Genomic DNA, 57,069 nt, shown 5'->3' on the forward strand with positions numbered 1-57,069 from the left:
GGCCGGAACCTGGGCATGGTCACCAAGTCCAACCTGATCCTGGGCATGGGCGAAACCCGCGAAGAGATCTCCGAGGCGCTCCGCGACCTGCACCAGGCGGGCTGCGACCTGATCACCATCACCCAGTACCTGCGCCCCTCCGAACGGCACCTCCCGGTGGACCGCTGGGTCAAGCCGCAGGAATTCGTGGACCTCCAGCACGAAGCCGAGGAGATCGGCTTCCTTGGCGTCATGTCCGGGCCCCTGGTCCGCTCCTCCTACCGTGCCGGCCGGCTCTGGGCCACCGCCATGCGCAAAAAGGGCCGGGACATCCCCGCCGAACTGGCCCACATCGCCGACGGCATCCAGGACTCCGGAACCACCCGCCAGGAAGCCAGCTCCCTGCTCGCGGCACACCAGTAGCAGCAGGCAAATCCCACGGTCAGGGGCCGGACGCCGGAACTTTTCGGCGTCCGGCCCTTTGTCGTGGATCACGTAGAATTAAGACACTATGGCGAAATCCCCTGACTCCAGCAACAACACTCCTGCGGCCGCTGATGGCTCCAAGCGCGGACTCTTTGGGCGCAAGCCCAAGGCCGTGAAGGAAAAGAAGCCCAGCCGGCTCAAGCAAATCCGCGAGGTCTTCAACATGACCCGCCGCCACGACCCCATGGTTCCGTGGCTCATGCTGCTGGCGTTCCTGGGCGTCGTGGCCGTCAGCCTCGTTGTTGGCCTGTTGCTGAATAACTGGATTACCGGCCTGATCATCGGCATCCCGTTGGGTTTCCTCGCGGCTACGTTCATTCTTTCCCGCCGCGCCGAGGGGGCTGCCTTCGCCCAGATCGAAAACCAGCCGGGAGCATCCGGCGCTGCCCTCAGCACGCTGAAGCGCGGCTGGATCACCGAGGAGCAGCCCGTGGCTGTGAACCCGCGGACCCAGGACGCCGTTTTCCGCGCCGTTGGGCGTCCCGGCGTCGTCCTCGTCGCCGAAGGGCCCACGCACCGCGTGCGCCCGCTGATCGAAGGCGAGCGGAAGAAGCTGGCCCGCATCCTTCCCAACGTCACTATCCACGTCATCGAAACCGGGCGCGGCGAGGGACAGGTCCCCATCAGCCAGGTGGCGAAAAAGATGAACAAGCTCAACAACGAGCTCACCAAGACCGAGGTCAGCGCCGTGTCCAAGCGCATCTCATCGCTGGGCGGCCGCCTTCCGATCCCCAAGGGTGTGGACCCCTACAAGGCCCGCCCCCAGCGCGGACGCTGATCCGCCTGAACGCCCCGGTGGCCGCCGCATCTGCGCCGGCCCCGGGGCGTTTTTCGTTTGAACGGGCCTGTCCCGGTTGAACCGCACACCAAAGTGAACCGCACACCAAAGTGAACCGCACATCAAAGCCAGCCAGACCCCAGCACCTACAGAAGCCGGAGCCTCCTGTGAAATTCCCGTCCGCGTCCGCCGTCATCCGCGCCTTCCGCCTGCTGGCGGTGGCCGAAGCCTTTAGCTGGGCTGCGCTCCTTGCCGGCATGTACTTCAAATGGATCGCCGGGACCACCGAACTCGGAGTCGAGATCGCCGGTCCAGTGCACGGCGCGTTATTCATCGCGTACGGTTTGGCGGCCCTCGTCCTGTGGCGCCTGCAGCGCTGGCCCTTCCGGGTGGCGCTGCTGGCAGGCCTCTCGGCGGTGTTCCCCTTCGCCACGGTCCTGTTTGAGCGGTGGGCGCTCCGCCAGGGATATCTCTCGGCCGGGCGGCTACCTGCGCGGCTACCTGCGGACGAGGACGGTGTTCAGGGCCTTGTCATGGAGTCCGCGCTGGTCGGGATCGGAGATGACCGCCGGGATCACCAGGCAGAGCAGGACGGTGCGGACCAGCGCGGCCAGCGGGCCGGCCGCTGAGCCGTCCGGCTTCACCACGTGGATGCCCATCGCCCGGTGCCCGATGCTGTAGCCCAGGGTCCCGATCAGCAGGATCTGCTCGGCCGCAAAAACGGCAAGCGTGGCCATGGAATTGCCGGCGAGGAACACGTTGCTGATCAGCAGCGCGATGGTCCAGTCGATGGTGATCGCCAGGATGCGCCTGCCGGCGCGGGCCATGGATCCGGGGCCCGTCTCGGGGAAGCCCAGGCGTTCTCCCGGGTACTTGGAAATGCCGGAGGTGTCCGGCCCGCTGAGCCACGAACCGATGTCTTTGCGATCTACCACCGTCCAAGTTTACCGAGCCGCGGGCAGCCCCTCGGACGTTCACACTCTGGATAGGCGTGGACCACAGTGTGGACACGGTATAGCGTTTACATATCAGCAGGTTCTGTAACCTGCCGGAAACAAAGCGGACACGGACGGGAAATCCCGAATCCCTAGGGTGGTACCAGTTGCTAGCGAACCTGGAGCGGGGCACTTTTGTGTTTCCGCCCATTGGATTGCGCTGGACCACTTGGCTTTATAGCCAGTTATTACATATGCGTAAGGAGCATAGATGTTCAAGACTGCGGACGAAGTCCTCAAGTTCATCAAAGATGAAGACATTCGGTTTATCGATATCCGCTTCACCGACCTCCCGGGCGTTCAGCAGCACTTCAACGTGCCCGCCAAGAGCGTGGACGCCGACTTCTTCGTCAACGGCCAGCTCTTCGATGGTTCCTCCATCCGCGGCTTCCAGGGCATCGCCGAGTCGGACATGCAGCTCATTCCGGACGTCACCACCGCGTTCCTGGACACGTTCCGCATGGAGAAGACCCTTGCGCTGAACTTCTCCATCGTGAACCCCCGCACGGGCGACCCCTACCACCGCGACCCGCGCGGTGTGGCAGAGAAGGCTGAAGCCTACCTCGCCTCCACCGGCATCGCCGACACCGCGTTCTTCGCTCCCGAAGCCGAGTTCTTTGTGTTCGACAACGTCCAGTACCAGTCCTCCCCCGAGGGCAGCTTCTACAAGATCGACTCCGAGGAAGCTCACTGGAACACCGGCCGCGAGGAAGAAGGCGGCAACCTGGGCTACAAGACCCCCATCAAGGGCGGTTACTTCCCGGTTTCCCCGACCGACAAGCAGGCCGACCTGCGCGACGCCATGTGTGTTGCACTGGACGAAGCCGGCCTCGAGGTCGAGCGCAGCCACCACGAAGTTGGCTCCGCCGGCCAGGCCGAGATCAACTACAAGTTCACCACGCTGACCCACGCGGCTGATGATCTGCAGAAGTTCAAGTACGTCATCAAGAACACCGCCGACGCCTGGGGCAAGTCCGTCACCTTCATGCCGAAGCCGGTCTTCGGTGACAACGGCTCGGGCATGCACTGCCACCAGTCGCTGTGGAGCAATGGCGATCCCCTGTTCTACGACGAGAAGGGCTACGCCGGCCTGTCCGACACCGCACGCTGGTACATCGGCGGCCTGCTGAAGCACGCCGACGCCGTCCTCGCGTTCACCAACCCGACGGTCAACTCCTACCGCCGCCTGGTCAAGGGCTTCGAAGCCCCGGTCAACATGGTCTACTCGCAGGGCAACCGCTCCGCCGGTATCCGTATCCCGATCACGGGCTCCAACCCGAAGGCCAAGCGCATCGAGTTCCGCGCCCCGGACCCCTCCTCCAACCCGTACCTGGCCTTCGCTGCCCAGCTGATGGCCGGCATCGACGGCATCCGCAACCGCATCGAGCCCCCGGCTCCGATCGACAAGGACCTCTACGAGCTCCCCGCCGAGGAAGCCAAGGACATCCCCAAGGCTCCGGGCACCCTGGAGGAAGCTCTGCAGGCACTGGCCGAGGACAACGAGTTCCTGCAGGCCGGCGGTGTGTTCACCCAGGACCTGATCGACACCTGGATCGAGTACAAGTACGAGAACGAGATCCGCCCGCTGTCCCTGCGCCCGAACCCCTACGAGTTCGAGCTCTACTACGGCGTCTAGTCTGACTAGTTTGACCCCAGGGCGACACCCCTGACACCGCCAAGGGCGGCCACCGGTTACTGACCGGTGGCCGCCCTTGGCCGTTTCCGGCCACGTACCCGTTTCCGGTCACGTACCCGCGCAGGGTTCCTCCGCGTACCGTCCCCACAACGAGTCTGCACCCGTGCCCCCGAAGGCTTCCCGGTCATCCCGCAGCGCGCGGCACAGAACGAGGGAGTCCGCGAAGCTCCGCCGGATGTACGCTTCCCAGTCCGCCCGTTCGGAGGTGAAGGCCTGCGTTCCCATCTGGTACTTCAGGTGGGCGAAGTGGTCCAGGATCCGGTGGGCCGTCGCTTCGGCCCGGCCCGCCAGCTGCTGTGCCGCCCGCTTCGCCGCGGGATCCGCGACCGCCGAGGCGTCCGGCAGTTCCTGACGGCGCCAGAAATACGGCTGCAGGTCCACGTTGTCCACGAAGATCCTGTCGATCTCCTGCTGCTGGGCATAGAGGGAGGACGCCGTGCTGCTTTCCAAAGTGCTCCTGATCCCGGCATACTGGTACGCCGCCGCAATGAGCGTCGCGGCCACCCCCGCCCCGATGAGCAGCAGCTCGGCCCTCCTGAGCCTCCTGGCACGGCCGCCCTTCGCTCGCGCCCGGGCATGGTCCGCGTCCTGCCGTGCCGGATCCTGCCGTGCCAAATCCTGCCACTTCCGGGGCGCCGGAAGCTGGCCCCCGACGTGCTGAGACCGGGAGCCAGCCTGTTCCGGCGAGTGCCTCCGAGACGAAGACCCTTTCAAGCCTTCCCCCCAACAAGGATTGAAGTGCACTGCCAAGACACAGCGTAGGCACGCACCCGTGCCGGCGCAACGGTCCGGCGGTATTTCGGTGCGGGACCAGCGCTCAGAAGGCTGCGTACATGGTCCGCTGCGGGGCGGCCTCGCGGCCCAGGTAGACGCCTTTGTCCGAAAAACCCGCCTTCAGGTAAGCTCCCTGCCCGGCTGGGTTGTGTTCGTTGACTGAAAGCACGACGCCGGCCTGGCCGCCTCCCAGCCTGGCCGTAAGTTTGGCGGCGGTCGCCACAGCCGCTGCGGCTGCCGCCTGGCCCAGGCCCTGGCCCTGCCGCCGCCTGTCGATCAGGAACCCTCGAAGCAGCCAGGCGGAGTCGTCGTCGGGCCAGCCCGCCAGCCCGGCCGCCCCCGACTGCAGCGTCAGCACCCCGGCAGCCCGGCCGCCAGCTTCGATGACATAGGGCCTGCGGGACCGGTCCTCGAGCCCGGCCAACATCATGCGCAGGGGGTCGCCCACAAACTCCTGCTGGCCCGGGGCGAGTTCCAGTTCCGCAACCGCACCCAGTTGGATGGCCCGGGCATCGGCATCCAGATCCCGCAACGGAATGAGCCATACGTCCGGCCTCATGGTCCGTCAGGAAGCAGGTGCCGCCCCGTCGGCGGGCGGACCCGCCGGATCCATCCAGATGACCTCCCACAGGTGCCCGTCCGGATCCTGGAAGCTGTGACTGTACATGAAGCCGTAATCCTGCACCGGCTGGGACTCGGATCCGCCGGCGGCCAGGGCCTTGCCCACCATCTGGTCCACTTCTTCCCGGCTATCCACCGAGAAGGCCATGATGGCCTCGGTGGCCGAGGTTGCGTCCACGATCTCTTTGGCAGTGAACGTCTTGAAGAACTTCTCCACGAGGAGCATGACGAAGGCGTCGTCGTTGATCACCATGCAGGTGGCGTTCTCATCCGTGTAGTCCTGGTTGAACTTGAAACCCAGCGCAGTGAAGAACTGCACGGACCGCTCGAGGTCCCGGACAGGCAGGTTCATGAAGATTTGGGTAGCCATGCGCCCAAACCTAGCACCGGTTCAGTGGCCGTAGAAGACTTTCTCAAACACCGCACGGGCCCGTCTGCTCACCCGCAGGTAGTCCTCCTCGAACGCTGTGGCCATCCCTTCCTCGTAGCCGCACCATCTGGCCACGGCCTCCAGGTCGCGCCGGGAGGAGGGCAGCAGATCCGACGCGCGGCCCGTCCAGATCACGTTCGCGGAACGGATCCGGCTGGCGAGCTGCCAGGCGTCGGCCAGCAGGCCTGCGTCTTCCTTTTCCAGCAGCCCCAGTGAGGCCGCCGCCTGCAGAGCCTTCAGGGTGGACGTGGTGCGCAGTTCGGGGTGGCTTCCGGCGTGCCGGAGCTGCAGCAGCTGCACAAGCCATTCCACGTCGCTCAGCCCGCCGCGTCCCAGCTTGAGGTGCCTGGCAGGGTCAGCGCCGCGGGGCAACCGTTCGGATTCCACCCGCGCTTTGATGCGGCGTATCTCCCGGACGTCCGCGTCGGAGACCGCGGCCGGGTAGCGGAGGGGATCAATCAGCTTCACGAAGTCCGCCGCGAGCCCGTCGTCACCGGCGATCGGCCGGGCACGGAGCAGTGCCTGCGCCTCCCAGATGAGCGACCAGCGGCGGTAGTACTCGCCGTAGGACTCCAGGGACCGCACCATGGCCCCGTTCTTGCCCTCGGGACGAAGATCGGCGTCGACGGCGAGGACCCGCTCGGCCATGATCGCCGGTTTGAGCGGCTGCGTCAGAAGGCTGGAAAGATGGCCCACGATCTTCGCGGCCTGCTGCTGTGCTTCATCGTCCGAGGCTCCGGGCAGCGCCCGGTGGACGTACAGGACGTCGGCGTCGGACCCGTAGCCGATTTCCAGCCCGCCCTGCCGGCCCATGGCCACCACCAGCACAGCTGTCTTCAGCGGACCAGTGGCGGAGACAATGTTTTCCGCGACCCGCAGGGCACCGAGGATGGCGGCCCGGTCCGTCTCTGCCAGCGCCTCCCCCACCTGGTCCTGGCCGAGCAGGCCGGCGCTGTCCGCGATGGCGATCCGCAGGATTTCACGCCGGCGGATGAGCCGGATGAGGCGCATGGCGCTTTCCGGGTCCGAGTGCCGGGACATTTTGGAGGTGATTTCCTGCCACTGCGCCTCAAAGCTGAGTGGCGCCAGTTCCTTGTCCGTCCCCAGCCAGGACACCGATTCCGGCGACACTTCCAGGAGGTCGGCGATGAGGCGGGAGTTGGACAGCATGTGGCACAGCCGCTCGGCCGCCGCGGCAGAATCGCGGAGCATACCGAGGTACCAGTGCGTGGTGCCGAGCGACTCGCTGATCCTGCGGAAGGCAAGCAGCCCGGCGTCAGGGTCCACGCCTTCTGCCAGCCAGCCCAGGAGGATGGGCAGCAGCTGCCGCTGCAGGGCCGCGCGCCGGCTGACCCCGGCCGTCAGTGCCTCAATGTGGCGGAGTGCGCCCTGGGGGTCCCGGTAACCGAGCGCCGCGAGCCTGCCCTGTGCCGCCTCCGGCGTCAGGCGCGCTTCCTCGCTGCTCAGCTTGGCAGCCGTGTTCAGGAGCGGACGGTAGAAGATCCGGTCGTGGAGTTCCCGGACCGAGCGTTTTGTCCGTTGCCACGCTGCCAGCAGGGCGTCAGGGTGCGGCCGGTCCGTGGAGAAGGGCCCGAGCACCGCCTTGGCCAGCGTGCGGAGGGGCTCCTCCTTGACCGGCATGAGGTGCGTGCGGCGCAGCTGGAACAGCTGGATGCGGTGTTCGAGCAGGCGCAGGTACCGGTAGGCGTGGTCGAAGGCTGCTGCGTCCGCCCGGCCGATGTAGCCCCCGGTCGACAATGCGGCGATGGCAGACGTCGTGTCGCGGCGCCGGAGGGACTCATCCGACTTGCCGTGGACGAGCTGGAGGAGCTGGACGGTGAATTCGACGTCGCGCAGCCCGCCGCGGCCCAGCTTGATCTGCCGCTGTTCCTCGGCTGGCGGGATGTGTTCGGTGACCCGGCGGCGCATGGCCTGCACGGATTCAACGAATCCGTCGCGGTTCGCCGAGGTCCACACGAGCGGCGATACGGCCTCCTCGTAGCGGGCGCCGAGCTCGGCGTCGCCAGCGATGGTCCGCGCCTTCAGGAGCGCCTGGAATTCCCAGCTCTCCGCCCAGCGGGCGTAGTAGCTCTGGTGCGAAGCCAGTGTCCGGACCAGCGGCCCGGACTTTCCTTCCGGGCGGAGGTTGGCGTCAACTTCCCACAGCCCGGGTTCGCGGGCCGGGGAGGATATGGCACGCGAGATGCCGGACGCCAGCGCCGTGCCGATGGTGCTGGCCCGGGCGTCGTCCAGCCCGCCAGACTCCACCACGTAGATGACATCGACGTCGGAGATGTAGTTCAGTTCTCGGGCTCCGCACTTGCCCATCCCGATTACTGACAGCGCGACGTCGGAGACCTCCCCGGCGTCGAACTTTCCCGCTGCTTCGGCGCGGGAGACCGCAAGGGCGGCCTCGATGGCCGCTCCTGCCAGATCCGCGAGTTCGGCTCCGACGGCGGGCATGAAGTCCAGCGGGTCTGCGGCGCACAGGTCCTTGACGGCGAGGTCCACCACGCCCCTGCGGTAGGCGGTGCGCAGTGCCTCGTAAGCCTCCGGGCCCGAGATGCCCGCCACCGGCCGGGCCGCGGTGGGGTCGGCGCGTACCGACCTGAGCAGCTGGGCACGCAGCTCCGCCGGATCGGCCTGGAGCGGTTCCGGGCTTGCGGTCACGCTGAACGCATCGAGGTGCTCCGGGTGCCGGATAAGAAATTCGCCAAGCGCCTCGCTGGCGCCCAGGACCCGGTAGAGCGGTTCGCTCACCTCCGTGTCCGCCGCTGCCAGCTTCCGCAGGTCCGGGTGCTTCTCGATCAGCCGGACCAGGGACTGCAGCGCGGCGTCCGGGTTCGCCGCCAGCTGCAGGCCGGCAAACAGGATGTCCTGGTCAATGCCCTCCAGCTCGGGGGCGGCAAGGAACCGTTCGCCCTTCTCGAGGTCGCTGAAGCCGGCGGTAATGAGCCGGCGGGCCAAGCTCATCGCAGCCGCCTAGAGGATGGCGAGGTTGCGCTGCAGCTCATAGGGGGTCACCTGCAGGCGGTAGTCCTGCCACTCCGCCCGCTTGTTGCGCAGGAAGTGCTCGAAGACCTGCTCGCCCAGGATCTGCGGCATCAGTTCCGAGTCCTCCATGGCACGGATGGCGTCATGCAGGCTGGCGGGAAGGGGGTCGTGGCCCATCGCCCGGCGCTCGGCGGAGCTCAGCGACCAGATGTCGTCCTCGGCCGCGGCGGGCAGTTCGTAGCCTCCCTCGATGCCCTTCAGCCCCGCGCCCAGGAGCACGGCGTAGGCAAGGTAGGGGTTGGCGGCCGAGTCGATGCCGCGGTATTCGATCCGCGCTGACTGTCCCTTGCCCGGCTTGTACAACGGGACGCGGACCAGGGCGGAGCGGTTGTTGTGCCCCCAGCTCAGGTAGCTGGGCGCCTCTCCCCCGCCCCAGAGGCGCTTGTAGGAATTCACGAACTGGTTGGTGACCGCGGTGAGTTCGGGGGCGTGCTTGAGGATGCCGGCAATGAACTGGCGCGCCGTCTTGGAGAGCTGGAACTCCGCACCTGCCTCGAAGAAGGCGTTGGTGTCACCCTCGAAGAGCGAGAAGTGCGTGTGCATGCCAGAACCCGGGTGGGCCGTGAAGGGCTTGGGCATGAAGGTGGCGTAGGTGCCCTGCTGCAGCGCGACCTCTTTGATGACGGTCCGGAAGGTCATGATGTTGTCCGCCGTCTGCAGGGCGTCGGCGTAGCGCAGGTCGATTTCGTTCTGGCCCGGGCCGGCCTCGTGGTGGCTGAACTCCACGGAGATGCCCACAGATTCCAGCATGGTCACGGCGGTGCGGCGGAAGTCCTGGGCCACGCCGCCGGGGACGTGGTCAAAGTAGCCGCCCTCGTCCACCGGAATGGGTGAACCGTCGGGCCCCGGTTCCTGCGACTTGAGCAGGTAGAACTCGATCTCGGGGTGCGTGTAGCACGTGAACCCCATGTCGGCTGCCTTGGCCAGGGTGCGCTTGAGGACGTTGCGCGGATCAGCTGCCGAGGGCTCGCCGTCGGGAGTAAGGATGTCGCAGAACATGCGGGACGTCTGCTCGGTCTCACCGCGCCACGGAAGGATCTGGAAGGTGGACGGGTCCGGCTGGGCCAGCATGTCCGATTCGAAGACGCGCGCGAGGCCCTCGATGGCCGAGCCGTCGAAGCCCAGGCCCTCGTCGAACGCGCCTTCGACCTCGGCAGGAGCCAGGGCCACCGACTTGAGGGAGCCCACGACGTCGGTGAACCACAGGCGCACGAAGCGTACGTCGCGCTCTTCGATCGTGCGCAGGACAAACTCTTGCTGGCGGTCCATGAAGGCCTCTTCTCCGGTCTACGTTCATGCCCCGGTCCGTCCACGACGGAGCAGCGGCAGCTCACGAATCACTTTACTAAGCATTTAGGCGTGATGCTGGCGGGGCTGAAGCGCGTAACACAGCGTTAACACTCAACCGGAGACCGGGCAGCACCGCGCGGTCAACCCGTTATGACGCGAATCACCGGTGGTCCGCTGCCCGCCGGTGGCTAGCACGGCGGGTCCCGGACTACGCTCTAGCCATGGCCTCAAGCAGCAGTCCCGATCCAAGCATGTCCGCCGAAGTACCTGCGCCTTACGGGAGCGGCCCCGCGGCAGCCGCAGCGCCGCCGTCGGAATCCGCACGGAAGCCGGTCTCCCGGATCCGCACGCACCACCTGCAGCAGGCCAAGACCAGCGGGGAACACTTCGCCATGCTCACGGCGTATGACCAGTACACGGCTGAGATCTTCGACCAGGCCGGCATTGAGGTCCTGCTGGTGGGCGACTCCGCGTCCAACAATGTCTTCGGCAACGAAACCAGCCTTCCCGTCACCGTCGATCAGCTGCTGCCGCTGTGCCGCGCAGTCGCGCGCTCAGCCAAGCGCGCCCTGGTGGTGGCGGATCTCCCCTTTGGCAGCTACGAGGTTTCGCCGCAGCAGGCAGTGGCCACGGGTGTGCGCTTCCTTAAGGAGGGCCTGGCGCACGCAGTGAAGATCGAGGGCGGCAAGTTCTACGCCGAAACCGTCAAAGCTATGGTCCAGGCCGGCATTCCCGTCATGGCCCACATTGGCTTCACGCCCCAGAGTGAGCACTCCCTGGGCGGCTACCGCGTGCAGGGCCGGGGCGATGACGCCGCGCGGTTGGTTGAGGACGCTGCGGCGCTGACCGATGCCGGTGCTTTCAGCGTGCTCATGGAAATGGTTCCCGCGGAGACGGCAAAGGCCGTGGACGCCGCCATTCCAGTGCCCACCATCGGGATCGGCGCAGGCAATGCCACCACCGGGCAGGTTCTGGTCTGGCAGGACATGGCCGGGCTCCGCGGCGGCAGGATGGCCAAATTCGTCAAGCAGTACGCGGACCTCCGGACCGTCTTGGGCGAGGCGGCCAAGGCCTACGGCGAGGATGTCCGGTCGGGACAGTTCCCCGGACCGGAACACTCGTTTTAGGGGGCTTGGGCCGTTCCAGGGTGCTCGGGCGCCGGCGAAATCAGTCGTCGTCGCCCTTTTCCCAGGTTTCGTTGCGCGCCTTGACCTTCTCGAGGGCGTGCTCCGCCTCTTCCCGGGTCTTGTAGGGACCGATCAGCTGGGTCCAGTCCGACATCGCGTCTTCCTCCACCATGTGGGTCTTGACGTTGTACCAGTACTCGGGCATCGGTGTTCCTCGCTTTCCGGGTTGGCAGCACACTGCCGCCGTGATCCACGTAACGTAACCCGCAACGGAAGCCGCCGGGCGCATTAATTTACATGGCGTTCTGTGCTGCCTTATATGATCAATCTATGCCTTCCTTAGCCTCGACCGCACCCACCGGCACGCTTACCCCGGGAACCGTCAGCCCGCAGCGGGCCGTTCCCGCGTCGATCGCCAGGCCCGAGTATGTCGGCAAGCCAGGTCCGGCCAAATTCACGGGGTCAGAGGTCAAGTCACCGGAAACCATCGAGAAGATCCGGGTGGCCAGCAGGATCGCCGCCCAGGCCATCGTGGAGGTGGGCAAGCACATCCGGCCGGGCATCACCACCGACGAGCTGGACCGCATCGGCCACGAGTTCCTGCTGGCGCACAACGCCTACCCGTCCACACTGGGGTACCGCGGTTTCCCCAAGTCGCTGTGCTCGTCGCTCAATGAGGTCATTTGCCACGGCATCCCGGACAGCACGGTGGTACAGGACGGCGACATCATCAACATCGACATCACCGCCTTCATCGGCGGGGTCCACGGCGACACCAACCACACGTTCCTCGTGGGAGAGGTGGACGAGGAGTCGCGGCTGCTGGTTGAGCGCACGAAGGAGTCCCTCAACCGGGCCATTAAGGCAGTTGCCCCGGGACGCGAGATCAACGTGATTGGCCGGGCCATCGAGTCCTACGCAAGGCGCTTCGGCTATGGCGTGGTCCGCGACTTCACCGGACACGGCGTGGGCGAAGCCTTCCACACCGGGCTGATCATCCCGCACTACGACGCCGCACCGGCCTACAACACCGTGATCGAGCCCGGCATGGTGTTCACCATCGAGCCCATGCTCACCCTCGGAACCGTCGAGTGGGACATGTGGGCCGACGACTGGACCGTGGTCACCAAGGACCACAAGCGCACCGCGCAGTTCGAACACACACTCCTCGTCACCGAATCCGGTGCCGAAATCCTCACCCTTCCCTGACGCCAGGCAACCGCGCGTCATTCCGGCAAGTCACCCTTGCCCAGCCCGAGCCCCTACCCTGCCACGAACGGAATCCCATTGGCCAAGAAGGACGAAAAGACCCGCAAGAACGCCCCGCTGATCGGCATTGACATCGGCGGAACCGGAATCAAGGGCGGCATCGTCGACCTGAAGAAGGGCAAACTGATCGGCGACCGCTTCCGCCTGGCGACGCCGCAGCCGGCCACACCGGAAGCGGTGGTGGAGGTGGTGGCCAAGGTTGTCGAGGAACTCTCGGCACGCCCCGATGCGCCCGAGGCCGACAGCCCCGTCGGCGTGACCTTCCCCGGCATCATCCAGCACGGCGTGGTCCACTCTGCGGCCAACGTGGACAAGAGCTGGCTCAACACGGACATTGACGCGCTGCTCACGGCCCGCCTCGGCCGCCCCGTGGAGGTCATCAACGACGCCGACGCGGCCGGCCTGGCGGAAGCCCGGTACGGTGCAGGCGCCGGAATCGGCGGCACCGTCCTGGTCATCACGCTCGGCACCGGCATCGGGTCCGCGTTCATCTTCAACGGCCACCTGGTGCCGAACGCCGAACTCGGCCACCTGGAGATCGACGGCTTCGACGCCGAAAGCAAGGCGTCCGCGGTGGCCCGCGAACGGGACGGCCTCAGCTGGGAGGAGTACAGCGTGCTGCTGCAGCGCTACTTCTCCCACGTCGAGTTCCTGTTCTCCCCCGAGCTCTTCATCGTCGGCGGCGGCATCTCCAAGCGCGCAGACGAATACCTGCCGCGCATGAAACTGCGCACTCCGATCGTTCCCGCTGAGCTGAAGAACGAGGCCGGCATCGTGGGCGCTGCCTTGGAGATCGCCGTCAAGCACGACCTGGCGAAGTAGACCCGGGCGGGCAGCGGTAAGCGCGGCCCGCAGAAGCGCGTTGCCTGTATCAACACCGAAGGCGGCAGACCCTGTGTCTGCCGCCTTCGGTGTTCTACATAAAGCTGATGTTTTCACTGGAGCCGGTGGCGGCTGCGGCTTCCCCTCCGCTGCCGCCACCGGAGACTTTAGAGCGTGCTCTTCGCGGTGTTCTTGGCCTCGGTGTTCTTAGCCTCGGCGTTCTTGACCTCGGGACTCTTGCCTTCGGGAATCTTGCCTTCGGAGCCCGCGCCCTCCGCGTTGCCTGTTGCTGCCTTGGCCTCGGCGTCCGACTCGTGCCGGAGCAGCGCAATGGCGGATTCGAAATCCTCAAGTGATTCAAAGGCCTGATAAACACTGGCGAAACGGAGGTAGGCCACCTTGTCCAGCTTCTGCAGCGGCCCGAGGATGATCAGCCCAACCTCGTGGGCGTCGATTTCGGCCGCCCCGGAGGCCCGGATGTTCTCCTCGACTTCCTGCGCCAGCATCGCGAGGTCGTCTTCGCTGACTGGCCGGCCCTGGCAGGCCTTGCGGACACCGTTGATGACCTTGCTGCGGCTGAAGGGCTCGCCCACGCCAGAGCGTTTGATCACGGACAGGCTGGTGGTTTCCACGGTGGTGAAGCGGCGGCCGCATTCGGGGCACTGCCGGCGGCGGCGGATGGCTGAACCGTCGTCGGCCATCCGGCTGTCCACCACGCGTGAGTCAGGGTTGCGGCAAAACGGACAATACACGTTTTCCTCCCCTTCCTCCCCTTCACGGGGAAGCCCTTATCAGCCCATTACCGAAGCTTCTTCCGGCAACCAGTCTATGGCCATATATAGCCGAATAACAAGCCTGTAATTACTACATGTAGTGGGCTGTCCCTACATGTAGTGGTCAGCTCACCGCTTGAAACCGGACCGTGACCGCGTCGCCGTGAGCGGGGAGGTCCTCAGCGCCGGACAGGCTGACAATGTGACCACTGACCTGCCCCAGCGCAGCCTCCGAGTAGTTGATCACCTGAATGGCGCGCAGGAACGTGGTCACGTTCAGCCCGGACGAAAACGCCGCGGTACCGCTCGTGGGTAGCACGTGGTTGGAGCCGGCGCAGTAGTCGCCAAGGCTGACCGGGCTGTAGTCGCCGACGAAAATGGCGCCCGCATTCCGGATCCGCGCCGCCACGGCAGGGGCGTCCACGGTCATGATCTCCAGGTGCTCGGCCGCGTAGGCGTCGCACGCGGCGATCCCCTGGTCGAGGCCGTCAACAAGCACGACGCCGGACTGCGGGCCTGAAAGTGCCTCGCGGACACGCTGACTGTGCTTGGTGGATGCTGCCTGCCGCTCCAGCTCCTCACGGACTTGCGCGGCCAGTTCGACAGAATCCGTAATCAGGACGGAGGCGGCCTTCGGGTCGTGCTCGGCCTGGCTGATCAGGTCGGCAGCGACGAAGGCCGGGCGGGCCGAAGAGTCCGCGAGGATGGCAATTTCCGTGGTGCCCGCCTCGGAATCGATCCCCACCACGCCCTTGACGAGTCGCTTGGCCGTGGCCACGAAGATGTTCCCGGGCCCGGTCACGACGTCGACGGGTTCGAGTGCGGGAGTCCCTAATGCGCCGGGCACGCCGTAGGCGAAGGCGGCGATCGCCTGGGCACCGCCGATCGCATAGACCTCGTCAATCCCGAGCAGCGCCGCAGCGGCCAGGATGGTGGGGTGCGGAAGGCCGCCAAAGTCCTTCTGCGGCGGCGAGGCGAGTGCGATCGATTCCACGCCGGCAGCCAGCGCCGGAACCACATTCATGATCACCGACGACGGGTAGACCGCCAGGCCGCCCGGAACGTAGAGGCCGACGCGTGCCACGGGCACCCACTTCTGGCTCACCACTGCGCCGTCGCCCAGGGAGATATCGACGTCGGCCGGGCGCTGGCCGTCCGCAAACCGGCGCGCCCGGCTGATCGACTCCTCAAGCGCCGAACGCACGGCAGGGTCCAGGCTGTCCAGCGCTGACTGCAGCGCCTCGCCCGGAACCCGCGGATGCGTCTGCTCGACGCCGTCGAACGTCCGGGCGAAGTCAGCAAGGGCGGCAAAGCCGCGCTGGCGGACGTCCGTGATGATGTCGGTGACCTTCTGCTCGGCGTCTGCGACTGTCTGCTGCCGTGCCCGCGGCACCGCCTCGCGGAGTTCGGCCAGGCTGAGACTGCGGCCGCGCAGGTCAACGGTGCGGAAATCGACGACGGGGGCATTCGGGCGTGCCTGGCTGTTTACGTTCGTGGAGCTGTCCGGAGAAGTGGTCACCCGTTCATTTTACGCGCCGCGGCCCCGCGCCCCGACGAGTGTTACTGCCACGTTCGGCCGTCGGCGGTGTCGCCGTCGGGGTCCTGGTCCACGGAGGCGCGGAGGAGGCTGATGATGCGCAGGACGAAGAAGCCGGCGGCGACGGCCGCGGGCCAGAGGACAAGGACAGTCAGGGACCGGAGTGAGAAGGCCACACTGGCGTTGGCCGATGTGTCCTGCGGGCTTCCCAGCCAGAGGCCCGCCAGCACGCCGGTCTGCCATGCCAGGACGGCTGCCGCTGCGCTTGCCGCAACCGAAAGCAGAAGGAACCGCCGCGTCCCGCCGTCGCGGCGGCCGGACAACAGCACAGCCACCAGGCAGCCCGCGAACACAAACAGTCCTGCCAGGACCAGGTCCCGGGGCAGCCAGCCCTGGCTGTTGGTTCCGGACGACAGCGCGGAGTTTCCCGAGATGAGGTTTTGCCCGCCCGGGGCCAGGAGCCACCAGAGGAGCCCGGCGGGGATGCCGGCACCGACGATTCCGGCCGCCCACGCGTAGCCCCTGCCGGGCCGCCGTCGGGCGCCGTGGGCCTCGTGGGAGGAGCGGACCGGAGGGACGGGTGCAGGGTGGGTCATGAAGAAACGCTAACAAATGTTATTTGGCAAATGTTGGCCGGCATTCCGCGCCGCGTGTCTGCCCGTCAAGGGAATCTCCCATCCGCCCGGAAGCCCCATAGTCTTGTACTAGAGACTCAATCGGCACGGATGCAGTAGGGAGATCGATTCCAGTGACCTCAGATGATGTCGCCTTCGAGGGCACGTTCAAGGAGATGTTCCGCCGGCACGCTGCGGGCGTGGCCATCATCACCGTGAACTACGACGGCGTCCCCTACGGATTCACGGCAACCTCCGTTGCCTCGCTTTCAGCCAAACCGCCGCGCTTCACCTTCAACATGGCGCGCAGTTCCAGCTCGTGGCCGGCCGTGGCCAACACCACGTACATCGGCGTCCACATGCTCGGGCTGGAGAACCAGGAACTGGCCGACCGGTTCGCGCGCACCAAGGAACGCTTCGCCGGGGACCACTGGGCCCACGGACCCCATGACGTGCCGGTGCTCAAGGACGTTGCCGGCTGGCTCATCGGCAAGATCCAGATGCGCTTGTCGTTTGAGAACAACGCCGTCGTGGTGGTCGAAGTGGTGGAGGGCCAGGTCGGCGAGGACGGCACCCCGCTGCTGTACCACTCCGGAACCTACGGGCAGCCGGTTCCGCTGGACTACGAAATCTGACCTGCACCGAAATCTGACCTGCACCGGAGTCCGGTGCAGGCAACAGCGAGGTCCGGGACAGCTACGCGTCCAGGCAGGCCGGTCCCAGCAGCACCTTCAGGTCCCCGAACAGCGACGGATTGGGGTTCACCCGCAGGTGCACGGGAAGCGCCATGACCTCGATGCGGCTGTCGCCCTGCAGGTTCACCCGCACCTCGGAGTTGCCCCGGTGGTTGCGCAGCACGTCCCCCAGTTCCGTGACCACGGCTTCGGTGGCCTTGTGCGTCTGCATGGTGATCACCAGCGGCCCGTTGGTGCCCTGGCTGAGGTCCGGCACGGAGAGCTCCATGCAGTTCAGGGTCACGGCACCGTCGTCGCGCCGCTGCAGCCGGCCCTTGACCACCACGATCAGGTCCTCGGCGAGAACCGAGGCAATCGGCCCGTAGACCTGGCCGAAGAACATGACTTCCATGGAACCGCCGAGGTCCTCGATCTCCGCCCGGGCATAGGCGTTGCCGCTGGCCTTAGCGATCCGGCGACTCAGCGACGTGATCATGCCCGCGATGGTGATGATGGCGCCGTCGTGCGGCCCGTCCTCCGCGATGATGGAGGTGATGGACTGGTCGGCGTGCTGGCTCAGGACCCCTTCCAGGCCCTGCAGCGGGTGGTCGGAGACGTACAGGCCCAGCATGTCCCGCTCGAACGCGAGCTTGTCCTTCTTCTCCCATTCCGGCAGGTCGGGAATCTCGATACTGAGCGACGCTTCGGACTCGGCCTCATCGAAACCGGCGAAAAGGTCGAACTGGCCGATCGCCTCGTTCCGCTTGAGGGTGATGACGGAGTCGATGGCTTCTTCGTGGACCATGGCCAGGGCGCGGCGGTGGTGGCCCAGCGAGTCGAAGGCTCCGGCCTTGATCAGGGATTCGATGGTGCGCTTGTTGCACACCACGGCGGGAACCTTCATGAGGTAGTCCTTGAACGAGGTGTACGCGCCCTCGCTCGCGCGGGCCGCCACCATGGCCTCGACTGCGTTGACGCCGACGTTGCGGATGGCGCCCATGCCGAAGCGGATGTCATTGCCGACCGGGGTGAAGTTCAGCGCCGACTCGTTGACGTCCGGCGGCAGTACGGTGATGCCCATGCGCCGGCATTCGTTGAGGTAGATCGCCGACTTGTCCTTGTCGTCGCCGACCGAGGTCAGGAGGGCGGCCATGTACTCCGGCGCATAGTGCGCCTTCAGGTACGCCGTCCAGTAGGAAATCACGCCGTACGCCGCAGAGTGGGCCTTGTTGAAGGCGTAGTCGGAGAAGGGCAGCAGGATGTCCCACAAGGTCTTGACGGCCTCCATGGAGTAGCCGTTGTCCTGCATGCCCTGCGAGAAGCCGGCGAACTGCTTGTCCAGCTCAGACTTCTTCTTCTTGCCCATGGCGCGGCGCAGGATGTCTGCCTGGCCCAGCGAATAGCCGGCCAGCTTCTGCGCCACGGCCATAACCTGTTCCTGGTACACGATCAGGCCGAACGTCCCGCCCAGGATCTCCTTCAGCGGTTCCTCGAGCTCCGGGTGGATCGGGATGACCTCCTGGATCTTGTTCTTGCGCAGGGCGTAGTCGGTGTGCGCGTTGGCGCCCATCGGTCCCGGCCGGTACAGCGCCAGGACGGCGGAGATGTCTTCAAAGTTGTCAGGCTTCATGAGTTTGAGCAGGGACCGCATGGGACCGCCGTCGAGCTGGAACACGCCCAGCGTGTCGCCGCGGGCCAGCAGCTCATAGGACGCCGCGTCATCCAGCTCCAGCGTTTCAAGGTCCAGGTCGACGCCGCGGTTCATCTTGATGTTTTCCAGGGCGTCCGAAATGATCGTCAGGTTTCGCAGGCCCAGGAAGTCCATCTTGATCAGGCCGAGGCCTTCGGACGTCGGATAGTCGAACTGCGTAATGACCTGGCCGTCCTGGAAACGGCGCATGATCGGAATGACGTCGATGATGGGGTCCGAGGACATGATCACGCCGGCCGCGTGCACGCCCCACTGCCGCTTTAGGCCCTCAATGCCAAGTGCGGTCTCGAAAACCTTGGCGGCCTCGGGATCCGTGCTGATCAGCTGCCGGAAGTCCCCCGCCTCGCTGTAGCGCTTGGCATCCTTGTTCTGGATGTCGGCCAGCGGGATGTCCTTCGCCATCACGGCAGGCGGCAGTGCCTTGGTCAGCTGCTCGCCCATGCTGAACGGATACCCGAGCACGCGGGAGGAGTCCTTCAGCGCCTGCTTGGTCTTGATGGTGCCGTAGGTGACGATCATGGCCACGCGCTCGTCACCGTACTTGCGCGTCACGTAGTCGATGACCTCGGAGCGTCGCCGGTCATCGAAGTCGACGTCGAAGTCAGGCATGGAAACGCGGTCCGGGTTGAGGAAGCGCTCGAAGATCAGGCCGTGGTGAAGCGGATCAAGGTCGGTGATGCGCATGGCGTAGGCCACCATGGAGCCGGCGCCCGAGCCACGTCCGGGACCGACGCGGATGCCGTTGTTCTTGGCCCAGTTGATGAAGTCGGCCACGACGAGGAAGTAGCCGGGGAAGCCCATCGAGGTGATGACTTCCAGCTCGTAGTCAGCCTGCTTGCGGACCTTGTCCGGAATGCCCTGGGGGTAGCGGTAGTGGAGTCCCTTGTCGACCTCCTTGACGAGCCAGGAGGTTTCGTCCTCGCCCTCGGGGCAAGGGAACCGGGGCATGTAGTTGGCGCCTGTGTTGAAGGACACCTCGCACCGCTCGGCGATCAGCAGCGTGTTGTCGCACGCCTCGGGGTGGTCGCGGAACAGCTCGCGCATTTCCTGCGGCGACTTCAGGTAGTAGCCGCTTCCGGAGAACGCGAAACGGGAACCGCCGTTGTCGTAGGTGGGTTCGAGCAGCGTCGAGCCGGACTGGATCGCCAGCAGGGCCTCGTGCGCCTTGGCGTCGTGTTCATGCGTGTAGTGAAGGTCGTTGGTGGCAACGAGCGGGAGGTTCAGGTCCTTGGCCAGCCGCAGGAGATCGCCGGTGACGCGGCGTTCAATGTCCAGGCCGTGGTCCATGAGTTCGCAGAAGTAGTTCTCCGCACCAAAGATGTCACGGAATTCCGCAGCGGCTTCCAGGGCCTCGCGGTACTGGCCGAGCCGCAGCCGGGTCTGGACCTCGCCGGACGGGCAGCCGGTGGTGGCGATGAGCCCTTCGGAGTAGGTGTTCAGCAGCTCGCGGTCCAGCCGTGGCCACTTGCCGAACACCGAATCCAGGGAGGCGATCGAGGAGGCACGGAACAGGTTGCGCATGCCCACGTTGTTGTAGCTCAGCAGGGTCATGTGGGTGTACGAGCCACCACCGGAGACGTCGTCCTTGCGCTGGCTCTCGTCGCCCCAGCGGACCCGGCCCTTGTCGCCGCGCGCAGTCCCGGGAGTCACATACGCTTCGACGCCGATGATGGGTTTGATGCCCTTGTCGGTGGCCTTCCGCCAGAAGTCGAAGGCGCCGAAGAGGTAGCCGTGGTCGGTGGTCGCCAGGGCAGGCATGCCGAGCCGCTCGGTTTCCTCGAACAGCTCACCGAGCCTGGCGGCGCCGTCCAGCATCGAGTACTCGGTGTGGGTGTGGAGATGTACGAACGAGTCATTGCTGGAAGTCACCGGACCATTCTAGTGCCGACCCTCTGACAATCAGTGCCGGCGTGCCGCAGGCTCAGGCCTTGCCGGTGCCCAGGACTTCCAGGGCGTAGGCGAGGTCCTCGGGGTACTCGCTGGTCACGGTGACCCGTTCCCCGGTACGCGGGTGGTCAAAGCCCAGTTCACGGGCGTGCAGCCACTGCCGGGTGAGCCCGAGGGTAGCGGCGAGCCGCGGGTCGGCCCCGTAGGTGAGGTCACCGGCACACGGATGGCGGAGCGCGGCGAAATGGACCCTGATCTGGTGGGTCCTGCCGGTTTCCAGGTGCACCTCCACCAGGGTGGCCTTGCCGAACGCCTCGAGGACCTCGTAGTGCGTCACCGACGGCCGGCCGTCCTCGATGACGGCGAAGCGCCAGTCGTGGCCGGGATGGCGACCGATCGGGGCGTCGATGGTGCCCTGCAGGGGATCCGGCAGGCCCTGGACCACGGCGTGGTAGACCTTGTCCACGGTGCGTTCCTTGAAGGCCCGCTTGAGGGCGGTGTAGGCGGGTTCTGTCTTGGCCACCACCATGACCCCCGAGGTCCCGACGTCGAGGCGGTGGACGATGCCGGCACGCTCGGCGGAGCCCGACGTGGAAATGCGGTAGCCGGCCCCGGCCAGTCCGCCGACGACGGTCGGTCCTACCCAGCCCGGGGACGGGTGTGCCGCGACCCCTACCGGCTTGTCGACCACCACAAAGTCGTCGTCATCCAGCAGGATCTTCAGGCCTTCCACAACTTCCTCCACGACTTCAAGGGGATCCCGGCGCTCGGGGACCGTCACGTCCAGCACGGTGCCGGACGCGAGCTTGGCGGACTTCCCCACCGGTTTGCCGCCGCTGACCACGTTGCCTTCGGCTATCAGCGCCGCGGCGGACGAGCGGGACATGCCCATCAGCTTGGCCAGGCCGGCGTCCACGCGGGCCCCGTCCAGCTCCTCGGGGACCACCACGCGCTCAGACATTGTCGGTCCCGTCCCGCTTTTCGACGCTGTGGTGCGAACCGTCAAGGGCGATCCCCCGCAGGGTCAGCAGGCAGATGATGACCACCGAGGACACCACGGCCGAGTCGGCGATGTTAAAGATCGCAAAGTTGGGCAGCTGGATGAAGTCCACCACGTGCCCCATTCCGAATGACGGATCACGGAACAGCCGGTCCGTCAGGTTTCCCAGGGCGCCGCCGAACAGCAGGCCCAGCGCCAGTGCCCACCACGCGGATCCGAGCTTGCGCAGCTGGAACAGGATGGCGGCGGCGACCACCACCATGATGATCGTGAACACCCAGGTCACATTCTCGCCGATGGAGAAGGCCGCGCCGGAGTTCCGGATGTAGTACCAGTGCAGCAGCGGGGGCAGCACCGGAATGCGTTCACCCTCCACCATGGTGCTGGTCACCCACAGTTTGGTGAGCTGGTCGAAGACGTAGGCGAACACTGCCAGCCCGGCGAACAGGGACAGCAGGACGCCGCGCCGGGGCCGCGGTGATGATGAGGCTGGATGCGCTGCGTCAGCGGCAAGGTCGTCAGTCATGGTGCTTTCATTCGGGAACCGTCGTTAATGGCAAAAGCCGGTGGCCGAGGAATCCTCAGCCACCGGCCTTCAGAATACGTGCTAAACGGCGGCGCTGCTGCTTTCGCCGACCTCAGGGGCGGCAACGGAACCCCGGGCGTCCAGGTCGCGCAGCTGGCCCTCGATGTAGGCCTTCAGGCGTGAACGGTAGTCGCGTTCGAAGCCGCGGAGCTGCTCCACCTTGCGCTCGAGAACGGAACGCTGCTGTTCGAGGGCGCCAAGGATCTTGCGGGACTTCTCCTGCGCGTCGTTGACCAGGCTGCTGGCTTCGATCTGTGCTTCAGCGATGATCTTGTCGCGCTGCTGCTGGCCCTCGGACACGTGACGGTCATGCATCTGCTGCGCCATGGCCAGCAGGCCGGCAGCGGACTCGGAGACGTTGCTGCTGGTGACGGCGGGTGCCGGGGCTGCAACGGGTGCTGCCTGCTCGGCTGCCTTCTTCTTGGCAGCATCGGCGGCCTTGGCTTCAGCTTCGGCCTTTGCGCGGGCTTCGTCCTTTTCGGACTTGGACGGCGCGGGGACCTTCTCAACAACAGGGGGGACGGCGGAGGTGGCAGCCGGCGATCCGGAGCCGCCTTCGGCGAGCTTCTTGCGAAGTTCTTCGTTCTCCTGGTTCAGGCGCCGCAGTTCGACGACGATCTCGTCCAGGAAGTCGTCAACTTCGTCCTGGTCATAGCCTTCGCGGAACTTGGTCGGCTGAAAGCGCTTGTTGACAACGTCTTCTGGCGTCAAAGCCATCTGGTCACCTCGTTGGTCTAGTTCGTCAGGAGGCCTTCCGGCCGTCAAAACTACGGTACCTAAATATGGTCTGGTTCCTCTAATTCAACACCGTGGCGTCAAAGAAAAGGCTTTCTGCGCTGAAGCAGCATCCATGAGGATCGGCCCGGCGCGGCAAGCTGATATGAAGTTATGCAAATGACTTGGTGATCGCCATGGCAATGCTCAGGCCGATGAACAGCACCAGAAACCCGAGGTCCAGTGAGACGCCGCCCAGCCGTAGCGGCGGGATAAGGCGCCGAAGAACCTTCAGTGGCGGATCGGTCACCGAGTAGACCGCATGAGCCGCCACCAATGCTACCCCGCGCGGACGCCATTCCCGCGCGAACATCTGAACCCAGTCAAAGACGAGGCGGACAATCAAAGCGACGAAAATGAACAGCAGGACGATATAGACGAGCCCGAATAGTATTCCCATGAGCTAACCCATTGTCTCCATGTTCATCGCGGGCACTACGGTGCCCTGGGATACCGGCCAGGGGATTCCTGCCAGATTATGCTGATCCCCTATTTCAGCACGGATGCCAGGCAGGTGCGTCCCTGCCTGGCATCCGGAGCGCCGTTTTTAGCTTTGGTTGAAGAAGCTGGCCGTGGCCTCGCTGGCTTTCTTGTCATCTCCGATGACTTCAACGTACGACGGCGACAGCAGGAAGACCTTGTTTGTCACGCGCTCGATGCTTCCGCGCAGACCGAAGACGAGGCCGGCGGAAAAGTCGACAAGCCGCTTCGCGTCCGACTCCCCCATGTCCGTTACGTTCATGATGACGGGGATACCGTCACGGAAGCTTTCGCCGATGAGCTTGGCGTCGTTGTAAGAACGCGGATGGATCGTGGTGATCTGCCGCAGTCCGGTGGTCTCTTCACGGCTCGATGCCGCACGCTTAATGGGTGTCACGGGTGCGCGGTATTCCTCTTCGGCAGCTGGTGGCACTTCACGGGTGACCTCTCGGAGCGGCGCCGGCGCGCGGCGCTCTTCACGGTCATGCTCCATTGAGTTGTCCTCGTCCTTTTGCTGGGTGGAAAGCTCAGACTCGTAGTGTTCATCGCCGTCGGCGAGCCCAAGATAGATCATTGTCTTGCGCAGAGCGCCAGCCATGGTCGACTCCTAATCGTGTCCGGAAGCGGGCCGCCCAAAGGTCAAGACAGCATTGGAATCCCCGCCATTCAGTTCCAATACGACAGACGCTACCGCACGGCCGGGCGGGAACCGAGAATATCTGAGCCAATTCGGAGGTGTGTCGCACCGAATCGGACGGCTGCTTCCAGGTCCTGGCTCATGCCGGCGGAAATCCCCGTGGCGCCGGGGAAATCCTGCTGCAGGCCGGTTGAAATGCCCAACAGTTTTTCAAAGGCCCGCTGCGGATCCGCCCCGAGCGGCGCCACCGCCATAACACCTGCGAGGCGGAGACCGCCCGCGGCTTCGAGCTGTTCAGCCAGCTGCGGCACTTCGGCGGGGGTGGCCCCGCCGCGGTGCGCACCGGCGTCGTCGTCCAGGCCCACCTGAATGAAACAGTCCAGGTCGCCGCGTCCGGTCAGTTCCTGCTGGGCGGCCATGGCCCGCTCCAGGGCCGTCACGAGCTGGGAACGGTCCACCGAGTGCACGGCCGAGGCGTAGCGGAGCACCGTCTTGGACTTCTTGCTTTGGAGCTGGCCCACGAAGTGCCAGGTGAGGTCCAGGGCCTGGAGTTCTTCGGCTTTTGCCGACGCCTCCTGGTCCCGGTTCTCGCCGAAATCCCTGACGCCAAGCGCTACCAGCCGGCGGACGTCCTCGGCCGGGTGGAATTTGCTGATCACTATGAGGCTCGGCGGGTTGTTCCCGCGGCCTGCCGCCGCGACGGCTCGGCTGATGCGCTGCCGGACAGCGTCAAGGCGCTCCCCCAGCTGCACTGTCCGGGGATCCTGTAGTGTCCGGGCATCCTGTGTTGTCCGGGCATTCCGGGGTTCCGGGCTGTCAGTCATGGGTCCACACCAGTCCGGCGAATCTGCCGGACCGTGAGTCGCGGCGGTAGGAAAACAAGGACTCGTTTTCAAGCGTGCAGGGCCCCCGGTACTCGATGGGAACGCCGAGGGCGTCGAGCTGGCTGGCGGCGCCGCCGGGCAGGTCGAGCGCCGGCGTCCCCCAGGATGTGGTTGACCATGCGGACGGCAGGTGGGCGGCAACCTCGTCCCGGAGTTCGGCGGGCACCTCATAGCAGTTCCCGCAGACAGACGGGCCGAGCCAGGCGCGGATGTCCGTGGCCCCGGAGGCGCGCATTTGTTGCACCGCCGCCGGAATGACGCCGGAGAACAGGCCGGGCCGGCCGGCGTGAACGGCGGACAGTACAGGCCCGGAAGACCCTGCACCCACGAGGACCAGCGGAATGCAATCCGCCACCATCACCGCAAGCGGGCCGCCGAGGGACACGAGCGCGTCCGCAGTCGGTGCCGGCAGGCCAGCTTCGGCGGCTGTGCCAGCTTCACCGGCTGTTCCAGCCTCAACCGCTGCTCCAGATTCAACTACGAGGGACACTTCGTTGCCGTGGACCTGGTTCATGTACTGGAACCTGCGCGGCGAGATACCGGCGACGTCCTCCAGCCTTGCCCGGCGGCGAAGCACCGCGGCCGCGTCATCGCCCACATGCAGGGCGAGGTTGCCGGCGTTCGTGTCGGTGAACGCCACGGACACGCCAGGCTGCACTTCAGCACGCCACAAAAACAATTCGGAACTCCGGCACTCAGGGTTAGGAAGCAGGGGCAGCTGCCGGGCGGATGTCCGCCCGGCATCCTCCTACTTCAGGAAATCGGGGACGTCCAGGTCGTCAGACCGGCTGCCGGTCAGGTCAGGCTCCACCACCGACGGAAGGTCGACGTCGAAACCCGAGTCAGCAGGGACAGCGGACGGGCGCTGCTGGCCCCAGCTGCTGAGGCCTGCCGCGCCGACACCGGCGTGCACGGGCTGAACGTGGACCTGCTGACTGCCCGCGGAGGGCTGGCTCTGCGGGGCGGCCGCCGGAACGGCGGGCCGCTGCGGTGCAGCCTGCGGCTGCGACTGGTCCATGGACGGCGAGGTGGCCTTGACGTCGTCGAAGCCGGCTGCGATGACGGTGACGCGGGCTTCGTCGCCCAGGGCGTCGTCGATGACCGCACCGAAGATGATGTTGGCCTCGGGGTGGGCAACTTCCTGCACCAGGCGCGCAGCCTCGTTGATCTCGAACAGTCCGAGGTCGGAGCCGCCCTGGATCGACAGCAGGACACCGTGGGCGCCGTCGATGGACGCTTCGAGCAGCGGGGAGGCGATTGCGAGCTCTGCTGCCTTGACCGCGCGGTCCTCGCCGCGCGCGGAGCCGATACCCATCAGGGCAGACCCTGCGCCCTGCATGACGGATTTCACGTCGGCGAAGTCAAGGTTGATCAGGCCGGGCGTGGTGATGAGGTCCGTGATGCCCTGCACGCCGGACAGCAGGACCTGGTCGGCGGAGCGGAAGGCGTCCAGGACGGAGACGTTGCGGTCGCTGATGGACAGCAGGCGGTCGTTGGGGATCACGATCAGGGTGTCCACCTCGTCGCGCAGGGCGTCGATGCCCGCCTCGGCGGAGCCTGCACGGCGCCGGCCTTCGAAGGTGAACGGACGGGTGACCACACCGATGGTCAGGGCGCCAAGGGAGCGCGCAATGCGGGCAACGACCGGCGCACCGCCGGTTCCGGTGCCGCCGCCTTCACCTGCGGTCACGAAGACCATGTCGGCACCGCGGAGGACTTCCTCAATCTCGTCAGCGTGGTCCTCGGCAGCCTGCTTGCCGACCTCGGGGTTTGCCCCGGCACCCAGCCCGCGCGTCAGTTCCCGTCCGACGTCGAGCTTGACGTCGGCATCGCTCATCAGGAGGGCCTGGGCGTCGGTGTTGATTGCTATGAATTCAACGCCGCGGAGACCCACCTCGATCATGCGGTTGACTGCGTTCACGCCACCGCCGCCGATGCCGACGACCTTGATGACGGCCAAGTAATTCTGCGGAGCTGCCACGTTACGTGTCCCTTGTTAGTGTCCTATTGCGAAAACTGATGGAGTCGAGCTTGAAGCCCTGAACCTTAACCTTCCAGTTGAAGGTTATAGTTATGTCAAGTAACTCATGTCTGTGACGCTATTTCCTCTGCTGGCTACATTCAATAACCGCCACCGCGTGTCGTCCTAATCCCCGTGAAATACACGGGTGCCGTGCGTCAGGATCACGCAAGATCACCGCGTCACCGGATGCCGCGGCACGCTTACGTCATAAGTGCTGACCGGGTTGAGGGGATCTGCCGGCACTTTGAGCAGCGCCTCCAGCACCCGGGCCTTGAGTTCCTTCTCCCCCGCGTTGCCCCAGATGACGGTCTGGCCATCCAGGAGCTTCAGTTCCACTGCGTCGACGGACTTGGCGGAGGCGTTGGAGAGTTTGGCAAGCACGTTGGCCGGGAGCGCGCCGAGGACCTCGGCCGTGGCCTGGAACAGGTCCTTGCCGATGGTGCCTGCGCCGCCGTCAATCAGAGGCAGCTTCACGGAGGCGGGGTCTGCGGTGGTGCCGAGGCGCACGCCGTCGACGTCCACGAGCATGTAGTCCTTGCCGCGCTTCACGAGGGCAACGGGCACGCGTTCCTGGACCTGCACCGCCAGGACGGACGGCGGGTGGGCCTGGGTGGTGACCGACTTGATCTGGACAAGCGGCTTCAGCAGCGCGTCGACCTCGGAATCGCTGACCTGCGGCAGCGGCTTGCCCAGAATTGGCTTGAGCGCCGCCTGCACCTGGGCGGGTTTGAGGAGCTTGGTGCCGGTGATGCTCACGCTTTGGACCGCCAGCACCGGGGAATAGACGGCGGCAACGATGAGCCCCGCCACGAGGGCAGCCGTGATACACACGGCAACCAGGATGTTGCGCCTGATGCGCCGGCCCCGGGGTTCGGGAAAGGCCAGCACATTGTCCTGCCCGGCGGTGTCCGGTGCATTGGCATCCGGTCCCGGCTTGGCAGGTCCCGGGCTTTTGAGCCGCGGCCAGGGGGCCTTGGCTGGTTTGGCCTGCGTCTTGCCCTTCGGTGCAGTGTTGCCCTTCGGTGCGGTGTTGCCCTGCGGCGCGGCGGCCTGCACCTTCGACGCAGTGCTGCCCTTCGGCGCGGCGGCCTGCACCTTCTCCTGTGCCGTTCCCTCCGGGACGCCCTTGGTGGCGGTGATCACGGCCAGCGTGCCGCCGTCGGGACGAGCGGCAGCCTCCCGGCCCGCAGTCCCCCGGCCCGCGGTGTCCCCGCTGCCCGTGTCCCGGGCGGCGGGCTTGGCAGGACGGTACGTGGGACGCCTGGTGCTAGCCACCGAGGGACTCCACGATGAGTGGCCCGTAGGCGGTGACGTCCCCGGCGCCGGCGGTCAGGATGATGTCCCCTGGCCCCGCGGCGGAGGCCAGGGCGGCAACGGCCTCGTCGCCGCCCACCAGGCCGCTGCCTGCGCCGAGATGCTCGGTGATGAGCGCGCTGGTGACACCCGGGATGGGATCCTCGCGGGCCGGGTAGATGTCGAGCACCAGGGCAGTGTCGGCGGCCCTGAGTGCGTCGGCAAACTCTGCGGCAAACTCCCGGGTCCGGGAGAACAGGTGCGGCTGGAAGAGGACATGGACCTTGTGGTCGCCGGCCACGGACCTGGCCGCCGCCAGGGCTGCCCGCACCTCCGTGGGATGGTGGGCGTAGTCGTCGTAGACGCGCACGCCCCTGCCCTCCCCCTTGTATTCGAAGCGCCGCGACGCGCCGGAGAAGGCGGCCAGGGCGGAGGCAGCGGCCTGCGCGTCCACACCGAGTTCGAGGGCCACCGCCATGGCGGCAGCAGCGTTCAGCGCATTGTGCCGTCCCGGGACCTGCAGTGCCAGCGGGAACCGGCCGCCCGCCGTCGTAATCGCCACCTTGCCCGGGCCGCCGTCGTCGAGCCGGAGGTCTGCGGCCTCAGAGGTGCCGTAGAGGACAACGCGGGCCTTGCCCCGCTCGCGGGTGCGCAGCGCCAGCGCATGCGCGCCGGCGTCGTCCGCACAGGCCACCAGCACGCCGTCCGCCGGCAGCAGTGCCGTGAAGCGGTCGAAGGATTCGTACACGGCCTCGGCGGTACCGTAGTGGTCGAGGTGGTCCGGTTCCACGTTGGTGACGACGGCGATCTGCGGACGGTAGTTCAGGAACGAACCGTCGGATTCGTCCGCCTCAGCAACGAAAACCTGGGAGCTGCCGTTCGCCGCGTTGACGCCGAGCGCCGGAACATTGGCGCCGATCGCGAACGACGGGTCAAGGCCTGCGCCCTGCAGCAGCACGGTGATCATGGACGTTGTGGTGGACTTCCCGTGGGTTCCGGCCACGGTCACCACGAGGTCATCTCCCATGGTGGCGGCCAGGGCTTCGGAGCGGTGCAGCACCGGCAGGCCGGCGGCCCGGGCGGCCTCCAGTTCGGGGTTGTCGGCGCGGATCGCCGATCCTGCCACGACGGTCTGGGCGTCGCCGAGGTTGCCGGCGCCGTAGCCCACGCAGATCCGGGCGCCGGCCGCGGCGAGCTCGTTCATGACCGGCAGGTCTTTCGCATCCGTTCCGCTGACGGGAATTCCGCGCGCCACCATGATTCTGGCGACCGCGGACATGCCCACGCCCCCGATCCCGATGAAGTGCACGCGGCCCAGTGCTTCCTGGCTGGGTGCTGCGTTGGTGGTCATTTGGATACCGCTTCCAGTACGAGGTCGGCCATGAGCTGGTCGGCATTTCGGATGCCAAGGTTCTCCGCGTTCGCCGCCATCGCGTCGAGGCGGGAACGGTCGGTCAGCAGCGGGATGAGGCTGGTGCGGACCCATTCGGGGGTGAAGTCCCGGTCCGCCACCAGCAGGGCGCCGCCCGCTTCCACCAGTCCGCGGGCGTTCAGCGCCTGCTCACCGTTGCCGATCGGCAGCGGCACGAAGACCGCGGGAACGCCGACGGCGGCGACCTCGCTTACCGTGGCAGCGCCGGAACGGGCGAGCAGCAGGTCAGCCGCGGCGTAGACGGTTTCCATGCCGTCGACGTACTCAAGCTGGCGGTAGCCGTCGGCACTGAGCGCGTTGCCTTCTGAGTCCGCCACGGACTTGCCGCGGCCGGTGATGTGGATGGTCTGGACGCCGGCCCGGGACAGCGCTTCGAGCGAGGCCGCCACGGTGCGGTTGATGCTTTGCGCCCCGGACGAGCCTCCGGTGACGATGAGCACTGGTTTTTCAGGCTGCAGGTCCAGGCTGCGCAGGGCGCCGTTCCGCGCCGTTGCCCTGACCATGGCCGAGACTTCGCGGCGCATGGGCATGCCCACGTGGCGGGCGTTGCGGAGCGGGGTGCCGGCGAACGCCACTGCCACGTGCCGGCTCAGCCGCGCGCCGACCCGGTTGGCCAGGCCCGGCCGGGTATTGGCTTCGTGGATGACGATGGGGATCTTCCGCCGCCAGGCAGCAAGGTACATCGGCGTGCACACGTACCCACCCACACCGACGAGGACGTCGGCTGCGGCGTCGTCGAGGATCCGCCCGGCCTGCCGGACGGCCCCGGCGAGGCGTCCCGGGAGGCGGAGCAGGTCCGCGGAGGGCTTCCGCGGGAACGGGACACGGTCGATGGTGGCCAGTTCCAGCCCGGCAGCCGGGACCAGCCTGGTCTCCATGCCGGCGGCCGTTCCAACGGCGAGCAGCCGGGCGTCGGGGCGGGCATCGCGGATAGCGGCGGCAATGGCCAGCAGCGGGTTGATATGGCCTGCTGTTCCGCCGCCGGCGAGGACCACGGACAATGACTCAGTTTTCATCAGGTGCTGGTTACGCTTTCGTACGGGATTTCTTGCGCCCGGGCAGCCGCAACGGGCCGAGTATCTTACGGGGCCGGATGTTGGGCGCCATTTGTTCCCGGGCCAGTGACAACACTACGCCGATCGCGCAGAGCGACATCAGCAGCGCCGAACCGCCATAGGAGATGAAGGGCAATGGAACGCCGATCACCGGCATCAGGCCAGTGACCACGGCCATGTTGACCGTCCCCTGGCCCAGCAGCCACACCATGATGGTTCCGGCAAGGACCCGGTGGAACAGGTCCTCCTGTGCCACCACCACGCGGTAAATGGCGGCGCCCAGGATGGCGAACAGGACCAGTACGACGACGGTCCCCACCAGGCCGAGTTCCTCACCGATGATGGCGAAGATGAAGTCGTTGTGGGCTTCGGGGATCCAACTGTATTTCTGCCGGCTCTGTCCGAGCCCGACGCCGAACCAGCCGCCCGAGGCGAGCCCGTAGAGGCCGTTGGTGGACTGGTAGTTGGCGTCGATGCCGTCGCCGCAGCTCTGGCCGGTCCACCACGAGGTGATGCGGCAGACCCGGTTGGAGCTGGTCATGGCCATGAACGCTATGACCGCGCCCAGGCCCACTGCCGCGAACCCGAAGAGGTAGAGGCGCACCCCGGCGAAGAAGAGGGCGGCGGCCGTGATGAGCATGATGATCATGCCGGTGCCGAGGTCGTTTCCGACCAGAACGAGTCCAATGATCCCGCCGGCTATGGGGACCACAGGGACCACTGCGTGTCCCCAGTGGTGCAGCAGCGACGCCTTCTTGGCCAGGACGGTGGCCATCCACAGGGCCAGGGCAAGCTTGGCTGCCTCGGAGGGCTGCAGGGTGAAGAACCCGCCGACGTCGATCCAGTTCTTGTTGCCGTTGACGCTGGTTCCAATGACCAGTACGAGGGCCAGCAGGGCATAGGCGATGATGATGCCCAGCCACGCGAGCCGCTTCAGCCACACGACGTTGATGCGGGACAGCATGAACATGCAGAAAATGCCGATGCCGGCGAACAGGCCCTGTTTGAGCGCCGCCGTGTACGGCGACTCACCCGCGGCAATGGCCTCCACACTGGAGGCCGAGAGCACCATCATGATGCCGATGGCGGTCAGGGCCAGCGTGGTGCCCAGGATGAGGTAGTAGGTGGAGCCGTTGCGCGACTTCCCGTTTCCCTCAAGGGCGGACCAGAAGCGCCTGTACCACCGTTGCAACCGGCCGCTGGTGGGAATCCTGGAGGCCGGCGGCGTCGATGCAGCACCCGGTCCGGGTTTCTCCCCCGCCCGCTGCCGGGCGGCTGCCGGACGTGTGGGTGTGCTGACCATTCTTACTCCTTGCCGGTCCGGGCCTCCCCTTCCACGAGCTCGCGGACCGCGGCAATGAAGGCGTCGCCACGGTGAGCGTAGGAAGAGAACTGATCCATGGATGCAGCAGCCGGGGCCATCAGCACAGTGTCACCCGAGGCGGCGAGCTGTGCCGCCGATGCGACGGCCCGTGCCATCACTGCCTCCCCGGTTTCTGCTGAATCCGGTGCGGCGTCTTGTCCGGTTCCGGCAGACTGCACAATTTCAGTGTGGCCTGCGGCCTGCCGGATGACGGGGACATCCGGTGCGTGTCGCTGCAGGGACTCTTCCAGTGTCGCCGTGTCCTTGCCAATGAGCACCACGGCTTTCAGGCGGCGTGCATGGTCGCGGACCAGGTCGTCGTAGCTGACGCCCTTGGACAGGCCGCCGGCAATCCACACCACGGTGTCGAAGGCGGCCAGGGACGCGGAGGCGGCGTGCGGGTTGGTGGCTTTGGAGTCGTTGATCCACAGAACGCCGTGCTGCTTGGCGACCGGCTGGATGCGGTGGCTTCCGGGGATGTAGGCCTGCAGCCCCTCGCGCACGTGCTCGGGGCTGACGCCGTAGGCGCGCACCAGGCCGGCGGCGGCCAAGGCGTTGGCCACCATGTGGCGCGGGGCCACCGGGCCGAGGTCGGACATGGACGCCAGTTCGACGGCGCTGTCCTTCCGCTCGGCGATGAAGGCCCGGTCCACGAGCAGGCCCTCCACGACGCCGAGCATGCTGATGGCCGGCGTGAGGGTGGTGAACGCCACGGCGCGGCAGCCCTCCACCACGTCAGCGTCTTCCACCATGCGTTCGGTTTCGATCTGCTCGTCGTTGTAGATGCAGGCCTTCTGCGTGTTTTCGTAGATCTTGGCCTTGTCGGCCAGGTAGGACTCGTAGGAGCCGTGCCAGTCCACGTGGTCCTCGGCGACGTTGAGGCACACGCTGGCCACCGCCGAGACGGAGTGGGACCAGTGCAACTGGAAGCTGGAGAGCTCCACCGCGAAGACGTCGTACTCCACCGGGTCACGCAGGGCATCGAGGATGGGAGTGCCGACGTTGCCCACTGCGATCGCTTTCAGGCCCGCGGCCCGCAGCATGGACTCGGTCAGGCCGACCGTCGTCGTCTTGCCGTTGGTGCCGGTGATGGTGAGCCAGTCGGCGGTCTTCCGGCCCTCGCGGACGCGCAGGCGCCAGGCGAGTTCGACGTCGCCCCAGACCGGGATGTGGGCACGGGCGGCGGCCGCGAGCAGGGCCTGGTCCGGACGCCAGCCGGGCGAGGTGACCACGAGGTCCGGCTTCAGGCCGTCGATCTTCGGCAGGGTGCGGACGGCATCCTCCCCCAGGAGGACGTCGGCCGCGCCCACGATCCGCAGCGTGTCCGCCTTGGCCTGCGCGGTTTCCGTGGTGGCGCCGTCGACCACCACCACGCGGGCGCCGAGTTCGATCAGCGTGTCCGCGGCCGCGAAGCCCGACACACCGATCCCGGTGACCACGACGCGCAGTCCAGCCCAGTCGGAGTCCCAGCTGACCAGGCCGCTGAGCCTGGCCGGCCCCGTTAGGGGCGCACCGGATACTTCAGCGCGGGATTCGGAGCCGTTCACAGGAGGACCACCCATTCTGCGTAGAAGATGCCAAGGCCCGCGGCGACGAACAGGCCGGCGAGGATCCAGAACCGGACTACCACGGTGACCTCCGCCCAGCCCTTGAGTTCGAAGTGGTGCTGCAGCGGCGCCATCTTGAAGAAGCGCTTGCCCTTGGTCACCTTGAAGTAGCCCACCTGGATGATGACGGAGAGCGTGATGAGGACGAACAGGCCACCGATGAAGGCGAGGAGCAGTTCGGTGCGGGAGAGGATGGCGAACCCTGCGATGGCGCCGCCGATCGCGAGGGAGCCGGTGTCACCCATGAAGATTTTGGCCGGTGAGGTGTTCCACCACAGGAAGCCCACCAGCGCGGCGCTCATGATCGCCGCAAGAAGCGCCAGGTCCAGCGGATCCCGGACGGAATAACAGCCCCCGCCCGCCTGACGCGGCGAGCCGCAGGCCTGGTTGCTCTGCCAGATGCCCATCAGCGTGTAGGCGCCAAAGACCATGACCGCGGCGCCCGCGGCCAGTCCGTCCAGTCCGTCGGTGAGATTGACCCCGTTGGTGGCGGCGGTAACGATCAGGTTTGACCACAGCACAAAGAGGATCGCGCCAAGCACGGTGCCGCCGAACGCCAGGTCCAGCCACGGGATGTCACGGACCAGCGAGATCTTGGTGGACGCCGGGGTAAGGCCGTCCGTATCCGGGAAGTACAGAGCCATGACGGCGAAGATGATGCCTACCGCCGCCTGGAGGATCAGCTTCGCCTTGGCGTTCAGGCCCAGGCTGCGCTGCCGGGAAATCTTGATGAAGTCGTCCAGGAAGCCCACCAGGCCCATCCCCACCATCAGGAACAGCAGGAGCAGTGCCGAGGCCGACGGCCCGGCCGACCGGGGGTTCATGAGCCACATGATGAGGTGCGTCAGGCCGTAGCTCAGCAGGACTGCGCCCACCACCACTGTGCCGCCCATGGTGGGCGTACCGCGTTTGGTGTGGTGTGAGGTGGGTCCGTCATCGCGGATGAACTGGCCGTAGCTCTTACGGACCAGCAGGCGGATGAACAGCGGCGTACCCACCAGAGCCAGCAGCAGGGCCAGGCCAGCGCCGATCAGTAGTGCAATCACAGCAGCTCGCTCCCTTCATTGGCATTTGTGGGGGTGGCGTGTGGGGGTAATGCTATCCGATCACCCAAATGGCGCAGTCCGACGCTGTTCGAGGACTTGAAGAGCACCAGGTCGCCGGGTTCGAGCTGCTCCTGGAGCAGTTCGTAGGCCTCGTCAACCGTCTCGGCGAAGATGCATTCATCGCCCCAGGACCCTTCCTGCACGGCGGACACGTAGAGCGAACGCGCTTCCCGGCCGACCACGAGGAGGCGGGAGATGTTCAGCCGCACCACCTGCGTGCCGACGGCGGTGTGCTCGCGGATGGAATCGTCTCCCAGTTCCAGCATGGCCCCGAGCACGGCCCAGGTGCGGCGTCCGCGGCCGAGGTCGGCCAGCGTGCGCAGGGCCGCCCGCATGGATTCCGGGTTGGCGTTGTAGGCGTCGTTGATGACGGTGACGCCGTCGGGCCGCTCAGTCCGCTCCATACGCCAGCGGCTGGCCGCGGACTGCGAACTGAGGGAGGCGCTGATTCTGTCCGCCGGTACACCGGCCGCGTGCGCGGCCGCCGCGGCGGCGAGGAGGTTTGCCACGTGGTGTTCGCCGATGAGTTTGCTGCTGACCCGGACCGTGGGCTCCCCCGGCACTTCGAGGTCGAACTCCGGGTTGCCCGAGGCGTTGGTGTCCAGGTTGGCGGCCCGGACAGCAGGAGCGTCCGGATCAGCATCCCGGGAGGAGAAGCCCAGCACATTCCCGCGGGTCCGGGCGGCCATGGCGGCAACGCGGGGATCGTCAAGGTTCAGCACGGCGGTGCCCGCGGCGGGTACGGCCTCGGCGAGCTCGCCCTTGGCGGCCGCGATGTTTTCCACGCCGCCGAACTCCCCGGCGTGGGCTGTTCCCACGCAGAGCACCACGCCGATCTCCGGCCGGACCATGTCGGCCAGGTAGCGGATGTGTCCGACGCCGGTGGCCCCCATCTCGATGACCAGGAACCGGGTGTCAAAGCCCGCCTGGAACACGGTGAGGGGCACGCCGACCTCGCCGTTGTAGGAACCCTGCGGTCCAACGGTAGGCGCCTCGGCCGACAGGATTCCCGCGAGCAGGTCCTTGGTGGTGGTTTTCCCTGCCGAACCGGTGATGCCGATGACGGTCAGCTGTTCACCCGCCGACTCACGGTGTTGCCTGATCCGCCGGACCGCCTCAGCCGCGAGGGCGCCCATGGCCAGAACCGCATCCTCGACGACAACGGACGGATGGGTCCGGCCGGCGTCGTCCTTGATTTCGCGCTCGGTAAGGGCAAGAACCGCGCCGCGGTCAAAGGCCGCACCCACGAAGCTGTGCCCGTCTGCGCTTTCGCCCGGTTTGGCGACATAGAGGGAGCCGGCAACGGCCTCCCGCGAGTCGGTCACCACGGATGAGGGGGTGACGCCGGGGTCGGCAAGCAGCCGGCCATTGGTGATTTCGGCGATTTCCGCCGCAGTTAGTTCAATCATGTCGGTCTAGGACTCTATCCCGTCGTCTTGGAGAACGGTGAATCCTCGTGCCGTCAAGGCGTTCCGTAGTTCCACCCTGTCGTCGAGGGCAAGGTTCACTCCCTTGACTTCCTGCCACACTTCGTGCCCGCGCCCGGCGACCAGGATGGTGTCCTCCGGAGCGGCCAGGTTGACTGCTTCACGGATGGCAGCATCGCGGGGGAAAACTTCCATGATTTTGCAGTCAAGCCGCTCGGCTTCCTTGGCGTCTGTCGCACCGACCAGCACTTCGGCGCGGATGGCCGCGGCGTCCTCATCGTGGGGGTCGTCGTCGCTGACGATCACGACGTCGGCGAGCCGGGCTGCGGTCGCGCCCATGGACGGGCGCTTGCCCTGGTCGCGCTGGCCGGTGGCGCCGAAAACCACGATCACCCTGGACGCGGGCTCCGCGGACCGGACGGCCTCCAGGGCGCGTGCCAGTGCATCCGTGTTGTGCGCGAAGTCGACGACGGCGGCCGGCCGGGCGGAGACCAGCTGCATGCGGCCGGGCACCGCGACGGTGAACGGATCCCGGGCATCGAGTGCCGCCTGCACTTCGGCAGGGTCTGCACCGCCGGCGAGCACCATGGTCAGGGCCAGCGCCGCGTTGGAGACGTTGAACGCGCCGGGCAGGCCCGTGTGCACGCGGAGTTCCAAGCCGTTCCGGCCGCGGAGGGTGAATTCCGTACCGAGGCCGCGAGGCTTGGGGGCGGTGACGGTCCAGTCAGCGGCTGCTGATCCGGCCGCCGGCCCGCTGCCGGGCTGGAGGGTTGCGAGCGAGGTGACCGGAAGCTCAGTCTGGGCGGCGAGCCGCCGTCCCCACTCGTCGTCGACCGTCACGACGGCGGCACGGGCGCGTTCGGCGGTGAACAGCTCCGCTTTGGTTCGGAAGTACTCCTCCATGGTGCCGTGCAGGTCCAGATGATCCTGGGTAAGGTTGGTGAAACCGACGACGTCGAAGACCACACCGTCCACGCGGCGGAAGGACACCGCGTGCGAGGAGACCTCCATGGATGCGGCGTCAAGGCCGCGTTCCCGCATGAGGGCAAGCAGGGCGTGGACATCGGTGGATTCCGGGGTGGTCAGGAGGCTCGGAATCGGGTCCCCGCCGGCCAGGATCTCGATGGTGCCGATGAGCCCGGTCTTCTTGCCCATCGCCTGCAGCAGGGCATTGATGAAGTACGTGGTGGTGGTTTTTCCATTGGTGCCGGTCACGCCAAACACCGAGGGGCCCGGGAGGTCTGCGTCCTGGCTCCGGTAGATCAGCCTGGACAGGCGGCCCACCACGCTGCGGGGCTCCGCCACCACCAGCACGGGCACAGCGAGGTCCGAGCCGACGGCCAGAAGCCGCGCGCCGGCGTCGTCCGTTAGAACTGCAGCCGCGCCGGCCTCGATCGCCGTCGCGGCGAAGTCGGCACCGTGCCGCGCCGCTCCCGGCAGGGCAACATAAAGGTCTCCGCGTTCCACGGAGCGGGAGTCGAGCGAGATGCCGGTGACCTGAACGGACTCGGAGGCCGGGGGCACGGGAACACCCACTGACTGGCCGATGACACCCAGTTCGACGGCGGCGACGGCGGTGGGCCGGAAGCCGCTCTTGGATGCCTGCCCCTCCGGGGCGTCGGCAGTGCCGGGGTCATGGTGCTGTGACAACTGGATCTCCGTTGGTGCTAGCGGACCAGCGGACACGGCAGAACTGTTGTTCAGGTGTACCGCGGGTCTTTCTTGGCGGGCGTTACTTAGCGAACTGCGTCATTTGGCGAACTGCGGCAGCCTGACGGGCGTGCCCTTGGACGGCGGAACGTTGTACGTCCGCAGTGCCTGGCTCATGACTGAGCGGAACACGGGCCCGTTGGTGATCCCGTAAATGGACCCCTTGGGACGCTGCAGGACCACCTCCACAATAAACCGCGGATCGTCCATCGGCGCCATCCCCACCATCGAGGCGGTGTACCCGCAGAAGCCTGCGGTCCCGTCATCGCAGGGCGATTGCGAGGTACCGGTCTTGGCCCCGACCCGGTAGCCGTCGATCGCGGCCTCCTTGATCTGGCCCTCGGTGACGGCACTTTCGAGAATGTCCCTCACCTGCTGCGCCGTCTGCTCCGAGACCACCCTGCGGGACGGCTTGGCCGCCACCTTTTCCTCGGTTCCGTCCGGGCTGATGTAGCTGTCGATGAGCCGCGGCTGCAGCATCACGCCGTCATTGGCGATGGACTGGTAGGCGCGGACCGTCTGGAGTGTCGACTGCGAGACACCCTGCCCGAAGAGCACCGTGTACTGCTGGCGGCCGTCCCACTCGTCGGCCGGGGTCAGGATGCCCTTCGCCTCGGCCGGCAGGCCGATCTCCGGTGCCTCACCGATACCGAACTTCTGCAGCCAGTCGTGCCGCTGGTCCTTGCTGAGGCGCTGGCCGGCCATCACGGTGCCCGTGTTCATGGACCAGCCCAGGATGCCCGCCAGGGTCCGCTTCTCGGTCCCATGGGAAAAGGAATCGTCGAATTGCTGGCCGTCCACCACCAGGGACGGCGGGATGACGAACGTGTCCAGCGGTTTGGCCTTGCCTTCTTCGATGACCGCGGCGGCGGTGATCATCTTTTCCACAGAACCGGGCTCGTAAGCGGCCGTTACGGAGCGGACGCCACGGTCCTCCGCGGCCACCTTGCCGGGGTCGTTGGGATCCGGCGTATTGGTGTCGGCCATGGCGATGATATTGCCCGTCTTCACGTCCGAGACGATGATGACCCCCCACTCGGCGCTGAGCTTGTCCGACTGGGTCTGGATAGCCTGCTGGGCGAAGTACTGGAGGTCGGAGTTCAGCGTGAGCTTGACGTCCTTGCCGTCCTGCGCGGGCGTCAGTTCATCGATGCCCACGGGAATGCGGAGGCCGTCGGCGCCGATTTCGAACACGCGCTTGCCCGCAGTGCCGCGCAGTACTTCGTCCTGGGTCTGCTCAAGGCCGGCCTGGCCGGTGGTTCCGTTCTCAAGGAAGCCCACAATGCCGCCGGCCACCGAGCCGTTCGGGTAGACACGCTTGCTGGTTCCCTCGGAGAAGATGCCCGGGATCTGCAGTTCCGAGACCCGGTTTTCGACATCCGGCCGGAGGTCCTTGGCCACGATGTAGTAGGTCCTGGTCCCGGTGACGGATTTCCGCACGTCCTCGGTGTCCATGCCGAGTACGGCGGCAAGCTCGGTGATCCCCTGGTCCCGGGAAACGGTGACGAGTTCGTCCTTGCCGTTTACCTTTTCCAGGCGCTTGAAGGATTCGGTCTTGGTGTTTACAGACTGGTCAACGGTGATGTTGTAGCGGATCACGCTGTTCGCCAGCACTGCTCCGCTGGCGTCCAGGATGCTGCCGCGCTCGGCCGGCAGCACGGTGGGGCGCAGCCTGTTGTCCAGGGCAGCTTCAGCCATGCCACCGACGTCCAGTCCCTGCACCAGGAAGAGCTTTCCGCCGACAACCACCAGCAGGGCAAGCATGATGCTCAGTCCGAGGCGGAGCCGTTTCGTGGCGTTAGCAACCTTCTTCTTGCTTGCCTTGCTCTTGCCTTGCGCCACGCTCATCCCCTACTGCTTGCCATGCGGGCTACCAGCCGCCTGTTCTTGCCCTACTGCCCCGGCGCCCTTTGCTCCGGCGCCGGAATGGTGCCGCCGTTAAGGTCCGCGGGCTTGGCAGCAGCCGCCGGCTTGGCCGGCGTCGCAGCGGCCGGGGCCGCCTCCGACTCGGCAACTGCCGTTTCACCGGCAGCCGGTGCCCTGCTTTCCAGCGGCTCGCCCGAACTGGCGGGCGGGACCACGTTCAGCTGACCCGGGACGGCAGGGGCAGCGATCACCGCTCCTGCCGAGTCTCCCTTGACCGCCGGCTTGGCATCTCCGCTCACGGTCAGCGTGGAAAGATCAACCTGGCCTTTGCCGGTGGAAGCAACCATTCCCAATTGTGCGGCCTTGGCTGCCAGATTCTGGGGAGCCTCAAAGTTTTGCACCTGCTGTGTCAGGTCCTGGTTCTGCTTGGTGAGCGCCGTCTGCTCGGCGCGAAGCTTCACCAACTGGTACTGCGCTGTGGAAACAGAGATGTTGAGCACCAGCACCGCAATCAGCGCGGCCGCCAGCATGCCGAAGCACAGGACGACGAAGGGCGCGCGGCGCTTCCGCGGTGCCGACCGGACCAGGGACAGGGGGGTGCGGGCCCTGCGCGCCGAGCCCGGAAGCCCGGCCTCTATGTCGTGGACGCTCGGGCCGGACGGAAGGGCGAGGTTCCTGGCAGCTGCGGTGCTCATGTTGCTCTCCTGGCTCTGATGCGTTCCACTGCGCGCAGCCGGGCTGATGCTGCGCGCGAATTCTCTGCGATCTCTACGGCGGTAGGCACCTCGGTGCCTTTGGTCAGGGTTTTGAGTTCGGCCTTGTGTTCTTCAAGCTCCACGGGGAAACCGAGCGGAGCAGATGATTTGGAGCGGGCTTGGAAAACGCCCTTGACGATCTTGTCTTCCAGCGAGTGGTAGGACATCACGACGATGCGGCCGCCGAGCGCGGTGGCGTCCACCGCCGCCGGAACAGCACGCTCGAGGACCTCGAGTTCCTCGTTGACCTCGATGCGCAGGGCCTGGAAGGTGCGCTTGGCCGGATGTCCGCCGGACTTGGCTGCGGCAGCCGGAACCACCGCCCTGATCTGCTCGACGAGTTCCCCCGTGGTGGTGAACGGCTTTGCTGCCCGGGCGGCAACGATCCTGTTGGCGATGCGCCCCGCGAACTTTTCCTCACCCCACTTGCGGATGATCCTGACCAGTTCCTCTTCGCTGTAGTTGTTTACGACATCCGCCGCAGTCTGGCCGCGGCTGGTGTCCATCCGCATGTCCAGGGGTGCGTCAAAGGAATAGGCGAAACCGCGTTCGCGCTCGTCGAGCTGCAGGGACGAGACCCCGAGGTCCATCAGGATGCCGTGGACCTCCGGAATGCCGAGGTCCTCCAGCACCTCCGCGATTTCGTCGTAAACAGCGTGGACCAGGTCCGTGCGGGCCGCGAAGGGCTTGAGCCGCTCCCCCGCCAGTGCCAGCGCTTCTTCGTCACGGTCGATGCCCACGAGGTGCAGGTCCGGAAAGCGCTGGAGCATGGCTTCAGAGTGCCCACCCATCCCGAGCGTGGCGTCAATCGCCACCGGCGTTTCACCGCGCAGGCGTGCCGCCTCGAATCCGGGCGCCAAAAGATTGATGCACCGGTCCTTCAGGACCGGTACATGGCGTTCGGACGTGGGCTTCGGCTGGTCGGGTTCTGTCATGCCTTCGTCCTTCCTTGAGCGCCTGGAACGGTTCCTTGGGGGTGGTTTCTTGGGCCAGATCCCCATCCGCGCCTATCCCGTTGGCTGCCTGGCTCCGGGGAAGTGAGCCAGGTCGTCGGCAGGGATGGGCGGCTGGAGATCTCGTCCAAGAAACGGTTACGGGGTGGGCCGGCCTAAAGGATGCCGGCGATGGGGTTGTCAGTTTCAGAGAAGGAGGTTTCCTTCTCCGCCAGGTACTCATTCCAGGCCTGGGCATCCCAGATCTCCGCGCGGGTGCCGGCCCCAATTACGGCCAACTCCCTGCCGAGCCCTGCATACTCCCGGAGCGCGGGAGGAATGGTCACGCGCCCCTGCTTGTCAGGTACCTCGTCCGAGGCTCCAGAGAGAAAAACCCGGATGTAGTCACGAGCCGACTTGTTGGAGATCGGAGCCTCCCGGATCTGCTCGTGTACCCTCGCGAATTCCTGCTCGCTGAAGACGTAGATGCAGCGCTCCTGGCCTCGCGTGAGAACAAGTCCGCCGGCAAGTTCCTCACGGAACTTGGCGGGAAGAATGATCCTGCCCTTTTCGTCAAGACGCGGCGAGTGTGTCCCAAGGAACACGTCCCACCGCCCGTCTGCCGTCAGAAGCCGAACAACCCCCGCGCTGCCACTACCCTCTTACGCGCTCCACTTTACTCCACTTCTCCCCACAGTCAACGCGACGCGGTGACTTCTCTGCCGCGGAGACAAACAATTTTCCGCGGAATGGCGGGGATTTTGCCTGGGGGTGGAAAGTGGAGGGAAATTCGGCCGCTTCGCCTTACTGCCGCCGCAGCGATCTCAGCTTTGGCACACCCGCTCCCGTGCGGTTCCCCGGGTTACACGCGCAGTTCCCCGGGTTAAAGCGGAATGACCCGCCGTGGCGGGTCATTCCTGGCTTATTGGCGCCCAACCGGAGCTGGACCCGGTGGCGCAATGTGGATGGTGGTGCGATGTGGAGGATGGTGCGGTGTGGAGGACGGTGCGAAGTGGAGGTGGTGGGAAGTGGAGCGCTGGGCTCAGGACTCCCCGCGGCGCCTTTCATCCCAGCGTTCCTCGAGGCTGTTCATAAAGGAGCTCTTGCTCTTGGACTTCCGGCCATGCCCGCCGGCCTTCGCTTTGCCGGCCGCAGCGCTGCGCATCGTGGCAAAGTAAACTCCGGCGCCCATGACGACGAACCCGAGGACCCCTACGAATATGTTCTGGAGGGAGACCCCTACCAGGAGGAGCAGCACCCCGGCCAGTGTGGCCAGTACGCCAATCACGATGTGCCGGGTGGACCAGCTGCGGCCGGGATCCGAGCCCATGGAATTGGCAAACTTGGGATCGTCCTCATGCAGTTGCCTCTCGAGTTGCTCGAGCAGCTTCTGTTCGTGCTCCGAGAGCGGCATCACGACCTCCTTAAGTAGGCCAACGTCCAGACAGGCCGGAACGGTTGTTCCTGCCTCGTCAACGACCGGCATGCTATCCAGGTTCCCGTTCCTGCCAGCCGTGGCAGATCCAGGAATTCAAGCATACTGACGCGGCGGGTCAGGTGATCCACACATGTCCAGACGTTCGAAATCTTTGTATCTATAAGGATAGTTTGTTGGGCGCTGTTCTGAAAGACGCTGTTCACGGGCGGCAAAAGTGGCTGGCCCTTGACCTGACACCGATTCGCGGCCATAAACGCGGTTTCCCGCACCAGCGGGTGTCGCCGGAATCACGTCAGGGGTTGCGGCTTCCCGGCTCAAGCAGCCGGGCCGGAAGCACGGACTTGCTGCCGAACTTCTCCGCCACCTTGTCCAGTGCCTGTTCAGCGGCCCGCCAGTTGTCGTCGCGCCTGTCCAGGCTCAGCTGAAGGGAGGTCTGGGCGGCCGCTTCGAGCTGCTCCGCACGGACACCCACTAGCCGGACCATGAGGGGCCGGCTGCCCAGCGACTCCAGCAGCTGGATGGCCACGGCGTAGATCAGCTGCGCGCTGTCCAGTGGCGTGTGCACCGTGCGGCTTCGGGTCACCGTGGAGAAATCGGCGTACCGCAGCTTGAGCGCCACAGTCCGTGCCACCAGCCCGGAAGCGCGCAGCCGCTCGGCAGTGCGGTGGGACAGTCGCAGCAGCTCGCGGTGCAGCAGGGCATCGTCCGCTGTGTCCAAGGCGAACGTTTCCTCCGCCCCGATGCTCTTCTCTACCCGCACCGGGGTGACCGTCCGGCTGTCGATACCCCAGGAGAGACGGTGGACGTGTTCGCCGGTGGCGCCCAGCACCTTCTTGAGCGAGGACACCGGCGTCGCGGCGACATCGGCCACGGTACGGATCCCCATGCGGGCCAGCACTTCAGCAGTCTTGCCTCCAACACCCCACAGGGCGTTGACCGGAAGGCTGTGAAGATACGGGACGGTCTGCTCCGGCCGGATGAGCAGCAGCCCATCCGGCTTGCACCGGGTGGAAGCGATCTTGGCCACAAACTTGCTGGCGGCAATCCCCACTGACGCCGTAATGCCCAGCTCGCTGGCGACCCTCCTTCGGATCAGCTGCCCTATTTCACTCGGCGGACCTAGCCTGCGGATGGCCCCTCCGACGTCAAGGAACGCCTCGTCCACGCTGAGCGGCTCAACGAGCTCGGTAATGGACTCGAAGATGCCCATCAGCTGGCCGGAGACCTCATAGTACAGCTTGTGCCTGGGCTCGATGATAACGGCCTGCGGACACAGCCGGTGGGCCACCGCCATGGGCATCGCCGACTTCACGCCGAACCTGCGGGCCTCATACGAAGCAGACAGCACCACGGAACGCTCCGCCGGAAAACCCACTATCACCGGCCGGCCCCGCAGATCAGGGCGGGCGCGCAGCTCCACCGAGACAAAAAAAGCGTCCATATCGACGTGCATGATGCTCGCCCGCCGAAGGTCCCGCAGCCGCGCTTCCGCCTGCTCTCTGTCGTCGTCCGGCCCCACATCTGCAATCCTATGCCCTGCGCCTGACTAAACTGGAGGCTGAATCCGGCATCAACACCCAGGAGGACCGCACCTGTGAAGGTCAATGGAACGCTCATGCCTGCCCGCCTTGGGCTGCTCGCCGTTGGAGCGGCCGTAGTGGCGGCGGCCTCAGCGTGCTCGGCACAGGCGCCCGGTTCCGCAACGCCCGCGGCGACGGCATCGGCCTCACGCGCTGCCGCGCCAACGAACACGGCAGCCGCCACGGCGTCTCCCACGGCAACCGCCAGTCCGTCTGCCTCCCCCGGCACGTCGGCCACCGTGGGAGCGCTCGTCGCCGGCTTCCCGTCAAAGCTTGTGCCCGTGATGCCCGGGGCCAAGGTGGTGGCCAGCAGCTTCGACAAGTCAACTTCCCCGGCCACCGCCGCACTGGTGGGCTCAACGTCGGCCAAGCCAGCCGCCGTCGTCGCCTATTACACCAAGGCGCTGGAAGCGCAGGGCTTCAAGCCCGTCCCCGGCAACTCGGTGGGCAGCGTGGCATCAAAGGACTTTGTACGGGCAGGAAACGAGACGGTTAACATCGCAGTCCCCCAATCCGGCGGAGTTTCAACCTTCACCATCGGCGCCAACGTGACGCCCGAGTCCATCAAGTGATGGTGGCCGAGCAGCTTCGCGTGGAGCAGGCGGACTTCGTGGCCGCCGTAGCGGGAAAGCTGACAGACTTCCTGACCACCCGGCAGTCGATCATGACCGCCATCTCGCCGGATATCGATCCCATCATGGGATCCATCTCCAACCTGGTCACCGGCGGAAAGCGGTTGCGCGCCCTTATGTGCTACTGGGGATGGCGCGGAGCGGGCGGTCCTGCCTCCGCCGAGGACATCGTCACAGCAGGCGCGGCCCTTGAGCTGTTCCAGGCCGCCGCCCTGATCCACGATGACATCATTGACCGGTCGGACACCCGCCGGGGCGGACCCAGCGTGCACCGCCGCTTCATTCAACTCCACGAGTCCCAGGGCTGGGCCCTCGACAGCGAACGCTTCGGCCACGCCGCAGCCATCCTGGCCGGCGACCTGTGCCTGTCCTTCAGCGAGGAAGCCTTCACCGACATCGGCGCAACGGCGGCCTCAGGAAGCAGGGCAAGGCTGATCTTCAACCTGATGCGTTCGGAGGTCATGGCCGGCCAGTATCTGGACATCCTCGAAGAGGTGGCCGGGCCGGTCCGGGACCGTGCAGGGGCTGTCAGCCGCGCCCAGTCAATCATCCGTTTCAAGTCGGCCAAGTACTCGACGGAACATCCGCTCGCGCTGGGCGGGGCGCTCGGCGGGGCCTCTGACGAACTGCTCCGGGGCTACTCCGCGTTCGCACTCCCCCTGGGCGAGGCCTTCCAGCTCCGCGACGACGTCCTGGGCGTCTTCGGAGACCCGGTGACCACCGGAAAACCCGCGGGAGACGACCTCCGGGAGGGCAAGCGGACAGTGCTCGTGGCCTTCGCCCTGGACCTGGCCACCCCCGAGGAGTCCGCGTTCATCGACTCAAAGCTCGGTAGCCCGGAGCTGAGCGAGGACGACGTGGCCGAGATCCGCCGGATCATTGCGGACTGCGGAGCGCTGCAGGCCACAGAGGTGCTGATCGAGGAGTTCGGCGCGGCGGCGTACGCAGCCCTCGAGCTTCTGCCGCTGGAGGACCTCCCCAAGACCGCACTCCGGCGGCTGGCGGAGGCGACGGTGAGCCGGGCCGCCTAAGCGGCCGGCCCGGCCCGTTTGATCACGCTGGGTCTATAACCAGGCTGGATCTATTACCAGGCTGGGTTTATTACCAGGCTGGGTTTATTACCAGTGGGTTTATTACCAGACTGGGTCCACTACCAAGCCAGGGACTGCGCCCGGCGGCGGATTTCTGTCTTGCGACCTTCACGGAGGGCATCGATGGGCCGCCCGCGCAGTGACTCGTCAGGGGTAAAGAGCCAGCCGATGAGCTCTTCGTCCGAGAAGCCCGCGTCTGCCAGCACAACGATGGTGCCCTTGAGGCTGTCCACGACGTGGCCATCCTGGAGGAATGCCGCCGGGACCGAACGGATCCGGCGTTCCCCGATCCGCAGGGCGGCCAGCGCCCGCTCATCAAGGAGCCCGTGGACTTTGGTAATGGACACATCCAACAACTGGGCAACGTCGGGCAGGGGCAACCAGTCGCCTACAAGGGTTTCTACAGTACTCACGGGTCAAGGTTGCCATGGCGGGCGCCCGCAAGCCTAGTCGAAACGGCGCCCGTGTGCGCGCGTTCCCTTTTCGCGCGCGACACTCCCAGCCCGGCGGACTTTCCGGCTGAAATCTGATTCTTGTGCTAACCGAAAAATCGTGAGAGATTCACATAGATAACATTCGCAACACGATTAACACCAGTAACATAGGTATCACGAGCAACCGGCACGACCGACAGCATTCGCCGCTGAGAAGAGGATCTTTCCCATGACGACGACCCGCTCTACCAAGCAGTCACCCCGGCCGGGCCTGCCCCTGATCGCGGCCACGACGGCCACGCTCCCTGCCGTCATGCTTTCCTCCCTCGCGGTCGCCCAGCCCGCAGCGGCCGACGTCCAGCCGGCTACAGTGCCCGCGACGCTCGCCGCGGCCATCGAGGCCCAGGCGGCCGCAGTCAAAGCGGGCATCATCCCCGCAGCCTCCGTGCCGGCCGCGATTCCTTCAGGCCTTCAGCCCACCCGCGTCACGCCGGCGGCCCACACGGTGGTCCGCGGGGACACGGTCAGCGGCATCGCCGGCCGGTACGGGCTGAGCACCACTTCCGTGCTGAAGCTCAACAACCTGAAGTCAAACTCCGTGATCTACCCGGGGCAGCGGATCAAGCTGAAGGCCGCCACGGCTCCGGCGGCCCAGGCGCCCGCCAGAACGGCTGCCAGGACCTACACGGTCAAGTCCGGCGACACGTTGGGCGGCATCGCCGGGCGGCACGGCGTCAGGCTCTCCCAGGTGCTCAGCTGGAACGGGCTCAAGGCATCATCGATCATCTACCCCGGCCAGAAGATCCGGCTCGGTGCCGGCGCCGCTGTCGCTGCGGCCCCGGCCAAGGCGGCCGCACCGGCTGCCGCCCCTTCAGCGTCCTATGTCATCAAGTCCGGGGATACACTGTCCGGCATCGCATCCAGGCACGGCGTCAAGCTCGCGGCCATCCTGTCGGCGAACCGGCTTAGGGTCACCAGCATCATCTACCCTGGCCAGAAGCTCGCCATTCCCGGGAAGGCCAGCGCCGTCCAGCCGGCATCCAGCGTCACGCCGCTCGTGCCCAGCTCCTTCCTCGGCTACACCTACCCGGCAGCCGTTGTCAGCTCGGCCAACAAGAACAAGGCCCTGCTCAACGCCTCGCCGGTTCCGTCCCTTGCCCAGATGCAGTCCATCGTGGCCGACACGGCACGGCGGATGGGCGTGGATCCGGCACTGGCCCAGGCCTTCGCGTACCAGGAATCCGGGTTCAACCAGCGCGCCGTGTCACCGGCCAACGCCATCGGCACCATGCAGGTCATCCCGTCCTCCGGCGAATGGGCGTCCGACCTCGTGGGCCGGAAGCTGAACCTGCTTGACCCGTACGACAACGCCACCGCCGGGGTGGCGATCATCCGCCAGCTGATCCGGACCAGCAGGAGCCTGGATTACGCCATCGCCGGCTACTACCAGGGCCAGTACTCGGTCAACAAGCACGGAATGTACACCGACACGAAGCACTACGTGGCAGCCATCAAGGCCCACCGCAGGACCTTCAGCTGATGCCCTGAATTGGCCTCAGGGCCAGGGTACCCCGGCCGCCGGGAGCATAACGATACGGGTCCGGATCGCATGTTGATTCGGACCCGTTTCAGTGCAGCACTTAGTATCGAAGAGTGCAGGAAAACGCTTTAGGCAGTTTCGTTGGATCGCTGGTGGACAACCGCTACCAGGTGAAGTCCCGGTTGGCGCGGGGCGGGATGTCCACCGTCTATGTGGCCACGGACCAGAGGCTGGACCGTGATGTTGCACTGAAAGTCCTGCATCCCCATCTGGTCAACGACGGCAATTTCCTCGACCGCCTGGCCCGCGAAGCACGGGCAGCCGCCAAGCTCTCACACCCGCACGTGGTGGGCGTCCTCGACCAGGGGCACGACGGAGACACCGCCTACCTCGTCATGGAGTACATCAAAGGGCATACCCTCCGTGACGTCATCAACAGCAAGGGCGCCCTGTCCCCCCGGCTGGCCCTGGCACTCATCGATCCGGTGGTGGAAGGCCTGGGGGCTGCCCATGCCGCAGGCATGATCCACCGCGACGTCAAGCCGGAGAACGTCCTGATCGCCGACGACGGCCGGATCAAGATCGGTGACTTCGGCCTCGCGCGCGCCGTGACAACCACCACTAGCACAGGCGCCCTGATTGGCACTGTCGCGTACCTCTCGCCGGAACTGGTCCTGGGCAAAGCGGCCGACGCGCGAAGCGACATCTACGCCACGGGCATCATGCTGTTCGAGATGCTCACCGGACGCCAGCCGTTCGAGGGCGACGTCCCCGTCCAGGTGGCGTACCAGCACGTGAACTCCACTGTGGGCGCTCCCTCTGGCCTGGTTCCCGGGCTCGCGCAAGAGGTGGACGAACTCGTGCAGTGGTGTACCGCCAGCGACCCCGAGCAGCGGCCGGTGGACGGCAATGCCCTGCTGGAGGAGCTCCGCCACATCCGGACCAACCTCACCGACTCCGAACTGGATCTGCAACCCCCTGCAGCCATTCAGGCTGCCGCGGCGGCGGGCACAGTCCCCGACGCTGGCCCGCGCAGCACGGGCGCTCCGCCCCCACCCGCCCGGATGCCGTCCCGGATGCCGGGAAACCTGCCCGGCCAGGGAGGCGCGGCAACACCGGGAAGCCAGGCAAACGAGACAGACCAGGGAAATCACACCGAGCTGCTGGCGCCCCTAAACAGCGACGACGTCCCTAGGGTCCGCCCCACAGAAGTCATTTCACGCACCAGCAATCCGACCACCGTGTTTTCCACCCCTGTCTCTCCGAGGCCTGTCTCTCCGGGGCCTGTCTCTCCAAAATCCGGCCCAGTCCTTCCGGCCTACGGATTCGACGACGACGACGAGGCGGAGGCGGCGCCGCTCCCGCTGAGCAAACGGGAACAGCGGAAACTGGACCGCCACGAACAAAAAGAACGGTCACGCGCGGCGGCCACTCCCGTCCGGACGCTCCGGAAGGGGAATTCCCGGCGCAGGGGCGCGCTTTGGATTGTTGTCCTGGTGCTCCTCGCCCTCCTCGCCGCCGGCGCGGGATGGTTCTTCGGCATGGGGCCGGGGTCCCCCGGGATCGTGCCGGCCGTGGCGAACAGGACAGTGGCGCAGGCCCAGCAACTCCTCCGGGACGCAGGCTTCCAGTCCAGCACGCAGGACGTCTTCGATGACGATGTCAAGGCCGGCCTCGTGGTGGGATCCGAACCTGGCGCCGGAACGGAGATCCGCAAATTCCAGCAGGTCTCGCTGTTCGTGTCCAAGGGTCCGCAGCTTTTTCCCCTGCCGCAGCTCACGGGCAAGACGCTCGATGCCTCCAAGGAAGCGCTTAACGGCGCCGAGATGGCGCTGGGCAAAGTCACCGGGAAGTTCGACGAGGAGATCCCGGCAGGAACGGTCCTGGGCCAGGCCCCGGCGGCCGGAACGCCCGTGCGGCACGGCACGCCTGTGAGCCTCACAGTTTCGAAGGGCCCGCAGCCCATTCCGGTGCCGGACGTACGCGGACAGGACCAGGATGAAGCCGTCCGTTCAATTGAGGCTGCCGGACTCCAAGCTGAGGTGGCCGACGAAACCGTCCACGACAGGAACATTCCGAAGGGCGCCGTGGTCAGCCAGGAACCCGCTTCGGGAACGCTGACAAGGGGCCAAACGGTCACCCTGACGATTTCCGAGGGGCCCAAGCTCGTAAAGGTGCCCAACTACATCGGCAAGCAGGTGGAAGACGCCACCGAGGCGCTGCGGAAACGCGGCTTCGAAGTCCGCGTCAACGAAGTCCTCGGCGGCTTCTTTGGCACCGTGCGGGACCAGGATCCCGTGGACACCGAGGTGCCCGAGGGCTCCGTCATCACCCTGACCGTGGTGTAGCCGGGACCTTCTGCAAGCCCAACAGCAAAAGACCGGCGCCGGGAAGTCCCCGGTGCCGGTCTGTTTTTGCTTTTGGGCTTAGCGGTGTTGGTCCGCTTAGCGGCGGGTGAGGGCGCCTGCCACGAGGAACGCCATCTCCAGCGACTGCATGTGATTCAGCCGGGGATCGCAAACCGACTCGTAGCGGTCGAGGAACGCTTCCTGGTCGATGGGGTCGGCGCCGCCGAGGCATTCGGCCACGTCATCCCCGGTCATCTCGACGTGTAGGCCGCCGGGAACCGTCCCCAGGGCATGGTGCACCTCGAAGAACCCGCGCACCTCGTCGATCACGTCGTCGAAATTCCGGGTCTTGTAGCCATTGGGTGAGGTGACGGTGTTGCCGTGCATCGGGTCCGTGACCCATAGGACCTGGGCGCCGGAGGCGGTGACCTTTTCCACGAGGGACGGGAGCTTCTCGCGGATGTTGCCGGCACCCATGCGGGTGATGAAGGTGAGCCTGCCGGGTTCGCGCTCGGGATCCAGCTTGTCGATGAGGCGCAGGGCGTCGTCGCCGGACGTGGACGGGCCCAGCTTGACGCCGATCGGGTTGCGGACCCGGGACAGGTAGTCCACGTGGGCGTGGTCCAGCTCGCGGGTACGCTCGCCGATCCACAGGAAGTGGCCGGAGGTGCCGTAGGGCAGGCCGGTGCGGGAGTCGATGCGGGTCAGCGCACGCTCGTAGTCGAGCAGGAGGGCCTCATGGCTGGCAAAGAACTCAACCCGCTTCAGGGCTTCAAAGTCGGCGCCGCAGGATGCCATGAACTGGATGGCGCGGTCAATGTCGCGCGCGAGGGACTCGTAGCGGGCGTGGGCAGGGTTCTCGGTAAAGCCCTTGTTCCAGGTGTGCACCAGTCGGAGGTCTGCGAATCCGCCCTGGGTGAATGCCCGGATGAGGTTCAGCGTGGAAGCGGAGGTGTGGTAGGCGCGGAGCATGCGGCTGGCGTCGTGGCCACGCGACTCGGGAGTGAAGTCGTAGCCGTTCACGATGTCGCCCCGGTACGCCGGCAGCGTCACGCCGTCACGGGTCTCGTCGTTGGAGGAGCGTGGCTTGGCGAACTGGCCGGCCATGCGCCCCATCTTGATGACGGGCATCGCCGCGCCATAGGTCAGGACCACTGCCATCTGCAGGATCGTCTTCACCCGTGCGCTGATCTTGTCCGCCGTGGCACCCTCAAAGGTTTCCGCGCAGTCACCGCCTTGGAGCAGGAAGGCCTTGCCCTGGGCTGCCGCGGCGAGACGCTCACGCAGGATGTCCACCTCGCCAGCGAAAACGAGCGGCGGGAGCGCCGACAGTTCCTTGACGGAGGCGTTGAAGACCTCGGAGTCCTGCCAGCTCGGCTGCTGGGAGATGGGAAGGTCCCGCCAGTTGTCGAGTCCGGGATAGTTGGCCGCACCGCTCTGTGAAGTGCTGGTCAGGGAAGAGGCAGGTTTTGCAGATAGCTCAGTCACACTACTAAGAGTAGTTGGCTGGACCGGCTCGGGACACCCGGACTGTCATGCGCCCGGCTGCACCGTCACAGACAGCTACGCGGACCGGGAGGAACCGGCCTCCCCCGGCTCCGGCCCGGCCTTCCCCGCCAGCCTGAGCTTGACCACCGAGGCGTACTCGTCCACGTATTCCTGCCCGGAGAGCCGCATGAGCTCGTACATGACCTCATCCGTAACAGACCGCTGGATCAGCCGGTCTTCGGCCATGCCCTCGTACCTGCTGAAATCCAGGGGTTTGCCGAAGATCATGCCGATCCGCCGGATGTTCGGCAGCCGCTTGCCGATGGGCTGCACCTTGTCCGTTCCGATCATCGCCACCGGGATGACGGGGACACCGGCCTGGAGGGCCAGCCGGGCCACACCCACCTTCCCGCGGTACAGCCGGGAGTCGGGGCTGCGTGTCCCCTCCGGGTAGATGCCTAGCAGTCCGCCGTGGGTAAGCACATCCATGCCCGCATCGAGCGAGGCCGCCGAAGCCGCACCCCCGGATCGGTCCATGGGGAGCTGGTTGGTCAGCCGGAAGAACAGCGCGGTCAACCGGCCTTTGAGCCCCTTGCCCGTGAAGTACTCGGATTTGGCCAGGAAAATGACGGGCCGCGGCACCATCAGCGGCATAAAGATAGAGTCCGAGAATGAAAGGTGGTTGGAGGCGATGATGGCCGCCCCCTCGGACGGGATGTTGTCCAGCCCTTTGACCCACGGCCGAAAAAGAGTGCGGACCACCGGTCCCAGGAAGATCCGCTTCATGACCCAATAGAACACGTGTCTTACCTCTCCGGAAGGCCACCGCCCGGGCGTTCCAAAGGGCCCGGCGGCACTGCAATGCAACCCTACTCTAGTGAGAATTGTCCGGAACAGTGACACGATGGATCCATGACAGAAAGCAGCGACCGCACAAGGCCCGCCGCTTTCAGCTATGCGGGACACGGAGCCAATGCGCGGATCGGAATCGCCATTTCCCACGGCTTCACCGGCAGTCCCCTCAGCATCCTGCCGTGGGCCGAATTCCTGGCCGCGCAGGGCTATGCCGTCACAGTTCCGCTGCTCCCCGGGCATGGCACGAGCTGGCAGGAACTGGCCAGGACGGGATGGCGGGAGTGGCACGATGCCTTCGAACAGTCGTATCTCGAGCTGGCGGCCAGGACCGACGAATGCTACGTGGCAGGCCTCTCCATGGGCGGCGCCATCGCCCTGCTCACCGCCTCCCGCCACAACGTGGCGGGCGTCGCCGTCGTCAATCCGGGCCTGAGCTTTTACGATCGGCGGGTCCGGATCATTGGCCTGCTGAAGTACATCCAAAGAACCACCGTGCCCATCGCGGAGGAAAACCCGACGGCGCCCCACACCGACGACGGCGACTACTCCGTTACGCCGCTGGCGGCGGTACACCAGCTGAAGAGGCTGTTCGCTGCCGCCGTCCGCGGCCTGCCGCGGATCACTGCCCCGGTGCTGGTCTTCAAGTCGGTCAGTGACGCGGTGGTGCCACCGACTTCCCTCAGCCTGATCCGGAGGCGACTCGGCTCGGCGGCCCTCGATGTGGTGCTGCTCAGGAACAGCGGCCACGTGGCTACGCTGGACACGGACGCCCAGGAGATTTTCGAGTCCTCGGCGCAGTTTTTCCAGCTGCATTCCCGAAGCCACATACCGTCGGAGAAGACATGACTACAGTTCCCGATCACAGCCCGTTCACCAGCGCCTTCTCCGGCGAGGGGCCGTCCATCGGCATCGCCCTGTCCCACGGGTTCACCGGCAGCCCACACAGCCTGCGTTCGTGGGCCCAGTCGTTCGCAGACGCCGGCTTTGCCGTCAGGATGCCGCTGCTGCCGGGCCACGGCACCACCTGGCAGGAGCTGTCCCGCAACCGCTGGCAGCAGTGGCATAACGCAATGGACGCCGCCTACCTGGAGCTCGAGTCCGAATGCGACCTCGTCTTCGCAGCAGGCCTGTCCATGGGCGGAGCCCTGGCACTTCGCCTCGCCGCAACCAGGCCCGTCGCCGGAGCCATCGTGGTCAACCCCGGCCTTGTCATTGATGACCGCCGTGCCCCGCTGGCCGGGGTCCTCAAGCTGGTCCTCAAGAGCACGCCGGCCATAGCCAACGACATCCGGAAGCAGGGCGTCGACGAGGGCGCATATTCCCGTACCCCGGTGGCAGCCGCCCACGAACTGAATAAGATGTTCAAGGACACGGTCCGGCTGCTGCCGCGCATTACAGCGCCGGTCCGTGTGTTCCGCTCCACGGTGGACCACGTTGTTTCCGATACCAGCATCACGGCCCTGCGGCGCGGGCTTATCCACGCCCCGCTGCAGCTCACGCGGCTCGACAACAGTTACCATGTGGCCACGCTGGACCACGATGCCGACCGGATCTTCAGCGGCTCGGTGAACTTCATCCGCTCCGTGGTGGCGGACGGCCACCGGGGATCCGCCGACTCCGCGACAGCCAGCCAGAAGGGCACGACCGATGAATAGGCCCGATTCGAATTCATCCGATCCGAGTGCCAACCAGGATGACGCCGTCTGGCTCGACCTGGTGGCCAGGCTTCAGGGCGACAGCCCGGCTCCCGATGCGGACGCCGTACCAGGCGACGTGCCGAGCGACGGGGAATCCCCCGCTGCCAAGTCCCCGCGCCATCACGGCGGTCCCCGTCACAGCACGGCCACCAACGACGACGCAGCCGACGACGCCAGGCCTGCACCGGCAGAATATCCGGACGCCGGTTCCGGTCCGGAAGGCGCGGCAAGACGCTTCACCGACTTCGATCCGCTGGGTCTGGCGCCACGGGCGCCCCGGGAACTGTCAGCCGCCGAGCGGCAGCAGGCCGCCGACCGTGAGAAAGCAACCGGGCAGGAGAAAGCGGACCGGTCCGGACAGCCTGGCGTTCCCCCCGGCACCGGGTACCCCCGCGACTACAGCGTCGAGGACGACGACGGTGAGTTTGTGCCGGAGGAGCCGCCCAAACTTTCAGCGACGGACCCGCTGACGATGCTCGCGTGGCTGGGCGCCGTCGGCGCTCCGGTTGCCCTGGTCCTGTCGTCGATGTTCTGGCGCTCCGCGCCGCTGCTGGCAATCCTCGGCATGGTGGCCGCCTTCATCGGGGCTGTGGTGTATCTGATCATGAAGCTGCCGCAGGAGAAGGACGAGAACGACGACGGCGCCCGGGTCTGACGCTTCCGTCTTCGGTCGATGGGGCTCAGCGGTGCGTGCGGCTGCTGGCCCGGGACAGGTCGGCAGCCCCGATCAGGCCGGCATTCGGCCCAAGGGCGGCCAGGTCAATTTCTGCGGCAGGGCGGAATCCGCGGCCGGTGAGGTTCCGGGCGAAGGCCTTGCGCGCCGGAGCCACCAGCAGCTCGCCGGCCGCGCACAGACCACCGCCAATCACGAACTTCCCGGGATCGAGGGCGGCAGCAAGGTTCGCCAGCCCCAGACCGAGCCAGTTCCCGACGTCCTCCAGGAGCTCCCGGGAGGCGGCGTCGCCGGCGATGGCCAGTTCGGTCACCGTGGTTCCGGTGATGCGCTCGGCGCTTCCGTCGACGGCCTTCAGAAGTTCCTGCGCCACCGGCGAATTCGCCATCGCCAGTTCCCGGGCCTCCCGGCCGAGGGCATTCCCTGAGGCGTACTGCTCCCAGCAGCCGCGGTTGCCGCACTCACACCGGTGGCCGCCGGGCATGATGATCTGGTGGCCGAACTCCCCCGCCACACCAAACCTGCCGCGCTCGACGCGCCCGTCCATCACCATGGCCCCGCCAATGCCAGTGCCAAGGGTGATGCAGACCAGCCGATCCTGCCCCTGCCCGGCACCGAAGCGCCACTCGGCCCAGGCCGCAGCGTCGGCGTCGTTAACCAGCATCACGGGGCGCCGCAGCAGGTGCTGCAGGTTCGCGCGCAGCGGTTCGTTCCGCCAGGCGAGGTGCGGGCTGAACAGCACCGTGCCGCCGTCGAGATCCATCCAGCCGGCGGCGCCAATGCCCACCGACCGGATCCGGGCACCTGCGCTCAGCTCCTCGACCAGTTCCACGATGACGCGCTCCACCGCACGCGGGTCGCTTCCCGGCGTGGACCGGCGCGCCTCGCGCAGGATGCGGCCCTCGGCGTCCACTACGCCCGCGGCAACCTTGGTGCCGCCGATGTCGATGCCGATGGCAAGTCCCCGGCGGCCCAGCCGCAGTTGCTGCCGGAAGAGACGGTGGCCAGCCAACTGACCCCCGTACCCCGAAGCCAGGCGCCGCGACATTAACTGCCGCGTCTCCGCGCGCCGGGACGCCCAGCCCCGTGGCTCGCCGCTCCGGATGGAGTCAAGGGGCGGGGCTGGCTGCTCGTTGGGCGGGGAGGGCTGCATAGTCCCCCATTCTAGGTGTCGCCGCAGAGCGTCGTCGCAGGTAGGACACCCGGACGACACGACCTCCACACTGGTGGCGCGCACCGCTTCGCCGTAAAGTTACTAATGGGTAACCACGATCTGCCGACCTCGGCCAGGTGACGTACTAAGGTTAGGACTACCCGCTGCGGCCAACGGATATCAAAGGAGCTAACGTGCGCGAATTCAGCGTTCCGCCCTTGGCGAACGTCCCCCTGGACAGCAATATCACGGACCTTGTTCTGCGCCAGGCAGCCAAGGCATCCAACCCTGCCCTGTTTTCGCGCCTCGACTCTGCCGGCCAGTGGCAGGACATCCGGGCCAAGGAATTTATGGCCGACGTGTCCGCCCTCGCCAAGGGGCTCATCGCCAGCGGCGTCGGTGCGGGCGACCGCGTGGGCATCATGTCGCGTACCCGCTACGAGTGGGCACTCATCGACTTCGCCATCTGGTTCGCAGGTGGCGTTTCCGTTCCCATCTACGAAACGTCATCGCCTTCCCAGGTCGCCTGGAACCTGGGCGACTCCGGGGCCGTCGCTGCCTTCGGCGAATCGGACCACCACGAGAACATCATCCGGCAGGCCGCTGCCACCGAAGGTCTCACGGCACTGACCCACGTGTGGCAGCTGGAGGGCGCCGGCCTCGACCCCCTGCGTGCAGCCGGCGCCGCCGTCA

At 66.3% G+C, this 57,069-nt stretch carries 51 protein-coding genes and 2 pseudogenes (1 of these 53 only partly in view); 16 read left to right on the forward strand and 37 right to left on the reverse strand.

Annotated features, from left to right (window positions below):
- The 3 genes and pseudogenes from ACTHQX_RS17930 to ACTHQX_RS17940 all read left to right on the forward strand — a co-directional run.
- Positions 1-402, forward strand: a pseudogene (locus tag ACTHQX_RS17930) (lipoyl synthase); the annotation flags it as partial.
- An 88-nt stretch (positions 403-490) separates the two neighbouring features.
- Entirely contained in the window at positions 491-1,243 is a 753-nt protein-coding gene (locus ACTHQX_RS17935) for a DUF4191 domain-containing protein (RefSeq protein ID WP_111903633.1), read from the forward strand.
- Between the two features lie 167 nt (positions 1,244-1,410).
- A pseudogene (locus tag ACTHQX_RS17940) lies at positions 1,411-1,752 on the forward strand (DUF3817 domain-containing protein); the annotation flags it as partial.
- On the opposite strand, the gene ACTHQX_RS17945 reads toward ACTHQX_RS17940, so the two are convergent.
- The gene (locus ACTHQX_RS17945; protein ID WP_440158585.1) at positions 1,741-2,178 is read right to left on the reverse strand and encodes an RDD family protein; all 438 of its coding nucleotides are present in this window, start codon (positions 2,176-2,178) and stop codon (positions 1,741-1,743) included. The pseudogene ACTHQX_RS17940 and the gene ACTHQX_RS17945 overlap by 12 nt on opposite strands.
- Positions 2,179-2,449: 271 nt before the next feature.
- Here ACTHQX_RS17945 and glnA (ACTHQX_RS17950) point away from each other — a divergent pair, with 271 nt between their 5' ends.
- Positions 2,450-3,874: a type I glutamate--ammonia ligase gene (gene glnA, locus ACTHQX_RS17950; protein WP_111903635.1), complete on the forward strand. Its 1,425-nt coding sequence runs from the start codon at positions 2,450-2,452 to the stop codon at positions 3,872-3,874.
- A 108-nt stretch (positions 3,875-3,982) separates the two neighbouring features.
- On the opposite strand, the gene ACTHQX_RS17955 is transcribed toward glnA (ACTHQX_RS17950), so the two are convergent.
- The 5 genes from ACTHQX_RS17955 to glnA (ACTHQX_RS17975) all read right to left on the reverse strand — a co-directional run bounded on the left by ACTHQX_RS17955 (position 3,983) and on the right by glnA (ACTHQX_RS17975) (position 10,082).
- Positions 3,983-4,549, reverse strand: coding sequence for a hypothetical protein (locus ACTHQX_RS17955; protein ID WP_440158584.1), 567 nt, complete (start codon positions 4,547-4,549; stop codon positions 3,983-3,985).
- Positions 4,550-4,751: 202 nt separating this feature from the next.
- The gene (locus ACTHQX_RS17960; RefSeq protein ID WP_440158583.1) at positions 4,752-5,267 is read right to left on the reverse strand and encodes a GNAT family N-acetyltransferase; all 516 of its coding nucleotides are present in this window, start codon (positions 5,265-5,267) and stop codon (positions 4,752-4,754) included.
- Positions 5,268-5,273: 6 nt separating this feature from the next.
- Positions 5,274-5,699: a VOC family protein gene (locus ACTHQX_RS17965; protein ID WP_440158581.1), complete on the reverse strand. Its 426-nt coding sequence runs from the start codon at positions 5,697-5,699 to the stop codon at positions 5,274-5,276.
- A 21-nt stretch (positions 5,700-5,720) separates the two neighbouring features.
- A complete protein-coding gene (locus ACTHQX_RS17970) occupies positions 5,721-8,732 on the reverse strand; it encodes a bifunctional [glutamine synthetase] adenylyltransferase/[glutamine synthetase]-adenylyl-L-tyrosine phosphorylase (protein ID WP_440158580.1) in 3,012 nt (1,003 codons plus the stop codon).
- Between the two features lie 9 nt (positions 8,733-8,741).
- Positions 8,742-10,082, reverse strand: a complete 1,341-nt coding sequence (gene glnA, locus ACTHQX_RS17975; protein WP_236807998.1) for a type I glutamate--ammonia ligase — start codon at positions 10,080-10,082, stop codon at positions 8,742-8,744.
- A gap of 242 nt (positions 10,083-10,324) precedes the next feature.
- On the opposite strand from glnA (ACTHQX_RS17975), the gene panB reads away from it, so the two are divergent.
- On the forward strand, positions 10,325-11,230 hold the full coding sequence (panB, locus tag ACTHQX_RS17980; RefSeq protein ID WP_440158579.1) for a 3-methyl-2-oxobutanoate hydroxymethyltransferase: 906 nt from the start codon (positions 10,325-10,327) through the stop codon (positions 11,228-11,230).
- A gap of 40 nt (positions 11,231-11,270) precedes the next feature.
- Here the strand turns inward: panB and ACTHQX_RS17985 are convergent, their stop codons facing one another.
- Entirely contained in the window at positions 11,271-11,435 is a 165-nt protein-coding gene (locus tag ACTHQX_RS17985) for an SPOR domain-containing protein (protein ID WP_003801719.1), read from the reverse strand.
- Positions 11,436-11,560: 125 nt separating this feature from the next.
- Between ACTHQX_RS17985 and map the strand changes: the two genes are divergently transcribed.
- The gene (map, locus tag ACTHQX_RS17990) at positions 11,561-12,439 is read left to right on the forward strand and encodes a type I methionyl aminopeptidase (protein ID WP_440158578.1); all 879 of its coding nucleotides are present in this window, start codon (positions 11,561-11,563) and stop codon (positions 12,437-12,439) included.
- Between the two features lie 78 nt (positions 12,440-12,517).
- A complete protein-coding gene (ppgK, locus tag ACTHQX_RS17995; RefSeq protein WP_236807995.1) occupies positions 12,518-13,321 on the forward strand; it encodes a polyphosphate--glucose phosphotransferase in 804 nt (267 codons plus the stop codon).
- 167 nt (positions 13,322-13,488) lie between these two features.
- Here the strand turns inward: ppgK and nrdR are convergent, their stop codons facing one another.
- The 3 genes from nrdR to ACTHQX_RS18010 all read right to left on the reverse strand — a co-directional run bounded on the left by nrdR (position 13,489) and on the right by ACTHQX_RS18010 (position 16,227).
- Positions 13,489-14,073 (reverse strand): transcriptional regulator NrdR, encoded by a 585-nt coding sequence (gene nrdR / locus ACTHQX_RS18000; protein ID WP_440158576.1) that lies wholly within the window; start codon positions 14,071-14,073, stop codon positions 13,489-13,491.
- A 145-nt stretch (positions 14,074-14,218) separates the two neighbouring features.
- On the reverse strand, positions 14,219-15,613 hold the full coding sequence (gene hisD / locus ACTHQX_RS18005) for a histidinol dehydrogenase (RefSeq protein WP_440158574.1): 1,395 nt from the start codon (positions 15,611-15,613) through the stop codon (positions 14,219-14,221).
- A 41-nt stretch (positions 15,614-15,654) separates the two neighbouring features.
- Entirely contained in the window at positions 15,655-16,227 is a 573-nt protein-coding gene (locus ACTHQX_RS18010; protein WP_440158573.1) for a hypothetical protein, read from the reverse strand.
- Between the two features lie 194 nt (positions 16,228-16,421).
- On the opposite strand from ACTHQX_RS18010, the gene ACTHQX_RS18015 reads away from it, so the two are divergent.
- On the forward strand, positions 16,422-16,880 hold the full coding sequence (locus ACTHQX_RS18015; protein ID WP_214854164.1) for a flavin reductase family protein: 459 nt from the start codon (positions 16,422-16,424) through the stop codon (positions 16,878-16,880).
- Between the two features lie 61 nt (positions 16,881-16,941).
- Here the strand turns inward: ACTHQX_RS18015 and dnaE are convergent, their stop codons facing one another.
- The 23 genes from dnaE to dinB all read right to left on the reverse strand — a co-directional run bounded on the left by dnaE (position 16,942) and on the right by dinB (position 44,338).
- Positions 16,942-20,499, reverse strand: coding sequence for a DNA polymerase III subunit alpha (gene dnaE / locus ACTHQX_RS18020; RefSeq protein ID WP_440158572.1), 3,558 nt, complete (start codon positions 20,497-20,499; stop codon positions 16,942-16,944).
- A 52-nt stretch (positions 20,500-20,551) separates the two neighbouring features.
- Positions 20,552-21,478 carry an RluA family pseudouridine synthase gene (locus ACTHQX_RS18025; protein WP_236807991.1) on the reverse strand — a complete coding sequence of 309 codons (927 nt, stop codon included), beginning with the start codon at positions 21,476-21,478 and terminating at the stop codon, positions 20,552-20,554.
- On the reverse strand, positions 21,471-22,043 hold the full coding sequence (gene lspA / locus ACTHQX_RS18030) for a signal peptidase II (protein WP_236807990.1): 573 nt from the start codon (positions 22,041-22,043) through the stop codon (positions 21,471-21,473). Before lspA ends, ACTHQX_RS18025 begins: the two co-directional genes overlap by 8 nt.
- Before the next feature lie 81 nt (positions 22,044-22,124).
- Positions 22,125-22,820, reverse strand: a complete 696-nt coding sequence (locus tag ACTHQX_RS18035; protein ID WP_440158571.1) for a DivIVA domain-containing protein — start codon at positions 22,818-22,820, stop codon at positions 22,125-22,127.
- 169 nt (positions 22,821-22,989) lie between these two features.
- Entirely contained in the window at positions 22,990-23,277 is a 288-nt protein-coding gene (locus tag ACTHQX_RS18040) for a YggT family protein (protein ID WP_102973980.1), read from the reverse strand.
- A 147-nt stretch (positions 23,278-23,424) separates the two neighbouring features.
- Positions 23,425-23,955 carry a cell division protein SepF gene (locus tag ACTHQX_RS18045; protein WP_236807989.1) on the reverse strand — a complete coding sequence of 177 codons (531 nt, stop codon included), beginning with the start codon at positions 23,953-23,955 and terminating at the stop codon, positions 23,425-23,427.
- A gap of 89 nt (positions 23,956-24,044) precedes the next feature.
- Positions 24,045-24,818 carry a YggS family pyridoxal phosphate-dependent enzyme gene (locus tag ACTHQX_RS18050; RefSeq protein WP_440158570.1) on the reverse strand — a complete coding sequence of 258 codons (774 nt, stop codon included), beginning with the start codon at positions 24,816-24,818 and terminating at the stop codon, positions 24,045-24,047.
- Positions 24,811-25,557, reverse strand: coding sequence for a polyphenol oxidase family protein (locus ACTHQX_RS18055; protein ID WP_440158569.1), 747 nt, complete (start codon positions 25,555-25,557; stop codon positions 24,811-24,813). Before ACTHQX_RS18055 ends, ACTHQX_RS18050 begins: the two co-directional genes overlap by 8 nt.
- A gap of 69 nt (positions 25,558-25,626) precedes the next feature.
- Complete coding sequence (ftsZ, locus tag ACTHQX_RS18060; protein WP_307101284.1) at positions 25,627-26,859, reverse strand: cell division protein FtsZ; 1,233 nt, start codon at positions 26,857-26,859, stop codon at positions 25,627-25,629.
- 213 nt (positions 26,860-27,072) lie between these two features.
- The gene (locus ACTHQX_RS18065) at positions 27,073-28,176 is read right to left on the reverse strand and encodes a cell division protein FtsQ/DivIB (RefSeq protein WP_440158568.1); all 1,104 of its coding nucleotides are present in this window, start codon (positions 28,174-28,176) and stop codon (positions 27,073-27,075) included.
- Positions 28,169-29,545: a UDP-N-acetylmuramate--L-alanine ligase gene (gene murC / locus ACTHQX_RS18070; protein WP_440158567.1), complete on the reverse strand. Its 1,377-nt coding sequence runs from the start codon at positions 29,543-29,545 to the stop codon at positions 28,169-28,171. Before murC ends, ACTHQX_RS18065 begins: the two co-directional genes overlap by 8 nt.
- The gene (gene murG / locus ACTHQX_RS18075; protein ID WP_440158566.1) at positions 29,542-30,642 is read right to left on the reverse strand and encodes an undecaprenyldiphospho-muramoylpentapeptide beta-N-acetylglucosaminyltransferase; all 1,101 of its coding nucleotides are present in this window, start codon (positions 30,640-30,642) and stop codon (positions 29,542-29,544) included. Before murG ends, murC begins: the two co-directional genes overlap by 4 nt.
- A 10-nt stretch (positions 30,643-30,652) precedes the next feature.
- A complete protein-coding gene (ftsW, locus tag ACTHQX_RS18080; protein WP_236807982.1) occupies positions 30,653-31,984 on the reverse strand; it encodes a putative lipid II flippase FtsW in 1,332 nt (443 codons plus the stop codon).
- Positions 31,985-31,986: 2 nt separating this feature from the next.
- Entirely contained in the window at positions 31,987-33,606 is a 1,620-nt protein-coding gene (murD, locus tag ACTHQX_RS18085) for a UDP-N-acetylmuramoyl-L-alanine--D-glutamate ligase (RefSeq protein ID WP_440158565.1), read from the reverse strand.
- Positions 33,588-34,697, reverse strand: a complete 1,110-nt coding sequence (gene mraY / locus ACTHQX_RS18090) for a phospho-N-acetylmuramoyl-pentapeptide-transferase (RefSeq protein WP_236807980.1) — start codon at positions 34,695-34,697, stop codon at positions 33,588-33,590. The genes murD and mraY overlap by 19 nt, the downstream gene beginning before the upstream one ends.
- Positions 34,694-36,166, reverse strand: coding sequence for a UDP-N-acetylmuramoyl-tripeptide--D-alanyl-D-alanine ligase (locus tag ACTHQX_RS18095; RefSeq protein WP_440158564.1), 1,473 nt, complete (start codon positions 36,164-36,166; stop codon positions 34,694-34,696). Before ACTHQX_RS18095 ends, mraY begins: the two co-directional genes overlap by 4 nt.
- A gap of 6 nt (positions 36,167-36,172) precedes the next feature.
- Positions 36,173-37,834, reverse strand: coding sequence for a UDP-N-acetylmuramoyl-L-alanyl-D-glutamate--2,6-diaminopimelate ligase (locus ACTHQX_RS18100; RefSeq protein ID WP_440158563.1), 1,662 nt, complete (start codon positions 37,832-37,834; stop codon positions 36,173-36,175).
- A 99-nt stretch (positions 37,835-37,933) separates the two neighbouring features.
- Entirely contained in the window at positions 37,934-39,742 is a 1,809-nt protein-coding gene (locus tag ACTHQX_RS18105; protein ID WP_440158562.1) for a peptidoglycan D,D-transpeptidase FtsI family protein, read from the reverse strand.
- Positions 39,743-39,786: 44 nt separating this feature from the next.
- A complete protein-coding gene (locus tag ACTHQX_RS18110) occupies positions 39,787-40,455 on the reverse strand; it encodes a hypothetical protein (RefSeq protein WP_440158561.1) in 669 nt (222 codons plus the stop codon).
- Positions 40,452-41,450 carry a 16S rRNA (cytosine(1402)-N(4))-methyltransferase RsmH gene (gene rsmH / locus ACTHQX_RS18115; protein WP_236807975.1) on the reverse strand — a complete coding sequence of 333 codons (999 nt, stop codon included), beginning with the start codon at positions 41,448-41,450 and terminating at the stop codon, positions 40,452-40,454. Before rsmH ends, ACTHQX_RS18110 begins: the two co-directional genes overlap by 4 nt.
- Before the next feature lie 173 nt (positions 41,451-41,623).
- Positions 41,624-42,052, reverse strand: a complete 429-nt coding sequence (gene mraZ / locus ACTHQX_RS18120; RefSeq protein ID WP_102973964.1) for a division/cell wall cluster transcriptional repressor MraZ — start codon at positions 42,050-42,052, stop codon at positions 41,624-41,626.
- 437 nt (positions 42,053-42,489) lie between these two features.
- Positions 42,490-42,861 (reverse strand): DUF3040 domain-containing protein, encoded by a 372-nt coding sequence (locus ACTHQX_RS18125; protein ID WP_387100875.1) that lies wholly within the window; start codon positions 42,859-42,861, stop codon positions 42,490-42,492.
- Between the two features lie 316 nt (positions 42,862-43,177).
- Positions 43,178-44,338 (reverse strand): DNA polymerase IV, encoded by a 1,161-nt coding sequence (dinB, locus tag ACTHQX_RS18130; RefSeq protein WP_440158587.1) that lies wholly within the window; start codon positions 44,336-44,338, stop codon positions 43,178-43,180.
- Between the two features lie 162 nt (positions 44,339-44,500).
- On the opposite strand from dinB, the gene ACTHQX_RS18135 reads away from it, so the two are divergent.
- Positions 44,501-45,037 (forward strand): hypothetical protein, encoded by a 537-nt coding sequence (locus ACTHQX_RS18135; protein WP_440158560.1) that lies wholly within the window; start codon positions 44,501-44,503, stop codon positions 45,035-45,037.
- Positions 45,034-46,128: a polyprenyl synthetase family protein gene (locus ACTHQX_RS18140; protein ID WP_440158559.1), complete on the forward strand. Its 1,095-nt coding sequence runs from the start codon at positions 45,034-45,036 to the stop codon at positions 46,126-46,128. The genes ACTHQX_RS18135 and ACTHQX_RS18140 overlap by 4 nt, the downstream gene beginning before the upstream one ends.
- A 119-nt stretch (positions 46,129-46,247) precedes the next feature.
- Here the strand turns inward: ACTHQX_RS18140 and ACTHQX_RS18145 are convergent, their stop codons facing one another.
- Complete coding sequence (locus tag ACTHQX_RS18145; protein ID WP_236807971.1) at positions 46,248-46,601, reverse strand: Rv2175c family DNA-binding protein; 354 nt, start codon at positions 46,599-46,601, stop codon at positions 46,248-46,250.
- A gap of 250 nt (positions 46,602-46,851) precedes the next feature.
- Between ACTHQX_RS18145 and ACTHQX_RS18150 the strand changes: the two genes are divergently transcribed.
- Both ACTHQX_RS18150 and ACTHQX_RS18155 read left to right on the forward strand, forming a co-directional pair.
- The gene (locus tag ACTHQX_RS18150) at positions 46,852-48,162 is read left to right on the forward strand and encodes a LysM peptidoglycan-binding domain-containing protein (protein ID WP_440158558.1); all 1,311 of its coding nucleotides are present in this window, start codon (positions 46,852-46,854) and stop codon (positions 48,160-48,162) included.
- 113 nt (positions 48,163-48,275) lie between these two features.
- Positions 48,276-50,510: a protein kinase domain-containing protein gene (locus ACTHQX_RS18155; RefSeq protein ID WP_440158557.1), complete on the forward strand. Its 2,235-nt coding sequence runs from the start codon at positions 48,276-48,278 to the stop codon at positions 50,508-50,510.
- A gap of 96 nt (positions 50,511-50,606) precedes the next feature.
- Here ACTHQX_RS18155 and ACTHQX_RS18160 read toward each other — a convergent pair whose 3' ends face one another.
- Together ACTHQX_RS18160 and ACTHQX_RS18165 are read right to left on the reverse strand one after the other, a co-directional pair.
- Positions 50,607-51,998, reverse strand: a complete 1,392-nt coding sequence (locus ACTHQX_RS18160) for a class II 3-deoxy-7-phosphoheptulonate synthase (protein WP_236807969.1) — start codon at positions 51,996-51,998, stop codon at positions 50,607-50,609.
- Between the two features lie 75 nt (positions 51,999-52,073).
- The gene (locus ACTHQX_RS18165; RefSeq protein ID WP_440158556.1) at positions 52,074-52,799 is read right to left on the reverse strand and encodes a lysophospholipid acyltransferase family protein; all 726 of its coding nucleotides are present in this window, start codon (positions 52,797-52,799) and stop codon (positions 52,074-52,076) included.
- A 111-nt stretch (positions 52,800-52,910) separates the two neighbouring features.
- Here ACTHQX_RS18165 and ACTHQX_RS18170 point away from each other — a divergent pair, with 111 nt between their 5' ends.
- From ACTHQX_RS18170 to ACTHQX_RS18180, 3 genes are read left to right on the forward strand one after another with little or no spacing between them, the layout of a single operon-like run.
- Positions 52,911-53,699: an alpha/beta hydrolase gene (locus ACTHQX_RS18170; RefSeq protein ID WP_440158555.1), complete on the forward strand. Its 789-nt coding sequence runs from the start codon at positions 52,911-52,913 to the stop codon at positions 53,697-53,699.
- The gene (locus ACTHQX_RS18175; protein WP_440158554.1) at positions 53,696-54,508 is read left to right on the forward strand and encodes an alpha/beta hydrolase; all 813 of its coding nucleotides are present in this window, start codon (positions 53,696-53,698) and stop codon (positions 54,506-54,508) included. Before ACTHQX_RS18170 ends, ACTHQX_RS18175 begins: the two co-directional genes overlap by 4 nt.
- Complete coding sequence (locus ACTHQX_RS18180) at positions 54,501-55,205, forward strand: hypothetical protein (protein ID WP_440158553.1); 705 nt, start codon at positions 54,501-54,503, stop codon at positions 55,203-55,205. Before ACTHQX_RS18175 ends, ACTHQX_RS18180 begins: the two co-directional genes overlap by 8 nt.
- 25 nt (positions 55,206-55,230) lie before the next feature.
- On the opposite strand, the gene ACTHQX_RS18185 is transcribed toward ACTHQX_RS18180, so the two are convergent.
- Positions 55,231-56,376: an ROK family glucokinase gene (locus ACTHQX_RS18185; protein ID WP_440158551.1), complete on the reverse strand. Its 1,146-nt coding sequence runs from the start codon at positions 56,374-56,376 to the stop codon at positions 55,231-55,233.
- A gap of 194 nt (positions 56,377-56,570) precedes the next feature.
- Here ACTHQX_RS18185 and ACTHQX_RS18190 point away from each other — a divergent pair, with 194 nt between their 5' ends.
- Positions 56,571-57,069 carry the 5' end (the start) of an AMP-dependent synthetase/ligase gene (locus tag ACTHQX_RS18190; RefSeq protein ID WP_440158549.1) on the forward strand. The gene runs 1,322 nt beyond the window's last position, so only the first 499 of its 1,821 coding nucleotides appear in the window; it begins with the start codon at positions 56,571-56,573; its stop codon lies off the right edge, out of view.

This window comes from Arthrobacter sp. SAFR-023 (genome assembly GCF_051965295.1).
GTDB lineage: Bacteria > Actinomycetota > Actinomycetes > Actinomycetales > Micrococcaceae > Arthrobacter.

Bases quoted from the DNA above. Each gene is read 5' to 3' on its own strand.
- ACTHQX_RS17935 (WP_111903633.1), top strand. From the start codon at position 491: ATGGCGAAATCCCCTGACTCCAGCAACAACACTCCTGCGGCCGCTGAT.
- glnA (WP_111903635.1), top strand. From the start codon at position 2,450: ATGTTCAAGACTGCGGACGAAGTCCTCAAGTTCATCAAAGATGAAGAC.
- ACTHQX_RS17960 (WP_440158583.1), bottom strand. From the start codon at position 5,267: ATGAGGCCGGACGTATGGCTCATTCCGTTGCGGGATCTGGATGCCGAT.
- ACTHQX_RS17965 (WP_440158581.1), bottom strand. From the start codon at position 5,699: ATGGCTACCCAAATCTTCATGAACCTGCCTGTCCGGGACCTCGAGCGG.
- ACTHQX_RS17970 (WP_440158580.1), bottom strand. From the start codon at position 8,732: ATGAGCTTGGCCCGCCGGCTCATTACCGCCGGCTTCAGCGACCTCGAG.
- glnA (WP_236807998.1), bottom strand. From the start codon at position 10,082: ATGGACCGCCAGCAAGAGTTTGTCCTGCGCACGATCGAAGAGCGCGAC.
- panB (WP_440158579.1), top strand. From the start codon at position 10,325: ATGGCCTCAAGCAGCAGTCCCGATCCAAGCATGTCCGCCGAAGTACCT.
- ACTHQX_RS17985 (WP_003801719.1), bottom strand. From the start codon at position 11,435: ATGCCCGAGTACTGGTACAACGTCAAGACCCACATGGTGGAGGAAGAC.
- map (WP_440158578.1), top strand. From the start codon at position 11,561: ATGCCTTCCTTAGCCTCGACCGCACCCACCGGCACGCTTACCCCGGGA.
- ACTHQX_RS18010 (WP_440158573.1), bottom strand. From the start codon at position 16,227: ATGACCCACCCTGCACCCGTCCCTCCGGTCCGCTCCTCCCACGAGGCC.
- ACTHQX_RS18015 (WP_214854164.1), top strand. From the start codon at position 16,422: ATGTTCCGCCGGCACGCTGCGGGCGTGGCCATCATCACCGTGAACTAC.
- ACTHQX_RS18025 (WP_236807991.1), bottom strand. From the start codon at position 21,478: ATGTCTGAGCGCGTGGTGGTCCCCGAGGAGCTGGACGGGGCCCGCGTG.
- lspA (WP_236807990.1), bottom strand. From the start codon at position 22,043: ATGACTGACGACCTTGCCGCTGACGCAGCGCATCCAGCCTCATCATCA.
- ACTHQX_RS18035 (WP_440158571.1), bottom strand. From the start codon at position 22,820: ATGGCTTTGACGCCAGAAGACGTTGTCAACAAGCGCTTTCAGCCGACC.
- ACTHQX_RS18040 (WP_102973980.1), bottom strand. From the start codon at position 23,277: ATGGGAATACTATTCGGGCTCGTCTATATCGTCCTGCTGTTCATTTTC.
- ACTHQX_RS18045 (WP_236807989.1), bottom strand. From the start codon at position 23,955: ATGGCTGGCGCTCTGCGCAAGACAATGATCTATCTTGGGCTCGCCGAC.
- ACTHQX_RS18050 (WP_440158570.1), bottom strand. From the start codon at position 24,818: ATGACTGACAGCCCGGAACCCCGGAATGCCCGGACAACACAGGATGCC.
- murC (WP_440158567.1), bottom strand. From the start codon at position 29,545: ATGACCACCAACGCAGCACCCAGCCAGGAAGCACTGGGCCGCGTGCAC.
- murG (WP_440158566.1), bottom strand. From the start codon at position 30,642: ATGAAAACTGAGTCATTGTCCGTGGTCCTCGCCGGCGGCGGAACAGCA.
- ftsW (WP_236807982.1), bottom strand. From the start codon at position 31,984: ATGGTCAGCACACCCACACGTCCGGCAGCCGCCCGGCAGCGGGCGGGG.
- murD (WP_440158565.1), bottom strand. From the start codon at position 33,606: ATGGGTGGTCCTCCTGTGAACGGCTCCGAATCCCGCGCTGAAGTATCC.
- ACTHQX_RS18095 (WP_440158564.1), bottom strand. From the start codon at position 36,166: ATGATTGAACTAACTGCGGCGGAAATCGCCGAAATCACCAATGGCCGG.
- ACTHQX_RS18105 (WP_440158562.1), bottom strand. From the start codon at position 39,742: ATGAGCGTGGCGCAAGGCAAGAGCAAGGCAAGCAAGAAGAAGGTTGCT.
- ACTHQX_RS18110 (WP_440158561.1), bottom strand. From the start codon at position 40,455: ATGAGCACCGCAGCTGCCAGGAACCTCGCCCTTCCGTCCGGCCCGAGC.
- rsmH (WP_236807975.1), bottom strand. From the start codon at position 41,450: ATGACAGAACCCGACCAGCCGAAGCCCACGTCCGAACGCCATGTACCG.
- ACTHQX_RS18125 (WP_387100875.1), bottom strand. From the start codon at position 42,861: ATGCCGCTCTCGGAGCACGAACAGAAGCTGCTCGAGCAACTCGAGAGG.
- dinB (WP_440158587.1), bottom strand. From the start codon at position 44,338: ATGCACGTCGATATGGACGCTTTTTTTGTCTCGGTGGAGCTGCGCGCC.
- ACTHQX_RS18135 (WP_440158560.1), top strand. From the start codon at position 44,501: ATGCCTGCCCGCCTTGGGCTGCTCGCCGTTGGAGCGGCCGTAGTGGCG.
- ACTHQX_RS18150 (WP_440158558.1), top strand. From the start codon at position 46,852: ATGACGACGACCCGCTCTACCAAGCAGTCACCCCGGCCGGGCCTGCCC.
- ACTHQX_RS18170 (WP_440158555.1), top strand. From the start codon at position 52,911: ATGACAGAAAGCAGCGACCGCACAAGGCCCGCCGCTTTCAGCTATGCG.
- ACTHQX_RS18175 (WP_440158554.1), top strand. From the start codon at position 53,696: ATGACTACAGTTCCCGATCACAGCCCGTTCACCAGCGCCTTCTCCGGC.
- ACTHQX_RS18180 (WP_440158553.1), top strand. From the start codon at position 54,501: ATGAATAGGCCCGATTCGAATTCATCCGATCCGAGTGCCAACCAGGAT.
- ACTHQX_RS18185 (WP_440158551.1), bottom strand. From the start codon at position 56,376: ATGCAGCCCTCCCCGCCCAACGAGCAGCCAGCCCCGCCCCTTGACTCC.